Here is a 56778-nt window from a genome sequence, read left to right as displayed (position 1 = left end):
GAGCTCGCGTGAACACGCCGTCCAGTGCATAGCGGCGGAAGCGGGTGTAGACGGTCTGCCAGGGGCCGTAGCGTTCCGGCAGGTCACGCCAGGAGATCCCGGTCCGGATCTTGTAAACCATCCCGTTGATGACCTGCCGATCCGACACCCGCGGCCGGCCCGTCGCAGCCCGCGGTATCAGCGGAGCGAGTAACTCCCACTCCTGATCAGTGAGCTCATGACGACGTATCACCCCACCATGATCCACAACCCGGTGATCTTCGAAGACGGACCCTAGCCCGAGGCGCGGCGGTCGTTGATGACAGCGCGTACGGCCCGGTCGCCGCGAGGGTCGGCCATCAGGCGGGCGATGTCCCACCACCGCAGCAGCAGCGCCGGATAGTGCGGCGGGATCGCGTCCATGAACTCCCGGTCGAACCGTGCACGGACGCTCTCGTGGCGTAGGGCGGCGCGGATGTCGTCCATGGACGGCGGGAGGTGGCGGATGGCGCGCGGCAGCGTGGCTTCGTACTCCGGCGCCAGCTTGCGGCCGGGCCGGACCATGATGTTCCCGCCCAGCGCGGCGGCAACGTCGTCCTCCAGTTCCTCCTGAGCCTGCACGGCACGCTCCCACCAGTAGTCCCGGAAGGCGGCGACGGCCTCGGGGTCGGTCAGGTCGAGGGCGTCGCGCTGCTCGTCGAACCCCGCACCCTCGTCGCCGGGCAGAGCTTCCCGGATCGCGCCGAGAGTCTTCGCGGGATGGCGCGGCGGCGCCTGGCCAAGGTGGCGCACCCACTGGTCCCTGTGCTCCCCGTCAGAAGGGGGTCCCCACACCAGGGCGCCGCCCATCATGCCGGGCTTCTGCGGCCCGTCCGCCGCCAAGGGGGCTTCCAGGCTGACCGCCATGAGTTCCAGGTAGGCGGGCAGCGACTCGTACTCCCGCTCGCGGTCCCCGAACCTGGTCCACTTGCATACTTCCCCGGTCTCGCCGTTCAGGTAGAGGCCGTAGACGGTGTCGTCGGGGTTGAAGGAGCAGAACGGTATCCAAGATGGCTTCCACAGCACCAGGGCATCCTCATCCTCGCCGTTCTCCTCCTGAAACCGCATCTGCATCTGGTAGAGCTCGATCACGGCGTCGAGCGGCATCAGGGCCCAGTTGCCCAGCATGAGCCCCGAACCGGCCACGCCGTCCTCACCGGCGGACAGCCGCCACAGCGCCTTCAACTCCTCCGGAACGCTCACGCCGAGGGCATCTTCGAGAGCCACGATCTCGTCGTCGGAGGCGCCGGGCTTGAGGGCCGCGTACGACGGCGGGGCGTACTCGGCAAGCCATTCCACGATCCGGCTCCATGCCCGGGTGACTCGCACATCTGCTGGTGTGTCAGTGGTCATAGTCACCACGCTCGCATTGCGCCCCGACCCATCACACAGCGGGGCCCGAGCGCCATACAGGGACCGTCAGATATGGCGGTGGTGAGCAGTGAGCGGCCACGTCCGCCCCCGCCGTAGGCGCCCGCTGGTCCATCCGGACACTGTCGCCACAGCACTCCGTTGGGCTGCCTCCCGCGGCGCCAACAGCCCGGCCAGATGCTCCCGAAATCCGCGCTGCTAGGCCCCTCATCATGGATGGGTGACCTCATGGATGCGCTGCTACTGGGACGAGGAAGACGTCTGGTTCTACTTCGAGTCGCGGGTTCGCGACCAAGGGCGAGCTGGCCCGCGCGATGATCCTGCGAGCCCTGGCCTCACCCCTGCCGATCGCCTGGGCCCGGCGATCGGTGTCCTCGACGGCGACAGGCCCACCCACGAGCAGTGGGTACTGGGTCGCCGCAGCCTGGGCCGCCCGGACGAGATCGCCTACTACCTCGCTTACGCCCCGAACGGCACCCGCATTGCTGACCTGGTCCGGATCGCCGGCTCGCGCTGGGCGATCGAGGAAGCCTTCCAGGCCGCCAAGAACGAATGCGGCCTCGACCAGTACGAGGTCCGCCGCTATCCGGGTTGGTATCGCCACATCACCCTGGCCATGCTTGCCCGCGTTTCTGCCCGGCGTCGCGGCCCAGACCACCGAAAGGGTGGCGCAGAAACGACCCCACCGGCACCATCCGATTCACGGTGGCAGGGATCCGCAGACTCCTGGACCTCTCTGCACTTCACTCGAAAGGGTGGGGAGGGGTATCAGGCTCAGGGCAGTGCTCCTTTGTTGAGGGGGCAGTTCGTCGGTTGCTGATACTTGGAGGCGACGGACGAGCCGGGAGGCCGTGGCGGAGAATGTTGGCTGTCTCGGCTTCTTGGGGAGCCGTTGACGGCAACTTCGGGAGCCGCGTTGGGACGCCTGGCATGATCGACAGCGGTCAGCATGATGTCAGGCAGGAGCCACCGATGGATGAGACCGAGCCACTACCCGCCGCACGTGTATCCACCTATGCGGCCGTAGGAGCACAGCTCTCGTTGCTCAGCGACCGAAGACTCGGCGATGTGGTGGCTGCCGCGCCGGCACTGGGCTCGGGCATCGGTGGCAGACGGGGCGAGATGGAGGTCGCGGGGATACCTGTGTTCGTCAAGCGGATCCCGCTGACGGACACCGAGTTGCGGCCGGAGCATGTGCGCTCGACCGCCAACCTGTTCGAGCTTCCTCTCTACTACCAGTACGGGGTGGGGTCGGCAGGATTCGGGGCTTGGCGCGAACTAGCCGCGCATGTCATGACCACCGCTTGGGTTCTGAGGGACGAGTTTGCCGGTTTCCCGCTCATGTATCACTGGCGGGTTCTGCCGGACCGGCCTCCTGCCGACTTCGCCGATGAGTTCGGAGGCGTCGAGGGAGCCGTCGCGCATTGGGAGGGATCGCCTGCCGTACGTCATCGGCTGGAAGCCATCGGAAGATCCTCCCTCAGCCTGGTGCTCTTCCTGGAGCACGTGCCTCAGACACTCGCGGCCTGGCTCAGCGCCACCCGTGACACGGCGGGCACGGAGCCAGGAGGCGACTCCTCCTATCTGTGGGTGGAAGACGCGCTGGTGCAGGGGACCGAGTTCATGAGTTCACGCGGGCTGGTGCACTTTGACGCGCACTTCGCCAACCTGCTGACCGACGGTCAACAGGTGTACTTCGCGGACTTCGGGCTTGCTCTCAGTCGCCACTTCGAGCTCTCGGCTCAGGAAGCCGCCTTCCTCTCCGACCACCTGGTGTATGACCGCTGCTACGCACCGTGGCATCTGCTGCGCCACCACCTTCCCGAGTCCGTGCGCGGTGACACGGAACTCGGGATTTTCCTGCGCGAATGGATCGCAGGCCGCCGCCCCGACGGCATTCCTCCCGGGATCATGGCGATTATTGATCGCCATGCCCCGCACGCCGTCGTCATGGATGACTTCGCCCATCGCCTTGTTACGGAGACTAAGCGCACTCCATTCCCCGCAGCTGAGGTGCGGCAGGCCCTGGCGGGACTGTAAATCGTTCGGTATAACTCCCGATCATGGAAGATGCATCGATGACCAGTGAGAACGTCGGCCGAGCAGGAGGCTGTCGAGTCGGCAGGGGCTGTATCGGCGAAGGCGGTGGACGACCAGCTGATCGATGAGCTGGTGAGCCGGGCCCAGGCCGAAGGCCTGCAGCTGACCGGCGAGGGCGGGCTACTCCAGCAGCTGACCAAGCGGCTGTTGGATCCGCTCTGGAGGGCGAGATCACCGACCACCTCGGCTATGACAAGCACGACCCAGCGGGCAAGGACGGCGGCAACTCCCGCAACGGCACACGCTCCAAGACCGTCCTGACCGACGTGGGACCGGTGGAGATGGCCGTGCCCCGCGACCGTGACGGCTCCTTCGAGCCGAGGATCGTCAAGCAGCCCGGTCGTAGGCTTTGTTCGCATGTAGAGGCTGTTCCCCAAACGCAGGCTGGAGCCCGCGCCGGGTGCTGAGCGGGATACTCGCGAGACTCCGACGCGGGGCTGTGACAGCCTGCGGACATGCCAGAGCTGCGGGTTCATGCAGGCCGTCACTATGCCGTCCAGTTCCACTACGCTTTGCCGGACGACGCATGGTGTGTGGAGCTGAGCGAGGCCGTCTCGGCGCCGGCCACGTGGGCTGAGATCCCCAACGCGGAAGCACATGTGCCTGGAGTGGCCTTCCTGGTGGCGGTGATACCTGACGAGGATCCGGACCTGGAGCCGACCGTCCACATCCACAGCCACGACGAGCACGTCATCCCCTACGAGATCATGCGCTGGTTCATGGAGCACGTGGCCGAACAGGTGGAACGCTGCCGCATCGCGTTCGAGCAGGGAGGACCTGAAGCAGTGGAATGATCAAGCGGTGACTGGTGTGATCACGGCGTGGGAGCCCTCCTGGACAGCCCCGTTCAGGGGGCTGAGCCCGCGTCAGTTCGGCGAGCTGATCACCGCACTCCGGCGCGAGGACGCAGATCCGGCGCGCAAGGGCCGGCCGTGGAGTCTTCCGCTGGAGGACCGCGTGCTGCTGGTCGCCGCCTACTGGCGGACGAACCTCACTCTGCGCCAGCTGGCACCCCTCTTCGGGCCGTCCAAGTCCGCGGCAGACCGCATCATCGACCAGCTCGGACCCGCGCTCGCTCTCCAGCCACGCAAGCGGTTCCGCAAGGACACGGCGGGATGCGGGACTCGTGGCCGAGCTGCATGACCGCCTGCACGGTGCCGTCCGTGATGCCGAAGGCCATGACCGGGAGCCGAGTGCGGCGGTCATCGACCCGCAGTCGGTGAAGGCGGACCCCACCGTCGCCCTCACCTCGCGGGGCTTCGACGCCGGCAAGAGGGTCGACGGACGCAAGCGACACCTGCTCACCGACACCCTCGGTCTACTGCTGGCCGTGCTGGTCACGCCCGCGTCGACCACCGACCGGGACGCCGCCCGCACTCTGCTGTCGGCGGCCAACGGCCGCTTCGGGCGACTGGCACGGGTCTGGGCCGACGGCGGATACACCGGTTACCTCGTCGACTTGAGCGCAGCTCGGACTCGTCCTCGACATCGTCCGCCGCAGCGACGCCACCCGCGGCTTTGAGGTCCTGCCCCGCCGCTGGGTCGTGGAGAGAACGTTCGCCTGGTGCCTGCGCATCCGGCGCCTGGTCCGTGACCACGAGCGGCGCACCGACACCAGCCAAGCCGTCATTCTGTGGTCGATGACCATGCTCATGAGCCGCCGCCTGGCCGCCCGGCATCAGGATCCTGCGCCGACACGGGCAGCGCGAACCTGCCCGGCTTCCGCTCTACCAGCCAGCCCCGCTCCACCAGCCGCTTCAGCCGTGCTCTGGCTCCTTCGACGCGCGGACGCCCTGTCCCAGCCCAGCACCACCGCTGCCCGGCGGGCGCCGAGCCCGTCGCCCGCCTCGAGCGCAGCAGCCATCAACGCCTCATAGCCCGGCGACACCTCCTCCACCTCGGTCGCCTGTCGCCGGTGAGGCACCGCCCGACGCCGTCCGACCGGCTTCCTCCTCGACACCCCACTGGTCACGTCGAGGGAAGCCTCCCCTCGGCCGGCGCCTCCAGATACTGCTCAAGGCCGATCACCCGGCGCCGGTGGACCTCTTGCGTGTCCGCCAGAGCCGCCCGCACCCGTTCCGACTCGGCTTCGAGGTCCTTCACCTGTGCGGCTGCAGCTTTCTGCCGCGTCTCCAGAACCGCCCGCATCGACGGCACCCGCCACCTCCACGACATCTCGTCCTGCAACGAGCCCAGGCTCCCGCGGCAGTAGCTCCTTCATGCCTGATCAGCGAAGACGTCACACGAGGTGCGGAAAGAGAAGGCCTCTCAGGAAGCGACAGTATGCGTTGCTCATGTGAGGCCTTTGGGGTGGGTGGATCGGCAGCAGACGGAGGGCCAAGCCGAGCAGATCGTGGCTGAAGGAGCCGGGCTTCCCGGCCCGGCTCCTTCAGCGCAGCCGGGGGTCCATCTCCAGTAGTTGTTGGTCGGTGCGGTAGATGCCGCCGGCGAAGTGTTCGGTTGCCGAGCGCAGGCGCACGGGGTCGACTCCGTAGGTGCCGAGTGTTCCCAGGATGACATAACGCTGGTCCGGAACGTGGTTGTTGGCCCCTTTCCCGAATCCCGGGGGGCGGGGTGTGCCGGGACGCAACCGCACGACGAGCACGTTGGAGTGGTTGGCGATTGTGCGCAGTACGCCGACGCACTCGATATCGGCCCAGGCCACGCAGGCCGAACGCTTTCCGTGGGCGATTCTCAGCCCCTCCCCGTCGATGATCAATTCGTGGCGGACTCTCGCCGCAACGACGGCCAGCACGGTGATGAGACCGACAAACCCCAGCACGGCTGCGGTCATGCTCAGCAGGACCCGCCAGCCGCCGAAAACCAGTGTCAGTGTCACCGTGCCGGCGAGGAAAACGACGGCTGCAATGGTGTCGCGGTGGCCGTCCGCAGGCAGGGCGGTCGGCGGCGTCCGGCGAAAACGAACTTCGTATGCGCCGTCGGCTGCCGCCTTTGCGCTCGTTCCGGATGGCTGGACGGGGCCGCGGACCAGGGCGATGTCCCCGGCAGTGTTGACGGAGCGCCTTTGCGGCCGCGGCAGCCCTGCCCCCTGCAGCAAAGTGTCGATGTGCTGGTGGATACCGTCCAAAGTCAGCGGCTCCGGCTCGCTGAGAGCGTCCAGCAGTGCGGCGGTGAAGGCGGTGTGGCGCTGCCCGGGCGGTGCATGGGAGGGTGCGGTGGCCGTGGTGGAGGTGAGGGTATAGGTGCCGCTCACGTCGAGTTGGGCTGACAGAAGGCTGCCGGATTCGGTCATGGCGGCCACGGCTCGGCCGGAGAAGCAGCAGTCCAGCACCAGGACCCGCAGGCGTGCCCGGGCCCGGCCGAGGTAGCGCTTGACCAGGTCGGCTGGGACACCGGTGAAGCCGACGTGACCGGGATCCGTGGAGGACAGAGCGAAGTGGAGGAGCCCGTCCTCGTCCAGCAGACCGTGTCCGGTGTAGTAGACGAGCAGAAGGTCCTCCGCCTCGCGTGCCGCCTGGGCAAGCGCCATGCCGACGCTGCGGTGATCGGCCGGATCGGCCAGCACCCGGCAGTGTTCCGGAGGCAGGGTTCCGTGTGTCTGATCCGTGAGCGCGGAGCGAAGGTCCGCGAGGTTGGACTTAACGGCGGGAATCGCTGGCAGATCGATGTCGTCGAAGTCGCCGCACCCGAGGAGGACCACCCGGGAAGTGGCACCGTCGGGGAAGCGCGGTGCGCTCTTCTTCACTCCTCCCCACCTTCCAGCAGCTGCCCGACCGCACCGATCACCGCCTGCGGATCGCTGGTCCGGCGGACCTCCACGGTGACCTCCTGCCCATCGCCGCGGCTCAGTCGTACGGTGACGTCCGCGCGGCGTTGCACCAGCCAGGTCGACAAGGACCGGGCTAGCACGGCTCCTGCTCCGCCGGAGCCCAGTGCCACCACCAGCACGTCCAGCGCTGCCCCCATCTGCCCCGGCTGCGGCGTGTGGGCCAGTAGCTCCACCCGGCCGCGCAGCGCCTCTTCCGCAGCCAGCCAATCCCGCAGCGACACCAGATGCGCCTCCGCCTCCACACCCGGCTCGGCCGATACGTGCAACCTCAAGGTGCAGCGTGCAGACGGCGTTTCACACTCCCCGTGTTTCTTCATGAGGCCATGGTGCCAACAACAGCAGCCGAACACCCAGAGACCTCACATCCGTTGGCGCCGAGGATGCGGCTTGCCCCACCCATCAGCGTGTCCGACGGCCGGTCGGTGGGCATCCACGGCCGACGGCTGACGCCGAAGCGGAGTCGGGGTCGCGGCGCTGCAACTCATCACGGAGCCGGGCGAGCGCACGGTGCAGAGTGCTCTTGACCGTTCCACGCGCCAAGCCGATGGCGGCGGCCGTCTCCTCTGTGGTCATCTGCTCCCAGTGCCGCAGCATCACGACGCTGCGTTGTCGGAGCGTCAGCACTCATGATGTCCATCACCAGCGCGCGGTCGGCGTGCTGGGCGGCGCAGTCCCCGACGGGTGCGTCCGGAAACTGTTCGATGGGGAGCTCCTGCAGCTTATGGGCCCGCCACCACCCCGTGCGCGTGTTGATCATGACGCGGCGCAGATAGGCGTCCGCGAGCTGCTTGTCCGCTATGCGGTCCCACCGGCGGTACGTGCGTAACAGTGCGGTCTGCAGCAGATCCTGGGCCTCGAGTGGGTCGCCGACCAGGCGTCGGGCGCTGCGCAGTAGAGCGTCCTGGCGCGTACGGACGTACTCCTCGAAGTCGAGTACCTCACCTGGGTTCTTGTGCGTGTTCATCCTGGTTGGCTCCGTCGTGAGTGGAAGGGAGAGCCGGGTCCGGGAAGAGCGCGGCTGTGTCGGCTGCCGACGTGCTGGTGACGACCTGCCGGGCCCGGGTCAGGTACTGGTTGCGGGCGGCCGCGATGGCGCGGAACTGGCGGGCGTGCCGGGCAATGGCTTCGTTCTGCAGCGCGGTCTCGGTCCGCCACCAGGTCCAGACCAGGCCGGTGAGCTGTTTGCACGCGACGTCGGCCTGGGCGGTGGCGATTTCGGCATGGCTCGCAAACCTGGTGTTCCAGCGGGGATCGTCGGCTGCGGTTGCCGGGTCGGCATAGTGGAAACCACGCCGGCGCATGCAGGTGCTCCAGCGACGGCCGGCGGTGGTGACTGCAGGCGACTGGCGTGCGAGGCCGTAGCTGGTGGTGGTGATCTGGTTGAGCAGGTCCCAGGGGACGTCCGGCACCTGTGCCAGCAGACGTGTGTGGGCCTGGGAACGGCAACCAGGCCGGTGCGGGGTGCCGTAAGCGGCGGCTCGTTGGCGGGGGCTGAGTCCGGCGTCGCGTTCGGTGCTCTGCTGCTCGCGCCGGGACAGGTCGGGGTCGGGAAGCTCGTGATACCCGTATCGCGCGGCGACTTGGGGCTCGATGGGGCCGTACCGCAGTCTGTTCGGGGTGAACGGCGAGGGATGGCGTGTCAGTTGGCGCCACTTCAGGTGCAGGCGCGCCATGCATGCGGCGGTGAGCTGGTCCTCCGCGGACAGGATCAATGTCGTCTGCGGTGTGTCGAGGGTGTAGTCGTCGACGGGGAGGAGCAGGGATCTCGCCTCCTGGTCGGCTGCGGGCACGGCCGGGGAAAGCGGGAGGCGGCTGCCGGACGCGGTGGGGAGCTGATGCAAGCAGGCCAGCGCGAGGACGGTGGCAGCAAGTACGGCGGCGAGAGCGGCGATGCGGCGGTGACGCATGGGTGGCCTCCTGGGGCGTCGAAGAGAGCGGTGCCCCGCCGTACGGTGACGGCGGGGCAACCGCGGGTCGCACAGTTGCGGGGGGCTCAGCACTCCTGCCTGAGCGAGCGGGCCGCGTCGTTTCCGACCGCGTCGTTGCTCAGGTTCGAGTCCTTGGTGTGCGGGTAGGAGCGCGTGCTCACGCCGTGGAAGTTCTTCTTGCGGAAGAGGCTCCAGTAACAGCCACCGGTGTTCTTCACCGAGGTGATCTGCTCGTCCACCTTCGACCCGTTGTCGAACTTGTTGTTGGACAGGTCCTTGTCGGAGGAGCAGAACCTCTTCCAGCCTCCCCGGTAGCCGGCGTCGCGGTAGGTGTGCAGCGGCCCGTTGCAGGAGGACGCGGAGAGGCTGCTGACCGGGCCGTGGACGGCGGGCGCGGGAGCCGCGGCGATGATGCCCCAACTGAGCGTGACTGTGGTGACGGCGATGGCGACGTGCCTGGCGAGGCGCATGTGATCTCCCTGGGTTGCTGGAGGTGGTGCGGTCTGGGCTCGGTCAGAAGGTGTTGGCGTTGAGGGCCTTCTGGAGCTGGGTGGTGGTGCTGGTGTCCCAGGTGTCCTGGGGCGTGAGGCCGAGGTGCTTGTTGAGGGCGGTGACGGTCTGCGGTCCGGTGACGCCGTCGGCGGTGACCTGCAGGTAGGTCTGCAGGGCCTTGACGGTCAGCGGACCGAAGGCGCCGTCGACGTCCAGCCCGGCCTCCGTCCTGCTGTTGAGGGCGCGCTGCAGGGCGGCGCAGGTGGCGGGCCCGAACTGGCCGTCCACGGCGAGCGGTGCGGGGGCGGCGACGAGAGCCTTGGGCTTGATGACACCGCTGCGGCCGGCGAGGGCGGCCTTCATCACGGCGGCGGTGTGCGGGCCGTACTCGCCGTCCACGGTCAGCTTGTACTTCGACTGGAAGGTGCGCAGCGCGTGGTCGGTGGCGGGGCCGAACTGGCCGTCGACGGTGAGGCCGGCCTTCTGCACGGCGTTCAGGTTCTCCTGCAGGGTCTTGACGGCCTTGCCGGTGGAGCCTGTGCGCAGGATGCCGTCGTGGCTCGGCATAGGGGCCGCACCGTCGTAGGCGGGGCGGCCGTAGCCGACCACGCAGGCGCGGCCGCGGACCCGGCGGCGGAAGGCGTCGGAGGTGTTGCCCTCCAGGGTGGTGATGGTGCCGTTGGAGTGGACGGCCTCGACCAGGCCGACGTGGTCGATGCCGCTGATGGACCGGCCGCCGGAGAAGTCGAAGAAGACGACGTCGCCGGGGCGGATGCCGCCCAGACCGTAGTGCCAGCGGCCGTGGCTCTGGAAGGCGCGGGCGTGGGCGGTGGTGAGGGCGAACTTGCCCATCACGGCCTTGAGGTTGTCGGAGTGGGCGGCCTCGTAGCTGATGGACATGTCGCACCACGGGCCGGAGAAGCCGTACCACGAGGTGATGAGGTTGTGGTTGGAGCCGGGCGGGTGCTCGGTGGTGCCCAGCAGCTTGCGGGCGGCGGCGATCATTCCCTGTGCGGTTCCCATGGCAGGTCTCAGAGCTCCATGTCGTCGGGGAGTGCGTCGAGGTCGGAGGTGACCTCGTGGGCGGGGTCCTGGCTGACGCCGGTCTGATCAGGGTCGATGTCGAAGACCCCCGCGCCGCCCTGCGGGTAAGGCGGCGTCTGCTCGTTCTCGCTCATGACCACTGGCTCCTTCATTGCTTCACTCGGGCGGTTGGCCGCCTGGCCCGCGCTTGTGCCGGAGTTCCGTCGAGCCGTCCGACAACTCACGCTGGGCCTGGGTGACCGCCGTTCACCATCGAGTTCAGCGGGCCGGGAATTGAATGGGCAGCCGGCTCTGCCGCCCTGAACAATGGCCGCGCCGCAGGTCACGGCCATGCGCTGCGGCAGTGGCCAAAGCAGAGGCCCTCGGATTGCACTCCTGCCACGAGGTTGCGTACCTTATCCGGCCTCGCGCCGCGTCCACGGGGGAGCGGGCGGCTAGAGAGGTGAGCTGGCGATGGCGGGACGTCCTGAGAGCCCACTCGATCCCACCACTGGGCCGGTGGCGCGATTCGCGGCCGAGTTACGCAAACTCCGGGCGGACGCCGGGAGCCCGACCTACCGGGTGATGGCGCAGCGCGCGGGCCAAGGGACAAGCACTCTGTCGCAAGCCGCCGGCGGCGAGCGGCTGCCCACCCTGCCCGTCACGCTGGCCTACGTAAAGGCGTGCAGCGGTGATCCGGAGGAGTGGGAGGAGCGTTGGCGGCAGGCGGCCGCTGAAGTAGTGGCGGAACCCCGAACCGAGGATCAGGACGTCGAGCCCCCGTACCGGGGACTGGCCCGCTTCGAACCGGGCGACGCCGATCTGTTCTTCGGCCGCGACGGACTCACCGACCGCCTGGTCGAGCTGACCCGTGTCCGTCGGTTCACCGCCGTGTTCGGCCCCTCGGGCAGCGGCAAGTCCTCTCTACTGCGCGCCGGCCTCATCCCCCGTCTCCGCAACCCGGACCCGGCCGCCCCACAGCCAGCCGCGCTACGCATCCTCACCCCGGGCGAACACCCCCTGCGCACCCACGAACAGCGGCTGACCTCACAGGGCGGCGACGGGGACACGTGGCTGATCGTGGACCAGTTCGAAGAGATCTACACCCTTTGCCACGACCCGGCCGAGCGCGACCAGTTCATCGACCGCCTTCTGACCGCCACCGGTCCCGGGAGCAGAATGCGTGTCGTCATCGCCGTCCGGGCGGACTTCCTCGGCCGCTGCGCCGAACATCCCGCCCTGACCGCCGCGTTACAGGACGCGACTGTGCTGGCCGGCCCCATGAGCAGCGACGAGTTACGCGCGGCCATCACCAGACCCGCCCAGGCCGCGGGGATGATCGTCGAACGCTCTTTGACGGCGCGGCTGATCGAAGAGGTCTCCGGCGAACCCGGTGCGCTGCCCCTGTTGTCCCACGCTCTCCTGGAGACTTGGCACCGCCGCAAGGGCCGTGCCCTCACCGAAGCGGCGTACGAATCGGCCGGCGGCCTTCAGGGCGCCATCGCCCGCACCGCCGAAGACGCTTTCGGCAAGCTCACCCCCGCGCAGGCCGGCCTTACCAAGCACATGCTGCTGCGGCTGATTACTCCTGGAGACGGCACGCCCGACACCCGACGGCCCACCGACCGCGGCGAACTCGTCAGCAGCGCCCCGGACACCGCACGAGCCGATGCCGACGTGGTCCTGGAACGATGGGCGCACGCCCGGCTGATCACCCTGGACGACGACACGGTGGACCTCGCCCACGAGACCCTGATCAGCGCGTGGCCCAGGCTGAGCGGATGGATCGACGCCGAACGCGACCGCATACGAACCCACCGCCAGCTGACCGAGGCCGCACGAGCCTGGCGGGACCTCGACCGTGACCCAGGCGCCCTCTACCGAGGCACTCGGCTGGCCATCGCCCAGGAGGCGTTCGCGGCACCAGAGCGGCATGCTCACCTCACCCCACTGGAACAGTCATTCCTGTCCGCCGGCCTCGCGGCCCGCGACCAGGAGAAGCAGCAGGCAGCGCGTTCCGCCAGGCGGCTGCGTACCTTCGTGGTGGCCCTGACGTGCCTGGTCGTCCTGGCGCTGATGGCCGGCCTGGTCGCCTGGCAGCAGAACCGGGCGGGTCAGCGCCAACGCGTCCAGGACGAAGCCCGCCGGGTCGCAGCCGTCGCGGAAAGCCTGCGTTCGTCCGAGCCTGCCATCGCGATGCGGCTCAGCCTCGCGGCGTGGAGGATCGCCGAACTGCCGGAGACCCGATCGGCACTGATGGGTTCCGTGGCGCAGAAGGAACAGGACGCGTTCCGGATCCCGGACCAGGCGGACGGTACCGAGGTGTACCTCGACCGCGACGGCCGGACTGCGGTCTCCGTCTCCGGAGAGCGGGTCACTCGGTGGGACGTGCGCAGCCATCGGCAACTGTCCTCGTTCAGGATTCCGGGCATAGCCGACGCCTCATGGCCGGACGTCTCCCCGGACGGCCGCATCCTGGCGTTCGCGTCCACCGGATCCGGCATCCAGGTCTGGGACCTGGATGCCGGCAAGAAGACCGGACAACTGCCCGGGCACGACGAGGACACGGTCTGGTTCGGCCCCAGCGGACACACACTGGCGGCCTCCGGTCCTGACGACGGAACAGGATCCGTGGAGCGGCTGTGGGACCTGCGGCACCGGCGCGTGGTGTTCAAGAACAGGCTGGGCTCCAGTGGTGCGGTGAGTGATGTCGCGACAGGCTCGGCCTTCACCGACGTCAAGTTCACCACCATGAGCCTGGCCACCGTCAGCCCTGACGACCGTCTTACCGCGATGTGCCCCGACCATCAGCTCAAGGTGTGGGACGTAACGCGGCGGCGCCGGCTGCCGGGCGCCTGGGAGACGGCGTTCCACAAGGACGAATGCCGCACCGGCACCATCACCTTCACACCCGACAGCCGCAGGGTGGCCGTCGCCTCCGGAAGCGGCCTGCGTACTTGGGACGTGGCGTCGGGGCGTGAACTGCGCCAGATCAAGCACCGCGGCCTGACGCAGGCCGAGTTCAGCCAGGACGGGCGGTTCGTCGCCACGGCGGACGACAACGAGATCCAGCTGTGGCGGACGGACGATCCAGCCACCCCGGTGTTCCGGATCCCATGGGCCGACGGCCAGGACCTCGGAGCCATCCGGATCGATCTCAAGGCGGGAGTGCTCCGCTGTGCGACAGGCAGTTCGAGCACAACTGTCTGGACGGTCTCGCTGGGACACGCTCTTGATCAGGCCTGGCAGCAGGACACCACCGTGAGCGCGGGCTTCAGCCCCGACGGCGGCCTGCTCGCACAGACCCGGCAGGCCGGAGGCAGGCACCGGATGCGGCTGGTGGACGTACCGACCGGCGAGGTGCTGGCCGACCGACTGCCCACTGCGCCCTGCGAACCACAGTGCTCCGACGTCATGACGTTCGCCTCGGACAGCCGGACCTTCGCCTACTCCAGTGAGGACACCGCATCCGACGAACCGCCCTGGGTCAAGGTGCTGGACACCCGCCATCCGAACCGGCCGACCACACTGCGGTTCCCGCCCACAGCAGACGACATCGAGACCATCGACGCGATCGCACTCGCGCCTGGTGGCCGAAGCCTCCTGGTGTCGCTGTCCGAGGAGCGCACCGAGGTGTGGGACGTACGCCGGAGGGCGAGATCCAGCCGGCTGCCCGGCGTCTGGGGAGAAAGCCTGACGGTCGCGGACGACGACCGCCTCCTGGCAACCACCCAGGGCGACTTGGTCGATCTGCCCTCCCGGGCGGTCACCCACCGTGCACTCATGCAGGGAATCCCCGCTCGCTTGGCCTTCAGCCATGACGGCGGCTATCTGGCCGGAGGCGACGAGTCGGGCTGGGTGACTCTCTGGGGCCGCCACGGCCGGCAGTGGCTGGCCGAGTTCCCTCCTGAGTCCGCCGATGCCGCGGCCGACGATGGCAGCTCGTCGATCGGCGTGTCGGCGCTGGCCTTCTCGCACGACGGCGAAACGCTTGCCGTCGGAACGGCGGACGGCTCGGTCCGGCTGTGGGACGTCGCTTCCCGGCGCCCGATCGGATCCGCCTTCTCCGACCCTGGGGGCGGCGTCATGGCGCTGGCCTTCGGCAAGGACGACCGTACCCTGTACGTCTCCGCCCAGCACATGCCGGTGCTGACATACAGCGTCGATGCACGGCGGATGGCCACCGATGTATGTCGACGCGTCGGATCCGGTCTGTCGCGCGCCAACTGGCACAAGTACATCCACGACGTACCGTACGCAACCTCCTGCTGAACCCGGAGGGCCTGTAGGAGTGGAGTGGGCCCGCGAGGATCAGCAGGCCTCGATCGGAGCGTGCCGCGCGGCCTTCTTCACGGCCTGCCCAGCTCATACCGGTCGCTCTCGGTGGCTTCGTCGTGCCCCGTGACAGCGGCCTGCACTCTCTCGGACGCCTTGCGTCGGCGGCGCCAGGGCGTCGTAGTCGTCACCGGTCAGTCCGGCGAGCTTGGCGTGTTCTTCCTCAGCGGATTGCTCCCGCTTGATCAGCTCATCGGGGACCTGGACTCAGCGCGCGGAGCGGGCCGCTGAGGATCCGTGCCGTGTGACGTCGTTCCCGTCGACGGCGGTCTGGGGGTGCGGCTGAGCAGGGCCCGCGCAGCGCTGGACGTCGGCACCGCCGCGGTGACGCTGTCCGCGGCCGGCCGACGGGCCCCACCACGTCCAGCAACCGTGCTCCGGGCCGGTCTCCTGCAGTGTGCTCCAGCAGCTGTTCCGTCGACTCGGCCAGCCAGGCCAGCAGGGCCTCGCGTTCCCGGGGCACTTCGGGAGACGGCTCGACGTCCCGCGCCGCACCGCCGAGTTCCTCGCCCGGTTGCCGGCTGCCCACCAGCGGCGGTTGCGCACCCCATGGCCTCTGACCCCCGGCGGCCAACGGCCGGCCGGTCTCTGACCCCCACCGATGCCTTCGAGGCATGCCGTCGAACTCCGATTGGTCTTCGACGGCAGCACCGCGCGTCCCCAGAATGCGGGCACCACCCCTTCGCGTTCCCGAGGAGTTCACCGTGTCCCTCTTGTATGCCCGGCGCCGCTGGGCCGTGTTGACCGTCCTCGTACTGGCCCTGGCCCTCGTGCCGTTCTCACCGCTGGCGGCGAGACCCGCGTACGCCGCGACCGCCGTACCCGGTGATCCGCTCACCGGCAGCGGCGCCGTGACCAGGTCGGTGCTGACCGCCGCCGACCTGACCAGCGGCGCGGCCACCGGCACCGTCACCAACGACGCCTTCGCATTGCCCGCGGCGGCCGCCGCCCCGACGCACACCTTCGAGGGCACCCTGACGCTCAACGGCGTGGCCACCGCACGCGGCTTCCGCACCATCAAGGACACCTACCACTACGCGGCCACCGCCGCGCTCAAGCACCTGCCGCCGGTGAGCATCGACCTCGTGCAGAACGGCAGCCACGTCATCCCTGCCGCCCGCGGCCTGCAGATCACCCAGAGTGCGTACTGGAACCTGATCGTCGAGGGCGGCCGCGCCTGGAACGAGAACGGCGACGGGGGCCGCACCCGCGTCTCACTGCCCTTGGCGCTGGTCGAGCGCAACGCCAACTGCGTGCACAACGGCCTGCTGACCTTCCTCTTCGACGACAGCACGATCTCCCAGGTCCGCTACCAGATCACGCACGAGACGTGCGAGTACTTCCAGTTCGACATGTGGGGCCAGGTCGGCGCGGCCTACTCCCGGCACACCGTGACCGGTGACACCGACCTGGAGAACGCGTACGCCGCCGAGGTCGCCCACCGCATCCCGACCAAGCCGATCAGCGCGCTGAGCACCGACTACCCGAACGCCGGCATCGACACCAGCGCGTTCGGCAGCGGCATCACCGCCTCGGCGCTGAGTACGTGATCGCCCCGGGCAGCATGACCGCGAGGGCGCATCGCACCAGTGGGGAGAAGACCCGCCGCCTGGCCCAACCTTCCGCGCACCAAGAGGACCTGCGCACCGTCGCCTACCAGTTGATGGACGCCGTCGGCCTGCAACGCGCCCTGCTGACCGGGATCGTGCTGAACGGCGAGGACTTGATCGACGCCGGCCAGGTCATCCGACAATCAGCCTGGACGGCGCCCGGGAGTCGCCTGGTGGCCGTCGGCGACAGCCCCGGCCCTGGGGCTTCCCCTGAGCGATCATGACGGGGCAGAACCGCCATCAGCTGGCGTGCGCTGACGCCTGTAGTGACGAGCTGCTCGGGCGCGGTTTCCGCATGACGGCTTGCACCACTCCTGCCGCCCGTGGCTCTTGACGAAGTAGCGCACGCAGCGGGGCGCGGTGCAGGATCGCAACTGCGTGCACTGCGGGCCGCTGAGAAAGTCGATGGCGGCTCGGGCCAGGGCCGCGACAAGCCGAACGTACGGATCGCTTTCCGCCGACAGCAGTCGGATGGTAGGGACTCCTTCGGCGGGCCAGTCGATCTGCGGGGCGACGAGTTCCCGCGCGGCAGCCGTGTTGAGGTGGGCCATTGCCTGGTCAGCAGTCATCAGGCGATGGGCGTCCGCCGGGCTGGGGGGAGCGGGACTGACCACTCGGGCGAACAAGGCCCGGACTGCCTGCCGAAGCTCGATGATCCCGAGCCTGAGATTTTCATCCGCCGCGAGTTCTCCAGCCGGAACGTGGCCGGCCAGCAGATCCCCCTGCTCTTGGATCCAGTGCGTCGTCCCCTGGACCGTGGCGAGGTCATCGGCGACGCCGCCATCTCCGTCGTGGCGAATCGTGCTCGCCAGTTCCAATGCCAGCCAGCGCTCCACAAGGCATCCCCTTCCATCTCGGTGCCCGGTCGTCAGCCACTTGATCACATCCCTGCGCACACCCTAAGGTCTCTAACGGAAAATGAAGAACTTCCGTTAGAGACGGGAGTGGGTGGAGACACCTGCCCTGGCACAGGTCGGCGGCTGAGCCCGCCATGGGAGGCGACTGCGGAATGACGCTGCTTGCACAAATCAGCGACCTGCACCTGGACGGCAGCGAGAGGGCAACCCGACGCGCCACCCGCGTCATGGACTACTTGCGAGCCCTGCCCCACCCGGTTGACGCACTCCTGGTCACCGGGGACATCGCCGATCACGGCGAGGAGGCCGAGTACGAGGAAGCAGCTCAGATCCTGACCGCCCCCTTCCCCGTGCTCACCTGCCCCGGAAATCACGACGCGCGACCGGCCTACCGCAAGGCCCTGCTCGGAGAGGCACCCGACCACGGCCCCATCAATCAGGCCCACCACATCGCCGGCACCACCATCCTGATGTGCGACTCCACCATCCCGGGCCGCGACGAGGGACGCCTCGACGCCCAAACACTCGCCTGGATCGACACCACCCTCACCGCGCTGCCGCAGGACACCGCGGCACTGATCGCCTTCCACCAGCCGCCGGTCGAACTCCATCACCCCCTGCCCGACTCCGGCATGCTCGAAGAGCCTGGACAACTGGCCGACTTGCTCGACGCGCACCCGCAGGTCGCCGCCGTCCTCACGGGCCACGCCCACACCGCGGCCGCCTCGACCTTCGCCGCGCGTCCGCTGATCGTCGGACCGGCCATCACTTGGACCCTGCGCATGCCCTGGGAGGGCGCCAAGGCCGCAGACCGCGACCAGCCGCCCGGCCTTGCGTTCCACATCCTGTCCGACGACCGGCGCCTGACCACCCACTACCGCGTCGTGCTCTGATCCCCCGCTCGCACGATCCGGAGGCATTGTGGTCCATCCCTACGCCGTCGCGGGGTTCCTGGTGGCGGTCCTTCCCCTGATCGCCACCCCCGGAGCCAGCCTGGCCCTGCTGATCCAACGCGTCACCGACAGCGGCCGTCGTCAGGCTCTTCCTGTCATCCTCGGCACAGTCACCGGCCTGTACATCCACGCCATTCTCGCCATAGCCGGCCTGTCAGCCCTGGTCATGCACTCCAGCCTGGCCTTCACCGCCGTCAAGCTCATCGGTGCCGTCTACCTCATCGGCCTGGGCATATGGACATGGCGTTCCGCCGCACCGAACGCGGCACCCGTCCCCTACCGCCAACGCCGGCCGAAGGGGGCGGACTCTGTCTACGCCCAAGCGTTGCTCGCCAACGTCCTCAACCCGAAGGCGGCAGCTATCTACTTGACCCTGGTCCCCCAGTTCATCGCACCCCGCCAGCCCTTCGGCGGCCAGATCCTCACATTGGCCACCGCCCACGCGCTGCTGATCGCACTCTGGCTCGCCGTGTGGACCTTCCTCGTCCTGCGTGCCTCACACGCCCTGCACACCTCCCGCTTCAAGCAAACTGCCGCCAAGGTTACGTCAGCGGTCCTCATCGCCCTCGGCATTCGGAGCGCCCTGACGTAGGCCGAGAGCCACCTCCTGACTGTCGGCAAACGACCGTACCGGGCCGGCCTCGCGACTCGCGGAACGGACCGGACCTCGCCCACGCGCTGCCGGGCGATCAGCCACTCCTGCCAGTCCGTTTCCGCCTCCGCAAGCTCGGACAGCACCCGGTCCGCCTCCTCCCGCAGCCCCTCCACGCGCTCCCGCGCGGCCGGCTCCCGTTCCTCCAGCAGACCCACGACCGAAGCCATTCCGGCACCTCCACCAACGAGACAACCCGACGGCCCGAGCATGTTTCGCCGACCCCGACATCAAGCATGACCTGCGGAAACCGCCCCGGTGTGTCAACTTAACGGCTGATCTTGGGTTGTTGAGGTGTCAGTTGCTCGGTGTCAGGCGGCCCTCGAAGGCGATCTGGAACGCGTTCAGGGGTGCCTTCCAGCGCATGGTCCACCGCTTGCGGCCCTTCCCGGTCGGGTCCAGGCCCATCAGCGCCATGTAGACGCATTTCAAAGCGGCGGCCTCGTTGGGGAAGTGTCCGCGAGCGCGGACGGCCTTGCGGATGCGGGCGTTGACGCTCTCGATCGCGTTCGTGCTGCAGATGACCTTGCGTATCTCGACGTCGAAGGAGAGGAAGGGCACAAACTCGGCCCAGGCGTCCGACCACAGCTTCACGATCGCCGGATACTTGGCGCCACAGGACTCCTGGAACTCCAGGAACCGCTCCGTGGCCGCATCCTCGCTGGGCGCGGTGTAGACGGGCTTGAGGGCCTTGGCGACCTTGTCCCAGTCCTGACGGGCGGCGTAACGGAACGAGTTCCGCAGCAGGTGAACCACGCACGTCTGGACAATCGTGCGAGGCCAGACGGTCTCCACGGCCTCAGGAAGACCCTTGAGCCCGTCGCAGACCAGCATCAGCACGTCGTCCAGGCCGCGGTTCTTCAGCTCGGTGAACACGTGCAGCCAGTACTTCGCGCCTTCGCCCCCGTCGCCGGCCCAGATGCCGAGGATGTCGCGAGTGCCGTCCACGGTCACGGCCATCACCACGTAGATCGGACGGTTCGCGACCTGTCCGCCTCTGATCTTGACGTTGATGGCGTCCACGAACAGGACCGGGTAGACGCGGTCGAGGGGACGGTTCTGCCATTCGGCCATGCCGTCCATCACATTGTCAGTGATGGTGGAGATGGTCTGCTTGGACACCTCCGCCCCGTAGACCTCGGCGAGATGAGCGGAGATCTCCCCGCGGGTGAGACCCTTCGCCGAGAGCGACAGCACCATCTCGTCGACGCCGGTCAGGCGGCGCTGCCGCTTCTTGACGATCTGCGGCTCGAAGGTGCCGGCGGTGTCGCGGGGCACCCTCACCTCCACCGGGCCGACGTCGGTGAGCACGGTCTTCGCCCGGGTGCCGTTGCGGCTGTTGCCGTTGTTCTTCCCGGCCGGGTCGTGCTTCTCGTAGCCGACGTGGTCGGTGATCTCGCCCTCCAGGGCGGACTCCAGCACCCGCTTGGTCAGCTGCTGCAACAACCCGCCCTCGCCGGTCAGCTGCAGTCCCTCTTTCCGGGCCCGGTCAACCAGCATCGCAACGAGCTGCTCGTCCGACACCGCACTCGACGGTGCCTGAACCACCTGCTCAGCCTGCTCGTTCCCCACGGCGGTCTCCGTCATCAGACGCGTCTCCTTGATCATCAGATCCGCCGTTGATTAGACACTCCCCTTTCATGAGGGAAGGTACTGATGAGCAATCAGGGTACGAGCGACCATCGCTGACCTGTTGTTTTGCCTCCTGGGCGACCTCTGCCGAGCATCCGCTGCATTTCACCTTCGAGATGAAGTCCTCGACGTGCCAGTTCCTCTTTGACCGTAGGGTGAGGTCGCTGCGCTTGACTCCACATACGTCCAACTGGGGAGGATCTCGTTGGTCTCGAAGGACACGGGCTTGTCCTGGCCGGCGAGCACAACGGTTCGTCCGCTGAGGCTGGCCTCAGGTGTGCGCCAGCCAGACCAAGTGCCCACCTCGAAGTTCTTGAGCCGACGCAGACCAGGACGAAATCGGCCGCGCTGACATGGCTGGTTCGCGGTCGGCACCCGACGAGCCAGACTTGTAGAGTGGGGTGAAGGTTCTTCTGCGTAGCGGCGAGGGCGGACGATGCAGCTGACGTCTGCACAGGTATTCCATCACCGATGGTGCGCGGCGCTGGCCGCCCAGGACACGGCCGCGCTGCGTGAGCTCTACCATGCCGACGCCGTGCAGCTGTCGGTGGGCACCGGCCGCACGCTGCTCGGTGCGGAAGCGATCGCGGCTGGTTTCGCGGAGTTCTTCGGTATCGCCGGCGCTGTCAACACGACGGGAGTCGAGAACTTCATAGACCTCGGCACCTCGTTCGTCGCGGAGTCCACGCAGTCGACCGGCTTCGCGCAGGCCACGTCCTACGACGTCTTCGCCCTTGACGGCGGCCGCGCCCGCTTCCACGCCGGTGGCTCGATCTTCCCACGCTCGCCCGCCGCGTTACCAGCCCAGGATCCCGCCGCCCCGGGCCAGGCGTTTTTCCGGCGCCTCTGGGACGCCATCAGCATGCAGGACGCCGCGACGCTCACGAGTCTCTACGCCCCCGACGCCGTGCACGCCTCCGTGGCCGGCACCGTGCGCGGCGGCCAGGTGATAACGGACAGCCTCCGGCAGCGCTGGCGGCAGGTCGGCCCTCCGCAGCTCAGGAGCTTGTCATGCTTCGTCGAGGGCCCGGACGCGCTCGCGGTCGAAGGCACCGCGAACCTCGGCTTCGGCCCAGATGTGCGGCTCGACGTGGAATTTTACGAAGTCTGGCTGCTGCACCAGGGCCGGGCGGTGTTCGTCACCAACGGCCTGATCAGCCCCCGTCCGGCCGAGCTGCGCCAAGGTCTTCAGCATTACGCCGACAACCAGATCCGCAACATTCAGACCGTCGCCCAGGGCCTGGCCAATCTCCACGCTCCCCGGTATTGGTACTAGCTAGTGATGCCGATCTTGCGGTCAGTACAGCGACGCTTGGCCGGAACCGCCCCCGGGCGCGGAGGAAGATGTTTCAGCGGCACACTGTGACGGGCAGTAGCGTCACGCTGTTGGCCCCCCGGCCACAGCAGCCAACTGGCGTTTCTTGGAGGGGACATGGCCACCGGCACGGTGAAGTGGTTCAACGACGCGAAGGGCTTCGGTCTCATCATCCCGGATGAGGCCGGCGAGGAACTCCCCGTTCATTACAGTGAGATCCGAGTGGACGACGGCTTCAAGTCACTTGCGGAGAACCAGAAAGTCCAGTTCGAGATCAAGACCGGCCCCAAGGGCGCACAGGCTGTCAACGTCGTGCCGCTGTAGCCCCCGGCACTACGACCCAGATAGCGCCCGGTGCGTTTGCGTACAGCGGTTGTGTCACCTCGCGCTTTCGCGAGGTGAGCTGTCCAGGAGTTGATCAGAAACACGGAAAGGGGCCTTGACCTGCAACGATACGACTTTCTGAGGGTCCTGTTGGCTGCAAGGAAAAGAGCGCTTTCCAGGTGAAAGAGCCTATTTCGCCGTACCCCCGTGTCTGTGTCCAGGGAGACGGTCGGCAGGTGGTCTCACAGGCCGGTGCGGTCCTGCTGCTGGAGACGGTCCGTAAGATCGGCCTGACCAGGCGATACCCGCGCAACTGGCGTCCTGGCGCAAGCCCCGGACCGTCCACGACCCGGGCAAGGTCCTTCTGGACCTTGCTCTGGCGGTCGTGCTGGGCGGGGACTGCCTCGCGGACGTTGCGGTGCTGCGGTGTGAGCCGGCTGTTTTCGGCCCGGTCGCTTCCGACCCGACGGTCTCCCGCCTGATCAACGCCCTCGCCGCCTCGGGCGAGAAGGCCCTGCAGGCCATCCGGTCCGCACGGGCCGAAGTCCGCACCCGGGTCTGGTCGTTGGCGGGCAAGAACGCCCCGGACGCCGACGGACAGGTCACGGTCGATCTCGACAGCGTCCTCGTGATCGCGCACTCCGACAAGGAGGACGCGGCTGCGACCTGGAAGAAGACCTACGGCCATCACCCCCTGACAGCCTTCGTCGACCACGGCCCGGGCGGAACCGGAGAGCCGGTCGCCGCTCTCCTCAGACCGGGGAACGCGGGCTCTAACAGGGCCGCCGATCCCACAGTATGAGTTCTTCGGGGCGGGAGCGCAGGCGCTCGTCGGACTCACGCAGTGCTTCGACCACCTTGCGCACGGACTCCTCGTCCGGGCAGTAGTACCGGCAGTCGGAGAAAGCGATGGGCTTCTCGTCCTCGCCGCGCTCGGCATCGATCCTGCTGAGGACGCGATGACGGCATCTCTTACGCGGGCGCCACCCTGCAGGAATGCGTCATCTACTAGCCCGGCGACGGTCGGGGTGCGGATGCTGGTCCGCCCCGGTCTGCGGTGCCTGGCCCGGTCCGGCGCCCTGTCGTCTCGTACGCCGTGAGTCCTGCCGGACGCTGGGGCGGCTGCCGCTGCCTCGTACCGCCGGGCTGCAGGCCACGGCGCCCGGCGGGTCGATCTACGGGGTCAGTGCGGAAGGAAGACTTCGGTGCCGGGGCCAAGCGGCCGACCTGCGGACCAGGCGGTTGAACCGGCTCAGGCCGGGCGTCGAGTCCGAGGGCTTTCCGGCGGGCGGCCGGGAGGCGGGATGGGTCCGCTCGGGGCGGTTACGAGGCGCTGCAGGGGGTGTCGTTGTTGCGCAGGCTGTGGGTGGTGTCTTGAGCTGCTAGGAACGAAGTATCGGCGTCCGCGCACCGCCGTGCGAGTCATCTCAGGGGGCTGAACGGGTCTTCGACGAGAATGCTGTGCGTCCCGGGCACCTGTGTTGCCAGCCCTGGGGGAATGATCTGGACGACGTTGCCTTGGCACCCCGGGACGTTGTGGACGCGGACGGGCACGTCCGTGAAGTTGAGTACGGTGGACAGCTGGGCCACCTCGTAGCAGCCGAGCGGGTGGTTGTGGACGACTCCGTCGATGCGGAGGAATCCGTTCGTGGCGAACGCCGATCCGGGAACGGTGAGTGCAAGCATGCCGGCGGCCGCGAATATGGTGAGTGTCGAGCTGATGCGACGCATGGCGCGCCTCCTCATGGGCAGGTCGGAGGGTGTTCCAGCCCTGCAAACGACCGTACGGAAGTGTGCGGGTACTGCATCCCGGTGTCGTCCGGACGGGCGACACCGGCCCGTGAACCACCGGGGCGGGGCATGCGGCAGCGTCCGGGTCCGCTCGCCGGGGACGATGGGTGCACCGCCCGACCGCCGTCCACCGCCGGTGCGGAAGTGTCGGACCGCGTTTGAGATCTGGTATGGAACGATCCCTCGGTGACTCGCCCCCGAACCGTGACCGCTCCCTCGAGGAGCTGGAGGACGATCGTTGGCCGGCCCCGTCAGCCGACGCGACTCGCCTTGTGGCGACCGCGCACGCGCTTCGGCGTAAGCCGATCGGCGCGCTGACAGTTGCGGACATGAGGCTGCTGACCAGGCAGAACGAGGGCCTGCCCTACCTCCTGCCGCTGGCGTTGGAGGTCCTGCGGCTGGATCCGATGGCGGAGGGTCATATGTACGAGGGTGATCTGCTTGCGGCGGTGCTGACCAGGAGTCCAGAGATCTGGAGTACGTCACCCGAGCTCGGGCGTGAGCTTCGCCTGATCGTCTCGGATCTGAGCGATCTGACGCCGGGCCTCAAGCACGAGGTGGAGCGGTTCCTGGCTCTGTGACACGCCAGCGGCACCGCCCTGCAGGTGCCCAGGTGGGGGCACCGTTTACCAGGGCTGTCGTACGAGCGGGCGCGGGCCCAGCCGCCTCGCGGGACAGCCGCGGGTAAGACGACGAACCATGACTCCGATCATCGCTCAGCGGATCATGGACTCCGCGTGGCCGGACTGGTCTCGTAGTCTCTGGCGAGGCGCCGATGGGTGGTGATCCACGACAACGTGCGCTCGATCGCCCACCCCTTGGGCTGGACTTGGAAGCCTCGCTGACCAGGGTCTTTGCGAACGACCTCCAGTTCTCGGCCGAGGATTTCAGCGGTCCAGTCAACCAGGCGGCCGGCGAAGCCTTGGTCGGCTGAGATCTTGTGAAGGCCCGGGTGGTCGAGGCGGGTCCACAACAGCGGGCGCTTCGCACCGTCGCAGTCCTGCACATTCGCAGCGACAACATGGACGGCCAGGAGCAAGCCGAGCGTGTCGGTTACGAGGAACCGCTTACGGCCCTTGACGTTCTTCCCGCATCGAAGCCCCTGGTGGGGACGGGGACGTCTCGCTCGGTATCTCGGCCGCCAACCTGGATGACAGTCAAGCTCTGGTTCCGCTGATGCGTGGCATCCCACCGATCCGCTCCCGCTACGGCCCCAGGCGGCGCCGTCCGGCCAAACTCCACGCGGACAAGGGATACGACTTCGATCACCTGCGCAGTTGGCTACGCCGCCGACAGATCGTGCCCCGGATCGCTCGACGCGGTGTGGAGAACTCCAGCCGCTTGGGCCGGCACCGCTGGGTCGTGGAGCGAACCATGTCCTGGCTGAACGGGCGCCGACGATTGCACCGCCGCTACGAGCGCAAGTCTGAGCACTTCCTCGCCTTCGTCGGCATCGCCGCAGCCCTCATCTGCTACCGCCGGAGTGACAGAGCTGGCCAGAAAGCGAGATCACCGCCACCCCCATCCACGGCGATCCGGCGCGCGTACGGTGAGGTGACGACCCGCCGGGAGGACCAGATGAGCGCGCAGCCCGACCACGCACCCGTCCCGCCGTACGCCCCCGCGCCGGGGGCGCCGGCCGAACTCCTCGCCCAGCTGCGCGCCGACCGGCGCGCCGACACCTGGGTAAAGGCATTCGAGCGGGAATGGGCGGCCGCGCTCGAGGACTCGCGCCGCACGTTCTCCCTCGGCAGGCTGTACGCGGTCGTCCAGGACTGGCAGGGCCGCCTCGCCTCGCCCCGGCCGTGGACGCGTTTGTCGCCTCCGGCTACGACGACAGCGAGTTCATCGACATGGCGGAGCTCCGCGGGCGGCGCCGGTGACCGCACAGCAGCCGTACGCGGTCCGTTTCTCCACCCCGGCCGCGAAGGGAGGGGACTGTCAGTGCCCGGCGCCGGCCCGCTTACCTGGGGCATGCCCCAGATCCTCCGTCACGGGCAGGCATTCGGCGAGCAGGTCGACGACGTCGCGCCAGGCTCGCTGGGCGTGCCGTGGGTGGTAGCCGACGCCGGGGACCACAGGGTGGCCGACGGGCGGGTGGTGGAAGGCGTGCAAGGCGCCGCCGTAGACCGCGAGACGCCAGTCGACGCCCGCGGCCTGCATCTCAGCGGTGAACGCGTCCCGTTGCGCGGGCGGCATGATCGGGTCTTCCGACCCGACCCCGGCCCACACCGGGCAGCGAATGCGCGCCGCCTCGCCCGGTCGGCCCGTGGTAGTTGCGTTGACTGTCCCGATCGCGCGCAGGTTGACGCCGCCGCGCCCGAGTTCCAGCGCGATGGCGCCCCCGGTGCCGTAGCCGACGGCGGCGATCCGGTCGGGGTCTGTCCGCGGTTCGGTGCGCAGCACGTCGAGCGCCGCATGGCCGATGTCCCGCATCCGGTCGGGATCAGCGAGCAGCGGCAGGCAACGGGCCAGCATCTCCTCGGGGTCGCCCAAATAGCGCCCGCCGTGAAGGTCGAAGGCCAGTGCTATATATCCTAGTTCGGCGAGAGCGTCGGCCCGGCAGCGCTCGACGTCGCTGAGCCCCATGCCCTCTGGTCCGAGCAGCACCGCGGGCCGGCGGTCGACACCGGCCGGGAGCGCGAGGTGCCCGATCATCGTCAAACCGTCGGCCGGATACTCGACAGTACGCGTCGTAATCGTCGTCATGAACTCGACCGTAGTGATCGTCGAGCCCGGTCCGGTTGGTGTTCTGCCGCTGGCAGATCAGGCAGTGTCCCTCTGAAATACGGCGAGGGCTCACGAGAACCGTCACGGACCTCCCCGTCCCCACGGCAGCGCCATCGGATCACCTGCCCAGGCCACGGTGTTGGAGGCTGACCCTCGCGGCAGGATTCTGGGCTAAACCGACGCGCTCCCGTGAAGGGCGTCACCAGCTGGTTCACCTCACGGTTCGGGCGGCCTGGCCGAGGCCGGCGGGGGTCAGGTCCTGCTCGCGCAGCGGGGTGAAGTCGACGTCGAGTTTCGGGTCGTACGCCTCGCTGCTCGATGGGGTCGTCTCTCCGGTCAGCTGGCGACCTTGTGCAGGTCGTGGATGGTGGCGCCGAGGGTGCCTTCCTGCTGCTCGTAGTGGGAGAGGGCGAGGCCGAGGCCGAAGAAGGTGGGGGCCCATTCGCCGATGAAGATGCCCCACCTGTCGGCGCGGGCGAGGCCGGTGCCCGCCTCCATCTTGAGGGAGCTGGCCCAGGCGGCGACGCTAAGACCTATGGAGGCCAGGCCGGCGATGTAAGCGTGCTCGCTCCGGACGCCCATTTCATGCATCTTCTTGATGATCATTGCTGGGTCTCCGTTCTGTGGGGGGATTGGTTGGCGAGTCCCCACGAACATCTGACCCCATACATCCCATTTGCCCCATTTCTGTATGGCCTGGCATAGAGGCCGGTAGGCAGGGCGGGCAGGCGGGCACACCTTTGGTGAGCGCCTGGAGTGGGGCTCATAACCCAGAGGTCGCAGGTTCAAATCCTGTTCCCGCTACGAGGCCCGGCATCAGCCGGGCTCCTCTCATGTTGCTCCGCCTGCCACCCCAGTGGGCGGGATGGGCAGTGCGGCCGTGGCCGGGGACCGGGACGCCGCTCAGCTGGTTGCCCGTCGGCCGGGGCCTTGGCGCTGTGCCGCCGTCAGGCGGGGGAGAGGTCGGGCCGCGGGCGGTGCCATCGTGCGGCATGCCGACGGGCACAGCGCCCACGGCGCCGTCAGCCCATGCCCATGGAACAGCTCCTCCAGGGCGGCGCACCGCCGCCGGTATGACCACCGGGTGGTGTCCGTGCCTTCACAGCGCAGCAGGTCGAAGGCGACGAAATGAGCCGGCCACTTGGTGGCGAGCCGGGCCGCGCCGGCACCGCGCGCCCGCAGGCGGCCCTGGAGCCGCTCGAACGCCAACCGACCGGACTCCCGCCCGACCAGCTCGCCGTCCAGCGCGGTCGCGTCCGGCAGCTGCGCGGCCCCCGCCACGATCTCCGGGAACGCCGGGGTCATCTCGGTGCCGCTCCTCGACCGCAGCACCACCCGGGCGGCGTCGACGCAGGCCAGCGCCCGAAACCCGTCCCACTTCACTTCTCCCGCCCACCCCGCCGGAAGAGAAGGGTCGGTCACGGGGCGGCGATCATCGGTTCCGGCAGCGTCCACGTCATGGCGCCATGCCTTCCACTCGGGCAGGTCGCCACCCGAGTGACCAGCAGGGGCCAAGACGACCACGCCCTCCGCCACCCCGACCACGGACCCGGCCGTGCCTGCGGGAGCCCCGACCGTGGCAGGTCAACGCGGTCTCACGGCATCGCGGCTCTGTGGCCCGCATCGGTGTCGAGTGGCTGACGAAGGTCCAGACAGCAGCGCAGCCGCACTCCTGGCTGACCAGGCTCCCGCGTGGTGTCCTTGGCCGTCGCGGTCGCCCACCGGGCGGCGATCGCGTCCTGGAACGCCAGGGCGGTCTCATCGTCGGCGGCTGCGACGTCCACGACGATCAGACCCGGCCGTGCTGTCGGCGTACACCTGAACGTCCCCACCCGCGTACGGGTGAACGGGGCCAGTTTCTGATGCGCTGAGGAGTGTCGGTCGGCAGCTGCTGGTTGGTCGGTGTGGGCGGCGAAGGGCGGGTGGCGGTGGTCTTGGATCCGCATCGCTGGGTGGAACTGCGGCGTTTCGTCTACTTCACCAGCCTCGACGACATGGTCCGCAACCTCAAAGCAGCCGAAGCCGCCGGACGGCTCCTCAACAAACTCGGCACCTACCTGCGGCCCAGTGTCCTCGTCGTCGACGAGGTCGGATACCAGCCCCTCGAACGCGCCGAAGCGAACCTGGTCTTCCAGGTGATCTCGAAGCACTACGAGAAGGGCTCGATCATCCTGACCTTGAACAAGACCTTCAGCGAATGGGGACAGGTGATCGGCGACGAGGTCCTCGCCACCGCCTCCTCCACCACTGCGAAGTCATCTCCATCATCTCCATCAACGGTCCCAGCTACCGGCTCAAGAACCGCCTCAAGGCCATCGAGCGAGAGAACGACGTGGCTCAAGCAGCAGAATCGCCCAGCCGGGAACGCAGTCCGCATCGCCTCAGACGGGCCGCATCACCTGGGCCAGGCCCTCCGGAGTGTCCTTCACTTCCGGCGGCGGGCCAGGGTCGCTCTCGTAGAGGGTGCGCTGCGGTGCCGCGCCGCTGATGCGTTGCGACTGAGCGGTCGAGTTGGCCACTGAGCGCTTTCACAGTGGCCACCGGCCGGGTGACGGGGTGAGTCCAAGCGCGATAGTTGTCACCTTCGAGGCAAGGGCCGCATTCAGTCCACTTCAGCCGCACTGATCCACCGTGATGCACGCAGCTTCGAAGCTCCACCGTCATCAGATCCCGGCATGCCCCATCCTCGTCTCGGCTTCGTCGCGTCCCAGCGCATCGAAGTTGTCGAGATGGAACTTCTTGGCGTTGAAGGCACGTACCCACAGGCCCGCCGCCCAGCACAACTGCAGTTCGTTGTTGCTCAGCACTCGTCTGCGCGCGGTTTGGTACTCCTCCAGGAAGGCCAGTGTCCGTTCGACCGAGGCTCCTGCACCAGTGGAGCCGCCCTCGAACATGGCGGCGGCCTGGCCGATGATCACCACCTCGGGCTCGTAGACCACGCTGTCCCAGTCATGGACCACGAGCGGCCGGCCGTCGCGAAACTTCACATTGCGGCCGTCCCAGTCCCCGTGTCCGAGCACGCAGGCAGTGTCGCGGACCTCTTCCAGCCGCTCGCGTACGGCCGCGCCGAGCTCGTCGAGCCACGCCGTGGCAGAGCACCGTTCAGCATTGAGGTCGACATTGCGGTCGTCCGGGACCGGCCAGACGCCGTCCTCCTTGTGGTACCAGTGGACCCAGGCGGGAGCTGGTCGTAGCAGCGGCTGCGGATCCAGATCCTCTGCGCGGGTCACGAAGTCAGCCAGAAGGCCGGCGAACTGTCGGGGAGCATCGGCTGGCGCTGGCTCTTCACCCCCTGGCACGGGAGTCTCGGCGCTGGCGACCTTCGTGCCCAGCGGCAACGGACCGGTCAATGGCTCCGGGCATGGGTAGCCCGCTTGCCACATTCGGCGTTGCACCCAGGTACAGGCTCCCAGCCGTGCGTCGTCGTCGCGGATCTTCAGCACCACCTCGCAACCGTTCGTCAGCCGGAGGCCGTGGACCACGGACAGGTTCCCCGCCGTGAACGTGCGCTCGGCAACCGGGTAACCCAGGTGTTCGATGCACCAGTCATTCACTGCTCGATCGTCGAAGTGTTCCATCACGGCTTTCCTTTCCATGGGTGGTTTGGCCATCCCGGTCAGGGCCAGGATGGTGGCCTGAGCCGTGGGAACCGGATCGGCGCGCTCTCGCGCCGCATTGCCCTGACCAACTCGGTGAGCTGCTGCGGGCTCGGCCCGGCGAACGGAGCCCTCCAGGGCGGCTCCGATGCCGTGAGACCAGGGCAGAGCTCAGGCAGTGTTGCCGTCTGCCTCTTGAGGTCGCATGAAGTCAAGGTCGTCGCCCCATGCGTCCAGCACCTCGCCGTGTCCGGCCTCTCGGGCCGCATTCTCGACAAGGGTGAACAGCTGCCGCTGCAGCGATACGTCGCCTGCTGCTGAGATTCGGTCCACAGCACGCAGCAGCACGTCAGTGTCCCAGCCTGGCAGCGGGTACCGGGCGAGCTCCCACTCCAGGTACTTGTTGTAAGGGCGGGGGCGACGGTGGAGAGCGAAGAGCAACTCGAGCAGGAACCGCATGCTGTCGGCCGCGTCGAGGCGGGCGGCCAGAGCCAGGCCGTCCCGGTGGTTCTTGACCGAGCGGTAGAGGGAGTTGGCGTAAGCGTCGAGCCATCCGCCGGCGTCCCGGAAAGCTTCATCGGCATCCATCCGGGCCCAGTCGGCAAGGATGCGGGCGACGCCTCCGTCGAGCCGGTCGAGAACGACTCGAGCACGGGCGAGGGCATAGCGTTCCCAACCGGGCATCCCGGCTCCGCAGAACTGGGTGAGAGTGACGACAACGAGGTCGAGCTCGGCGCTGCGGTGACCCGCGAACCGGGTCAGGTCAGTCGTGGCGTCATCGGCAACGATCACGTACAGGTCGTGGTCGGAGTGCGGGGTGATCATGCCGTCGTGGGCCTGGGAACCTTTGAGGACGAGACCGAGGACGGCTGAGTCGGCTACGGCGAGTTCGACGAACGCGTCGTAGGTGAGCGGCTGCTGAGCAGTCATGGTGTGGATCTCCGGTGTGGTGATGACGGGTATGCCTGCTGGGGCGACCCCGTTACGAGGCGCCCTGCACCGTCCGCGGCTGCACGTGGCTGCCGCCCGGAAGATCAACGCACATCTGGACCCTATCGTCCGGCCGGGCCAAGGGGTAGGGCGAGAGGAGCTGGCGCCTCCCCATCTTCGTTTCTGGTAACAGAAAGAGTGCTGAAGTGAGCTCTGCCACTGATCGAGTGATCATGCTCATTGTCACCCGTGAGGGTGACCGCCGCTGCAAGCTCCTGCCGCACCAGGGTGCTCTCGTCGGCTTGGTCTACCTTCGTCGGCACGACACGCTCGCGCAGATCGCTGCCGGCTTCGGCATATCCCTGGGCACCGCCCATGCCTACGTCACCGCCGTCGTCGGCCACCTCGCCCGGCGGGCACCCGGCCTCCTCCGGGTTCTGAAGGAGACCGATCCGGAGCACGTCCTGCTCGACGGAACGCTCGCCGAATGTGACCGGGTCGGCGACAGCCGGGCCGACTTCTCGCAGAAGCGCCGCCGCCACGGCGTGAACGTGCAGGTCGTGGCTGATCCCACCGGCAAGCTGCTGTGGCTCTCGCCCGCTCTGCCCGGCCGCACCCACGACCTGACCGCGGCCCGCACCCACCGCATCATCCGGATCTGCGAACGCCAAGGCGTTCCCGTCCTCGCCGACCGCGCCTCCAACGGACCTGGCTCCTGGGTGACCACGCCGATCAGACGACTCCCGTACCAGGACCTCAACCCGACCCAGCGGATGATCAACCGGGCCCTGTCAGCGGCACGAGCACCGGTCGAACGAAGCGTCGCAAGACTGAAGTCCTGGCGCATCTTCCGCCGGGCTCGCTGCAGCCCCAACCGCATGTCCGTCATCGCCGCCGCCGTCCTCACTCTGGAGAGGCAACGCTGAAAAGGCTCACTGATGCCGAACTGCCTTCATTCGTACTTACTGATCATTTCAGAATGAGTTTGGTTCAGAGGCTTGGCAGTTGGGCTGGTGGGCGGCAGAGTTCTGCGGGTGTCGGATGATCTTGTGCCTGAGCGGCCGCCTCCTGACGCCCGCGCGTGGCGGGCCGCTACCGGCCGGTGAACGCGTTCACCCCTGTCAGGCCCGCCGACAGCTCCCACAGGCGCGCCGCCTGCTCCGGGTCGGTGGCCCAGGACTTGACCCCGGCGCGCCCGTGGTCGTCCTCCCCGGCGGGCTCGGCGATATCGCAGTCCTCCAGGTAGACGCCGCCCAGTCCGTCCAGCCGCGGGGATGTGGCGGCCCAGACCTGGGTGGCGGCGCCCTGCTGGGGCGTCTTGAAACCCTCCGGGTTCAGCGGCTCGCCGTTCTCGTCGATCCAGCCGCGTTCGACCATCTCCTTCTTCGGCAGGTGCCGCTGGAGCGGCGTGAGAATGCCGCCCGGGTGGAGGGCGAACGCCCGCACCCCGGCGTCCCGGGCCAGCCGGTCGAGGTGCACTGCGAACAGCACGTTCGCGGTCTTGGCCTGTCCGTAGGCGGCCCACTTGTCGTAGCTGCGCCGCCAGTGGACGTCGTCCCAGCGGATGCCCGAGATGTGGTGGCCGCGGGAGGAGACCGAGACCACCCGGGCGCCGCCCGGCTCGATCGCCGGCCACAGACGGTTGACCAGCGCGAAGTGACCGAGGTGGTTGGTGGCGAACTGGGCCTCCCAGCCGGGGCCGACCCGGGTCTCGGGGCAGGCCATGATCCCGGCGTTGGTGATGAGGAAGTCGACGGTGCGGCCGGAGGCCAGGAACCGTTCGGCGAAGCCGCGGACGCTGTCCAGGTCGCCGAGGTCGAGTTCGTCCACCTCGGCGCCCTCGATCCCGGCCAGCGCCTCCCGGGCGGTGCCGGGCCGACGGGCGGGGACGACGACACGGGCGCCCGCCTTCGTCAGCGCGCGGGTGGTCTCCAGGCCCAGCCCCGAGTAGCCGCCCGTGACGATCGCGAGCCTGTCGGTGAGGTCGATGTCCCGGAGTACGTCGTCGGCGGTGCTGGTGGCGCCGAAACCGGAACCGATCTTGTGCTGTGGTGTAGTGCTCATGTCCGGAACGCTATGGATTGGAGTGCTCTCGAAGTCAAGCGCCGGCACGCCGGGGCCGACTGGTGTGGATCTGTACGGTCCTTGTTCCGTCCAAAGGCGATGGCCGCCCACATCTCGCGGTGTCACCCCGAGCGCGATGCCGCGGCAGCAGGACGGGACCCGCGATCTGCTGCGGCCCCGGTACGGTGAGTTGACACACCCTGACGAGGAGGCCACTTCGGCGATCCGGCCGGTCGGCGGTCGGCCTACCGCACACAGCGGAGAACCGTCGGTCTCTATGAGCAGGCCGCGGATGCGGTTGGAGGTGCGGTTGGCCTCGCCGGCCAGGTCCTGGTCGAAGCCGACCAGCATGGTCAGCTCGGCGGTGATCTCGTCGGCGAGCTCGAGGGAGCGCAGGGTGTGGGGCATGGTGCGGGCGGCGTCCGCGATGACGGCCGCGTCGCGGGCGTCGGTCTTGGCCTCGCCGGGGTAGAGGTCGGCGATCCTTCGCATGGCGAGTCCGGGCAGGTAGGCGACCTTGCACCCGGCGTCGCGGGCGACGGTCAGCGGAAGGGCGCCGATGGAGGCGGGCTGGTCCACGACCACCAGGACGGTGCCGAACTTGGCCTTGAGCTTGTCGAAGACGGCCCGCAGCTAGGGTTCTGCGTTCGGCAGGGACTTGTCGAAGACCTTCTTCCCGGCCGGGGTGAGTCCCCGGCCGTGATGGTTGCTCTTGCCGACGTCCAGGCCGAGGAAGACGCCCACCCCATCGATGTCGATCACCGTGCCCCCACATGCGTCGATGTCGTGCCGGCCTCGGCGGCGGGGCCGTTCGCGCGCATCCGCGTTATGCAGACCTGCCGCCCGCGAGTGGCCCGGCATTGCGCCGGGCTGGGCGGTGGCCAGACCTCTGATCAGCGTCTGTGACGGCACCCCTCGGACCCGGTGACACCACCCCCCCAGGTCATCCCAGCGACAGGGGGCAACAGTCATGCCGGACCCGGAGGCCAGCGGCCCTCTTGCAGGACCACGAAGAAGATAACGGGGGCGGGCAGCCTCCGGAGCGCGGGAACCTGGTGGTCACCCGAATCACCGGACCGGGCAGGAATTGTTCCCGCCTGGTCCGGTGCTCGTGCGAGCCCTGTGTCAGCTGGGCAGTTTCCAGAGCTGGTTGGCGCTGGCTGTGCAGGTCCAGATCTGGAGCTTGGTGCCGTTGGCCGAGCTCGGGCCGGTGGCGTCGAGGCACTTGCCGGACTGCGTCCCGACGAGCTGGCCCTTGGTGTCGGGGGTCCACCTCTGCGAGGTGGCGCCGGTGCAGGTGGACAGCTGTACCTGGGTTCCGTCCGCCGTGGCGCCACCGGCGACTGTCATGCACTTGCCCAGTGCACGCAGCGTGCTGTCCGCCGCGACCGTCCAGGACTGGCCGCTGCCGGTCCCGCAGGTGTTGAGCTGGATGGCCGTACCGTTCGCCGACAACGACCCCGCGACTTCGGCACACTTGCCGCCGTAACCGCTGATCACACCCGTCGGACGCGACGTCGGCACACTCCACAGCTGGTTGTCGGAGGCTGCGCAGGTCCAGATCTGGAGCTTGGTGCCGTTGGCCGAGCTTGGGCCGGTGGCGTCGAGGCACTTGCCGGACTGCGTCCCGACGAGCTGGCCCTTGGCGTCCGACGTCCACTTCTGCGAGGTGGCGCCGGTGCAGGTGGACAGCTGTACCTGGGTTCCGTCCGCCGTGGCGCCACCGGCGACCGTCAGGCACTTGCCCAGCGCACGCAGCGTGCCGTCCGACGCCGCCGTCCACACCTGCTGCGTACCCGAACCACAGGTGTTCAGCTGGATCGCCGTTCCGTCCGCGGTCGCGCCGCCGGTCACCTCGGCGCACTTGCCGTTGTAACCCGCGATACGGCCCGACGGGCCGGCCACGTCCGCCGGGACCTTCCACTTCTGGCCGACGTCACCGTTGTTGCACGTCCAGATGATCAGCGGGTTGCCGTCCGCGGTGCTGCCGTTGGAGTTCTCCAGACACAGACCCGACTGCGCGTTCACCAGGTAACCGTTCGTGGAATCCACCGTCCACTGCTGGTTCTCGGAACCGTCGCACGCGCCGATCTGGACCTTGGTGCCGTTGCTGGTGCCCTTGTCCTGCGTGGTCAGGCACTTGCCGAGGACCCGGAGCGACTTGTCGGGGGCGACCGTCCACTGCTGGGTGGTCGAGGTGCCGCAGGTGTTGAGCACGACCTGGGTTCCGTTCGCCATGCTGCCGCCGGCCAGGTCGACGCACTTGCCGCCCTGGCCGGTGATCTGGCCGGTGGGCCCGACCGGGACGGGAGTGGCGGGCGGGCTGAGGGTCGTCGCCGTCCAGTAGTTGGCGTTCAGCGAGCCGTTCGGGAACTCCAGGCGCACGGTGTGGTGGGTGCCCGCCGGGAACTGGAAGGTGCCGGCGTCGACAGTGGCGTACGTCTGCCAGTCCCCGGTGTTCGGCGCGGTGACGGTCGGGCCGGGCACACCGTCCACGACGAAGCGGAGCTGAGCACCGTCGTTGGGGGTGGCGACCCTGGCGGAGAGCTTAACCGTGCCCTGCAAGGGCTCGCTGTTCCAGGTCAGCGTCTCGCCGGCGGTGATGTCGCCGACGTTCCAGCCGCCGCCGGTGTCACTGGTGGGCTGGACATCGATGTCGCCGCCACGGTAGACGCCCCAGTCGTTGCCGGGGGTGGCTCCGCTGTACGCGTCCGCCGTCTCCGCCTCGATCTTGAGGGAGGTGGGGAACGGGTCGTTGGAGTACTGCCGGACGATGTCGATCATCTGGTTGGGGTAGTCCGTCAGCCGCTCCGCGTACGTGCCGTCGGCCGTACGCGCGACCATCGCGTTCTCCTCCCAGTCCGTGAAACCCTCGACCAGGGTGATGTCCGCGCCGCCATTGACCGTGGCGTCCAGCGTCCGGTTCAGGTGATTGCCGTGGTCGGCGTCCATCACCATGTTCACGTCGTCGTTGACGACCCGGAAACCGGGTGTCGCGACGCCGTAGGTGCGCCCGTTGACGGAGGTCGGACGGCTCGAGAGGACCTTGAAGCCGTCGACGGTGACCGGCGTGGCCGTCTTGCTCGTCACCTTGATGGTGTGGGTGCCCTCGGTCAGGCCCTGCTTCTCGAAGACGGTCTGCTGGGTCTTCAGGGTGCTGCCGGACAGCGACACCGTGACGGGCGTGCCCCCGTCGATCGACACGTCGACGCTGCCCTGGCCGCTCGCGGTACGGGCCAGGTACTGGATGCCGGTGCCGATGAACGAGTAGGTGACCGAGGCGCCCGCAGTGGACGTGCTCTGGTAGGTGTTCTTGTAGTCGCCGGCACCGTCCGAGGTCAGATAGTCCCAGGCGCCGTCGAACTTCAACTGCCCGTTGTCGATGATGGGTTGGTACGTCATGTTGGTCCAGCCCGTCGGCAGCTGGAACCAGTTGTTGATGCCGTCGATCTGCGAGATCACGCTCGGGTCCCGGTCCGGCCAGCTGCTGTCGACGACGTAGTACGGGTCCAGGCCGAACTCGGACTTGGCGTGGCTGCGGGCGTACTGGAGCAGCTTGGAGAGGTTGCCGTTGCCCTGGTTGGTGAAGGCGAAGTCGTTCACCGACCACTCGTAGATGAGCGGACGGCCGTCCACCTTGTAGAGCATGTCGGACGGGACTCGGGAGAAGAACTCGCGCTGGTTGTAGTCCCAGAAGTACTTGTAGCCGCCCTCGCCGGTGCCGTCGGCGTCGCCGACGTCGAAGGGAGGCTCGTAGCCACCGGTGTGGTGGACGGCCCGGTTCTTCTTGTCGGTGAGGGAGGCGGGGGTGTCGTCCAGCGCCGCGATCTTGAGCTTGTCGGCGACGCCGCGCCGCTTGATCGCGTCGATGAGCGGCGTCAGGGCGCGGGGGTCGCCGGCGCCGTCCGGGACGGCGTTGTCCGGACCGAAGCCGCGCAGGTCCACGGCGACGAAGTCGACGCCGGCGGTGACCAGTTCCTCGACGTAGTTGTCCCAGAAGGAGGCCGGGTCGTCGGCCTTCGGCTGGTACATCGGCTGGTTGTAGTTCTTGTTGACCGGCTGGTCATAGGGGCCGCCCGCCATGGTGATGTCGGAGAAGCCGAAGGTGACGCCGAGCGCGCCCGTCTTGCCGGCGACCCGGCCGGGCAGGACGGTGCCGCCGTGCACCACGACGGGGGTGTCGGCGGTGGTGGCCGCCGTGGCCGTGGGACTCACGGTCAGCGCCGCCAGCGTGGTGAGGGCCGCCAGGCCCAGCGCGGAGCTGCTGTGTCTTCGCAACACGATGTTCCTAGGTGGGAAGGGGTGACTGGTCAGGAGGGGAGTTTCCAGAGCTGGTTGGCGCTGGCAGCGCAGGTCCAGATCTGGAGCTTGGTGCCGTTGGCGGAACTGGGGCCGGTGGCGTCCAGGCACTTGCCCGACTGGGTGCCGACCAACTGGCCCTTGGCGTCCGGCGTCCACTTCTGCGAGGACGCGCCGGTGCAGGTGGAGAGCTGAACGGCCGTGGCGCCACCGGCGACCGTCATGCACTTGCCCAACGTGCGCAGCGTGCTGTCCGCCGCGACCGTCCAGGACTGGCCGCTGCCCGTCCCGCAGGTGTTGAGCTGGATCGCCGTACCGTTCGCCGACAACGACCCCGCGACCTCGGCACACTTGCTGCCGTAACCACTGATCACACCCGTCGGACGCGACGACGGCACACTCCACAACTGATTGTCCGAAGCCGCACACGCCCAGATCTGGAGCTTGGTGCCGTTGGCGGAACTGGGGCCGGTGGCGTCCAGGCACTTGCCGGACTGCGTGCCCACCAGCTGGCCCTTGGCGTCCGACGTCCACTTCTGCGAGGACGCACCCGTGCAAGTCGACAACTGGACCTGCGTACCGTCCGCCGTCGCACCGCCCGCCGCCGTCATGCACTTGCCCAGCGCCCGCAGCGTGCCGTCCGAGGCCGCCGTCCAGGACTGGGCGCTGCCCGTCCCGCAGGTGTTGAGCTGGATCGCCGTACCGTCCGCGGTCGCGCCGCCGGTCACCTCGGCGCACTTGCCGTTGTAGCCCGCGATACGGCCCGACGGGCCGGCCACGTCCGCCGGGACCTTCCACTTCTGGCCGACGTCACCGTTGTTGCACGTCCAGATGATCAGCGGGTTGCCGTCCGCGGTGCTGCCGTTGGAGTTCTCCAGACACAGACCCGACTGCGCGTTCACCAGGTAACCGTTCGTGGGATCCACCGTCCACTGCTGGTCCCTGGAACCGTCGCAGTAGTCGAGGACGACGTCCGTGCCGTTGGTGGTGCCGCCTTCGGCGGTGGCCAGGCACTTGCCCTGGTTCCACACCGTCTTGTCGGCGGCCATGGTCCACTGCTGGGAGGCGTCGTCGTCGCAGGTGGCGAGGACCGCCTGGACGCCCGCGGCGGGACCGGCCGCCAGGTCGACGCACTTGTCGCCCTGCCCGGTGATGTGACCGGTCGGGCCGTCCGGCTGGGGAGCCGGAGTGTGCGAGGTGCCGCCGATGGCCATGGTGAAGATGTGGCCCTGCGGTGTGCCGGCCTCGCCCGGCTTGGGCAGGATGACGGCCTGGACCGTCTTGCCCGCGGCGAGCGGCACCGTGGTGGTGAAGAGGCTGACCTTCTGGTCCACCTTGCCGTCGTGGGAGTTGATGTAGGCGTAGGTGCCGAGGCGGTCGCCGCCCTGGGCGACGCTCTGGTTGTCCCACCAGTCGGAGAAGCTCAGGCCGTACTGCTGGGTGCTGCCGTCGGTGTAGACGATGGTGCCGATGCCCTGGGCGGGGCCGCTGGTGCCGCTTCCGACGAAGCCCAGCTCACCGCCGGTCCCGGAGATCAGGACCGCCTGGCCCTTGGTGTCGATGGCGTTCGGGGCGCCCGCGGCGACGTCCGGCCAGGTGTAGGTCAGTCCGTCGTGCGTGAACGTCTTGCCAGGGGCGAGGCCCTCGGCCGCCAGGGCCTGCGCGGAGAAGCTGAACCCGCCGCCGTCGTACTTGCCGGGGGTGGGGTCGGAGTCGTCCGTGACACCGACGTTGGTGTAGGCCGCCTTCTGCGAGGCGAACGGCACCAGCAGAGTCGCGTCGGCGGTGTAGGAGCCGCCGCTGTAGGTGGCGGTGGCGGTCAGCGGGTAGGTGCCGGAGGCCACACCTGAGGGCGGGGTGACCAGCCAGGTGGTGGTGGCCGAGGTGCCGGCCGCGACGGTCGTGAACGAGGTCGCGGTGGTGGCCTTGACGGTCCAGCCGGACGGGGCGGGCAGGGAGACGCTCACGCCGCTGAGCGCGGAGCCGGTGCCGTTGGTGAGGGTGGTGCTGACCGTGGCCGGCTGGCCCGCCGTCACGAACTGCGGGGCGTGCACGGCCAGGGAGTCCTGGACCACCATCACCATGGAGCCGGTCACACCGCCGACGGTCACCTTGATCGTGGCGACGCCGTCCGCGCCCGCGGTGACCACACCGGAGGAGCTGACGGTGGCCACGGCCGGGTTGCTGCTGCTGTACGTCACCGACGCGCTCGACAGGTCCACCATCGACTGGTCGTTGTTGACCGCCTCGACGATGTCGTCGGCAGTGATCGAGGTGTCCCGCTGCTCCTTGGCCGGGTCGGTGTCGTCCTTGATCCAGGGGTTCTTCTTCGTCAGATCGAGCGTCTCACCCGCGTGGAAGACCAACCGGCCGGGCTGCACCGTGACGGTGGAGACCTTCGGGGTGAGGGTGCCGGAGACGGTCACGGTCGCGGTGCTCCGCACGGTGGCGGAGTCGGAGGCCACCTTCAGCGCCCAGGCGCCCGGGAAGACCGTCTGCTTGGACGTCGAGGGGTTCCACACGCTCAGGTCGGACGCCTTGACCGGCAGCGTGATGTGCAGCTTCTCGCCGGGCGCGAGGACGCCGGTGTTCTTGAAGCCGACCAGGCGCTGCTTGGGCATGGTGACGCCGGAGACGGTGAAGGTGTTCGCGGCGTAGAGCTGTGCGACGGTGGCTCCGGCCACGGCACCGGTGTTGGTGACATCGAAGGAGACGTTCACGGTGCCGTCGGCGGTGATGCTGCTCTTGTCGATCGTGGCGGCCGAGTAGGAGAACGTCGTGTAGCTCAGGCCGTAGCCGAACGGATAGGACGGCGTACCGGTGTAGTACTGGTAGGTCTGGCCCTTGCCGTCCGTCTCGGCGGGGGTCAGCCCGTAGGTGTTCTTGCCCGCGAGCTGGGAGTCGTCCTTGTACCAGGTGAAGGTCAGGTGTCCCTGCGGGTTCTGCTTGCCGAACAGGACGTCGGCGAGGGCGGTGCCCTGGCTCTGGCCGTTGTAGGCGCTGTAGACGATCGAGGCGGCCTTGGACTGGCGGGCCGAGATGTCGACCGCGCCGACCGCCTGGACGTCCAGCACCACGTTCGGGTTACCGAGGGCGACGACCTGGTCGATCAGCGAGTTGTAGTTGCCGGGCATGGCCAGGCTGCCGCGGTCCTTGCCCTCGCTCGCGGTGTTCTGGTCGGTACCGGCGACCACGACCACCACGTCGGCGGCCTTGACGGCGGCCTGGGTGGCGGAGCTGAGCGTGACGGCGGTGGTGTCGGTGGTGCTGGTGCCGGCCGCGTCGAAGGTGACGGTGGCCGCGGGGTTGGCGGCCTTGAGGGCGTCGGTGATCCCCTTGCGCATCGAGATCTGCTGGTCGGGGGCGTTGCCGTAGCTGCCGAGGCTGACGGTGTCGGCGAGGTTGCCGAGAACGACGACCTTGTTCACCGCGGACGCCTTCAGCGGCAGCAGCGGCTTGCCGGTCGCGGCGAGGTCGCTGTTCTTCAGCAGCACCATGGACGCGTCGGCGGCCTTGGTCGCGAGGTCCACATGGGCGGCGCTCTGGATGACCGACTTGTCGATGGACGTGTACGGGACGCTGCCCGCCGGGTCGAACTCGCCGGTCCTCATCCGTACGGTGAACACCCGCACCAGCGCGGTGTCGAGGACGCCCTCGCTGAGCAGACCCGCGCGCACCGCCTCCATCACGTTGGCGGTGGTCATCTCGTCGCCGCTGCAGTTGAGGTCGTTGCCGGAGCGCAGCGCGAAGGCCTGGCCGGCGGCGCGGGCGTCGACGGTGTCGCCTGTCTCGTCGTCGATCCACTGCGGGTCGGTCTTGGACCCGTTGGCGGACCAGGGCGCGGGCGCCCAGTTGTGGCCGTCGGCGGGCAGCTTGTAGGTGGTGCCGACGCCGCCGCAGTCCGAGGTGGTGAGGCCGTTGAAGCCGTAGGTGCGCTTGGCGAGCGTGTTGTTGGTGTACGTGTCGGCGACCGCCGGCGTGCCGTTGATCGCGTTGTACGACGTCATCAGGCCGGCGACGTGGGCCTGGCCGATCAGGGTGGCGAACTGCTTGGTGTAGTAGTCGCGCAGCTGGGAGTCGTTGACGTCGGAGCTGATGGCGGTACGGGCGTCCTCGACGTTGTTGAGGGCGTAGTGCTTCGCCGTGGCGGCGGCCTTGAGATAGCCGTTGATCGAGGTGCCGTCGGGGTTCTGCCCCTGGAAGCCGTCCACGAACTGGCTGCCCAACTGGCCCTGCAGATAGGGATCCTCGCCGTACGACTCGTCGTGGCGGCCCCACAGGGGATCGCGGTCGTTGTTGACGGTCGGGGCGAAGTAGGTCAGCGCGCCGTAGTTGTCGGCGGAGCTGCCGAGGTTGTTGCGGCCGACCCCGAACAGCGACTTGTCGAGGAAGCCGCGGGCCTCGTCCGAGATCGCCGAGCCCTGCTGGTACTCGAGGGCGGGGTCCCAGGCCATCGAGGTGGCCAGGGAGGTCGGAAAACCGGTGGCCTTGACGGGCCAGGAGGTGTCGTCCCCGGCGTTCTTGGAGTTGCCCAGCGACTGGATGCCGTGCAGGGCCTCGCTCCAGTAGGTGTAGCCCTGTACGCCGAGGCTGGGGATGGCCGGGGCGTCGTTGGTGATGAGCTGGCGGACCTTCTGCTCCAGCGTCATCCGGGAGACGAGGTCGGCCGCCCGCTCCTCGAACGAGTAACTGGTGTCCTTGTAGATGGGCGTGGACACCGAGGCCGCGGCCGCCGGTGCCGCTGCGGCGGTGTACGGGGACGCCAGGGTGAGGCCGGCGGTGACGGCGAGGGCGAGCGTCATCGCTCTCCTGCCGCCACGTCGGCGTCTCGGACCTTGCATGCTCTCTCCAGAGTGAGACAGGTGAGATACCGGCCCCGGTCGTCTCGACACTTGGCGGGCCGGTCGGCGAGAACACCTGCCGTGACACCTATCGGGAACGGCCGGCTCGCCAACGTGCACCCTGTCACACATGATCCACTGGACGTGCACGTTTCGGCTTCACACGTGTCCACACGTTCATTCGCCGGGCAGCCGAAGGTCCGTTGTCGCCTCCGATGTCGGCATTGTCCTCGTCCCGACCAGCGGACAGACAGGCCGCGACCGACGAGACAGCGCGCACGGATCGGCCCACGTACCGCTTCGCATGGTCGACCAGGCTGCCCACCTCACCGACGCCCGCGGCCCGTAGCCCCTTCCGGCGAGGAACGGGACCTGATACTTGATCGGCAGGGCGACTGGCACCAGTCATCCGTCAGGTCCCTGATCGGCTCGGATCGCCGCCCCGCCCAGAATGGTTTCCACCGCGAGTACCGGGTCGAGAGGCTCCACGAGTTCCTTGGTGGCGACGGCCCACGAGGCGCGCGGGTGCCTCACCGTTCAGCAGTGCGCTCACGTATTCGATGGCCTCCGCAGGCGAGCCCCCGCCCCGCCGACGGTTCGCGAGACCCGCGCCGGGGCGCGGTTCCGCACACCCCGAAGCCCCCGGTACGGACGGCACGCCTTGCCCTCCGCGAGGGTCATCACGGCCCCTTCACTGACCCCCGGCTACGACAGCCTCGACGCACGCGACACCGACCGGGACGGCCGCGGGAAGCCGTGGCACGTCGCCGCGACCGTCTCCCTCCTGCGCGAAGGCGACACGATCGTCGTCGACCCCGGCTTGGTCGAGGACCGCAAGCTCGTCCTCGCCCCGCTCGCCGACGCCGGAATCAGCCCCGAGCAGGTGACCGACGTGGTCTTCAGCCACCACCACCCCGACCACACCGTCACCGCAGCCCTCTTCCCCAACACGCGCCCACGACGTCTGGGCCAACCCGCGACCGCCCCCGGGCCGGTGCCGGTCACGCTGTCACCCGATCAGCGGCCACGCTGAGAAGACCCGGTTCTTCACGACCGCCCCGTCCTCGTCGGCCGCCAGTCGACCGATTCCCTTCGGTGCAGCCGGCGCCGCATGTCCTCCGTGAGAAGCCCCGCGCAGCACGCGGACGACGCAACGCAGCCGAGCGCCACTGCGGCGGCCGACAGCTTCAACGCGCCATGGTCCGGTGCCCCCGGCGGCGGCCCCAGCCGGTTGTCGACGTGGCCACGCGGGTCGACCGTCATGACGACCCGCGTTCCTACCGGCGACTGCTCACCCTGGAGCTTGTGCGTGGTCCCGTCCGGCAGCCGTACGACGACCCCCGAAGCGGTGCCGTCCGGGGTCGACGACTCCCACTGCCTGGTCACGACACCGGTCATCGCGATCCCGCGGTCATGCAGAGCCTGCTGGTCGGAGTCCGGCCACCCGAAATACAACACACCGCCGTACGCAGAGAGAAGCAGTAGACCCACGCCGCCTCCGACGACGTAGGACGCCTTCTGACAGTCACGGGAGTGGAGATACACAGCCGCCGGCACCGGGACGACCAGGCAGACGGTCACCCCGCCGCACGCTGTGAAGAAGACCAGCGGGTTCCGGTGCCCGTGCGCCCACAGCGTCAGCGGCACCCATGCCGTGAACAGGGTGAACCCGGTCGCCACGAATGACCCCACGGCAAACGCTCCCAGCCACCCCGCAGCCCGCCCGGCCGCCCGCGGCACGGCCCGCCCCCACGAACTCACCATGCCGCCAGCGTGACCGCGCCTCCGGCCACGGGCAAGGTCCCGTGCCGCCCGTGCTGCTGGGCCCGCGCGACGACTGGTTCACCGCCGCCGCGGTACGCACCCTGGCGAGCCGGCTGGCAGACCGACGAGCAGCTGATCGCCGACCTCACCAGGCTCGCCCACGACACCGACGACTCCGACTCGGTCCACCGGTCCCTCGCCGGAGTCCACCTTGAACGAGACCACCACACATCCGGGCTCGCTCTGCTGGAGGAGGTTCTCCCTGACTCGGCCGACCACGTGCACGGGCACCGGGCCCAGAGCAGCCCTGGCCAAGCACCGGCCGCGTCGGGCCGTGGGCGCTCCGAACGCGGTGACCGGGAAGCCGACGGGCGAGCCTGGCTAACCGTCGCGCTCCAGGCCGCCGGACGCCGGCCACTCGCTCGCCGCCCGGACCGCCCCAACACCGCGTCGGGGCGCCGGTTCTGCAACTGCTCGAAGGCCAACCGACCCGCGACGTCCCAGACGACCAGCTCGCCGTCCCACGCGGTCTCATCCGGCAGTTGTACGGCCCCGGCGACGTCTCCGGAGCGCGCAGCCGCCACGGGCGACACGCGGTCACGTGCCTGTGACATGAACTCGACGTATCCGGCACGAATGATCTTTAGGTTTGTTCTCGCTGGTCAGAGTAGCCAGCACGTCAGAAGCCAAAGTCGCCAGGAGCAGCCATGCGTACTGCACTCCGTACCGCCCTCGTCACCGTCGCCCTCGTCGGTACCGCCACTGCTTCTGTCGTCTCGGCCCATGCCGCCGCTCCGTCCGCGCCGGCCGGGAGCAGTGCCTGTGTCGCCGCCACGACCATCCCCTCCGTCTTCGGCGGCATGAAGGTTCGGCTGGTCAGCAGCGCTGACAACGGCGCGTCCGCCACGCTCCTGGATGCCAAGGGCCACGCCGTCGCGACCGTGAACCAGAGCAAGCCCACCGACCTGGCCGACGGCCTGAAGATCACCGGAGTGCTCGCCGCCAAGCCCGTCTTCGGCCAGCGCAGCCAGGGCGGGACCACCCCTTGGCAGTCCACGCCCTTCCCGGCTCTGTCCGCCGACTGCACCCTGCACGGCACGCTCTCCCGCACCCTGCGCCTCGACGCACGTACGACCGTGCAGATCTTCAAGGTCTCCGCCGACCACCACCAGGCCCGTGTCTTCCGGGACGGCAAGCTGGTGCGCTTCCTCGACGCGCACTCCCGCGCCGGCGCCGCTTTGTTCGGCAACCGCACGCTGGTGCTTGACCCGGTCGGCGGGACCGTCAGCTGGACCGGCGCCGAGACCGCCGTCAGCCCCCGGCTGGGCCGCTACAAGCTGGCCAACGGCGCGATCGTCAAGCTCGTCAAGCACAACGGTGTCTACGGGGCGCAGCTGACCACCAGCCACGGCACGTTCTCCGTCGCGTACGCCAAGGGTCGCCCGGTCGTCCTCCAGGACAACGTCACCCTGGTCGTCTTGGCCGCCGACGGCACCGTCAGCAACCACATCTACGGCAAGTCCGTCCAGAAGGCACCGGTTTACCTGGGTGTCTGAGTCATCAGCGAAAGAAAGGGGGGTGCCGTCGATCAGCGCGGCGCCCCTTTCTCGCGAGAGCACAACGTCTGACGAGTTCGTGCACAGTAGGCAGGGAGACGCCGAGGATGGCGGCGGGGCTCGGTGTTCACACCCACCGCGCCGACGTCAATAGGAGCCACACGGGTTCCTCGCCGGTCGACTGGGGGCCGGACCGGCTCGAGACACCACCTGGTTGCTGACGGGCACGGCACCCCGCTTGCGATCAGCCTGACCGGCGGAAACCGCAACGACGTCACCCAACTGCTGCCGCTGCTCGACGCGGACCCACCAATCGCGGCCGGGTAGGCCGTCCCCGGCGCAAGCCCGACTCGCTATTCGCCGAGCGTGGCTACGTCACGACGCATACCCGACCAAGTCCGGGCCTGTGGCATCGTGCCAGCCGTCGCCCGCCGCGGTACCCGACGCGGCACGGGGCTCGGCACCTGTCGCTGGGTGATCGAGCGGAGCTTCGCCTGGCTCCACGGCTTGGGGCACCCCGCGTCCGTTGGGAACGCCGACACACCGGCAGCTCAGCTTGCTGTGTCGGCCGCTGTCAGTCCCATCAGAAGGACCAGAGGGCGGAGTCGACGAGTGAGGCGGCGTAGTCGGGGTACGGGACCGTGCCGTCGTTGATGTTGTCGGCGCCGGTCAGCACGTGTTCGAGAGCGAGGTGGGTGGCATGATCGGCGTCCCGGGACGGGCGGGCGACGGAGACGTGCATCATGGCGCCGTCGAAGGCGACGACCCGCGCACCGAAGCGGTCCTCCCAACTGCGGAGCAGGGCGCACAGCAGGGGCAAGGGAGCTTCCGTCTGCCAGCCCATGACCGCGGGAATGTCGGCGGAGCGGGTGGCCGGAACCAGGGCCAGATGAGGCTTGGGCAGCGGGTAAGGGCCGGCCATGAGCCGGGCGATGGCGGTACGGGCGGCGGCAGCAGGGTCGGCTCCGGCCAGGGAAGAAGGGATGCCGGCCGCCAGGCCGGGCCAGCGGTCGAACGGCGCCCCGGGATCCCTCGTCCCAGGGTTCGACGCCCTCCGGTAGGTCCTCGGTTCTTGCGGCGCCGCAAGCTGCCTCAGCTGGAAGGCTCGATAGGAGTGCCAGTCCCGTTCCAGCACGGCGTGAAGGTCCAGGGTGTCGACGGCCGCGAGGGCGGTGGGCCGGCCAGGTCCGTATGGGGTGGAGACGAGCAGTGGCCACAGTCCGGTTTCCTCCCGTGCACTCTGGCAGTGCGTCCAGGACCCCACGGGATCCAAAACCGGCTCCTCGGACAGCCACATGCGAGGTGGCGAGGCATCGCCTCGGACGACTTCGGGAAAGCAACGGCCTGGCGGAAGCCCATCGGGCAGTGACGATAACATGCGCACGCACGTCAGCCGCGGCCACTGACACCGCGCATCCCAGATCCGGGCGGACGCAGTTTCCGAGGTGCCTTGCGCCGGTCACTCGACGTCGAGTCGCTGAAGAACCTGATGAGTTACCGGCGTCAAGCAGGCCGGCGAGTACCTGCGTCATGTTGTCGATGCCGGGATCTGGAACGGGGACCCATGTCGGCCTGTCTCCGGTCGACCGCGCCCGTCCCGGCTCCAAGCACCATGCGGCGCCGTGCCGTCGTCACCACCGTTTCCTACGCCTTCTACGACCTGCACCGACCGGCCTGCCACGCCTATGCCGCCGCACGCCTCACACGAGAGGAAGCCCAGCTCAGCGTCGACCAACTCTTCGACTTCATCGCCAGCACATGGTCCTGGGTCATGACCAAGCAGTGCCCCTCCGCCTGGGCCTGGGAAAAGCACACCCGTGCCGTCGCCCCTCGCGCCGGCCGCACGCCTACCCCGGCCGAAGACACCGCGCTCCTCCACGACGACCTTCGGCTGAGCATCAACCGCATCGCCACCATCACCGGCACCGACCCCGCACGGGTCACCGCTCTCCTGGCCGCTGCCCGCCACATCCGCCAACCGGCAGGCTCCACATCGCAGCATTCACACAAGGCTGTCGGCCGTCGAAGAGGCTATCCAGTACCTCACACCACTCCTGGAGCCGCGTAGGCCCCCGGGAGAACAGTGGTGCTGAAGGGCGGGCGGAACCGGTGGCACGGCCGCGTGGGGAACACCCGCTATCATCACGGCCACCCTTGAAGACTGCCTCCGGAGGCCCCGTCCGGGTTGTGCCGCGCCAAGGGACACCGGTGCTCACGTCGGGATCGGGCCAAGTCGCCACAAGGCTCGTAGATCTGGAAAGCGGGGACTGGAGACCATCTCCTGGGTCGTCTCACCGTTGAGCCAGCACACTTGCTCGGGGCTTCCGTCGCGGGTGTCGAACAGGCAGCACACTCCGCCGCTGGCGGCGGTGAGGCCGGTGAACACCTCCCTGACGCGGGCCGACCGCGCGAACACACGGCTCATCGCCGACGTCGCTGCCCAGAACTCCGCTGACGCGTAACGAGGGTGCAGCGAAGACTCGAACCGGATCGTCAGGTAGACGTACCCGATCCTGACTCGCCCGTCCTCGTCGATTTCATGGCCGTGTGCCTCTCCGTACTCGCGCACTGCGTCATCGACGCCGAACATGATGGACGTGTCGAGCTCGAGTGTCCTGCTGGTGGAGCAGTCGACCGGCTCGCTCTTGAAGTGGGACGTGAACGGGAGGACGAGCCGGTCACCGCCGGGCAGGGTGAGCTCGAGCGGCGGCACCCCACGGCTCGGTGGTGCCAGCTCGGCCAGATTGGCCAATGCCCTGGCGACGTTTTGGGGCCGCAGGTAGATGTCGTAGCCGTAGGTCAGTCCCAATTTCCCCCTCTGCTGGGCCGAACCGCACCTTCTCATGACCCGCCCCTGGGGAGCCTCCCGATATCGGAGAGACGCGCCGATCCGGCGTCACAGCCGTTTACGGTATGAACTAGGTGACGCCGGCCCGTGAGTCGACGTCAAGGAGGGGGGCCGCCCGCGAGGCAGGCCGCCGCCCCTCTTCCTTCCGGCCTGCCGCACCCGCACGGTCAGTGCCCCCGAGTGAGGGCACTGGCCCCGCCCCAGACAGGAGCGATCCCATGCGTACCGCCACGGAGACGACCTTCACCGCCAATGACGTCACGTACCGGCTGACGGCAGACGCTGTCCGGGCTGCCGCTGCGCGCTTGACTCCCGCCGACTCAGCTGACCCGCACCCCAACCGGAGCTGGTACGCTCTGATCGGTACCCACCTGTATTACGTGGTCGACCTGGTCGAAGAGGCCACCGGCGCCACGCAGGTGAAGGTCAAGGTCGCTCGTCTTCGCCTCGCCGAACTGGGCTTGCCCGTCTTCGCCCTGGCCTGGAACACGCTGCTGACTCAGGGCCACCCAGGTCACACGGGCTGACCTGGGTACCGCGCACCTCACCGACCGCCTGTCTCAGGCACGGGGCTGGAAGCCGCGTCGCTTCAGGCGGCTGGGAAGGCCGACCCGACCAGCCAATGGACCTCAACGGCATCGGCCGAACCGCAACGAACGCCGACGCCGCGCGCTGTCGGTGCGGGACGAGGACATGCGGAGGCCGAGGCTTCGCACATCAGCTGTCACGGGTGTCTCCCGGCGTCATCTAACGTGTCCGATCGACGAGTTGGCTCAGCCGCGGCAGGCGGAGTCGAAGACCGCCGTCACGAGGCGGGCCGAGGAAACGGGCTGCGGGTGCCGGTGACCGGCATCAACTCGTTTTCATCGACCAACTGGTGGCCATCCTCATCCACCTGTGACATGACCTCCCACACTCGGTGCTGGGGTTGTTCGGCGTCGACCGCTCCACCATCACCCGTGAGCTGCCCCCGGTTTGGTGGAGTCCCTGAAGCCAGGCTTATGATCCTGGCCCGAAGGAGAACCACGAGCAGTGCCAGCACCACGTAAGTACCCGGACGAGCTCCGCGAGCGGGCCGTCCGCGAGGTCCGCACCTCCGGCCGCCGTCCGATCGCGCATGTCGCGAAGGACCTGGGCATCCACAAGGAGGCCCTGCGCGGCTGGGTCCGCCAGGCTGAGGCGGACACCGGCGAACGCGACGACCGGCTGACCACCGCCGAGCGGGAAGAGCTGAGGCCACTCCGCAAAGAAGCAGCGGAGTTGAGGCGGGCGAACGAGATTCTGAAGGCCGCGAGCGCGTTTTCGCGGCGAACTCGACCGTCCCCGGACGAGGCCGACCAGGTGATCGAGCACCTCAAGGACAAGGGTCTCGGGGTCGGGTTCGCCTGCCGGGTGCTGGGGCTGTCGGAGTCGGCGTACTACGCGCGCAAGAAGCGGCCGAAGTCGGCCCGCCGACTGCGCGACGAGCAGCTCATGCCACTGATCGAACAGGTCCATGCCGAGTCCGGTGGCACCTATGGTGTCCGCCGGATCACCCGCGCGCTGCGACGCAAGGGCGTCGTCGTGGCCCGCTGCACCGTCGAGCGGCTGATGCGTGAGCTGGGCCTGGAGGGCGTGATCCGCGGACAGCGGCGCCGCACCACGGTGCCGGAGCCGTCGGCACCCAGGCCGCCGGACCTGGTCGACCGCGACTTCACGGCCTCGCGGCCCAATCAGCTGTGGGTGGCGGACATGATGTATGTGCGCGCCTGGTCCGGCTGGGTGTACGTGGCGTTCGTCCTGGACGTGTACTCGCGGATGATTGTCGGCTGGCAGGTCGCGAACCACATGCGGACCGAACTGCCGTTGGACGCACTGGAGATGGCGTTGTGGAGACGCCGGATCAAGAAGGACTCAGGCCTCATTCATCACAGCGACCGCGGTTCGCAATACGTATCAATTCGGTATACCGAGAGGCTGTTCGAGATCGGGGCTTCAGCCTTGGTCGGCTCGGTCGCGGACAGCTACGACAATGCGATGGCCGAGGCGCTGAACGGCACCTTCAAGGCCGAGCTGATCGAGATGCAAGGACCGGCGGGACGTTGACCAGGTCGAGCGGGCGATCTTCCAATGGGTCACCTGGTACAACGAGGAACGGCTCCACTCCGCCCTCGGCTACGTACCGCCCGCCGAGTACGAACGCGAGTGGTGGCGACAACAGGAAGCCACCCCGCAGTCCGCCTGAAACAAGATCACCGGACTCTACGAAAATCGGGGCAGCTCATGCATCCCCGGAATCGGCACGGAGGAAGCGCCCTGGCTGAACTCTGTCGCGGACACCCTCGACGAGGAGATGAAGGGCGCCGCCACGGATGCGGGAACCCAGTCGGGCGCGGACGTGGTCTTCGCCGACCCACGCGGCGAATTCGAGGGCAAGGCCGTGTGCGGTGACTCAGAGGATGTGAACGGCATCGTCAAGACCGGTCTGTCCCAGCAGACAAAACCGGCATACTCGAAGTGGGTATGGCGTCTTTCCACCCGAAGATCGCCGGTGCACGGCTGTATGCGTAGGTGCTGGAGCGCGCCCTCGGTAAGGAACCAATGATCGACGGCGGGGTCTGAGTATGCGTACTCGGGCCCCAGCCTGTTGTGCAGGGAGAAGCTTGGCTCATGAACGACCATTCACCTTCCCGCCGCGGTGCGGGCGAAGACGTGCTCTTCGCCGTCCTGCTGTGGTTACTGGACGCCATCGTCGGAATCGTTGCCCTGCTGACCGGTCTGGCGCGGACCGACTTCAACCCTTTGGAGCCGGACCCCCACGCGTCGCTGACGCCGGTTTTCGCCTACGTGGGAGGATTCGGGGGCCTGGTACTCCTCTCGGCGATCGGCTTGTTCCGACTGGGATACCGGGTGAGTGTGGCGACGCAGACCGTAGCCGCTGTCGCGGCATTGGCCTTCTGTGCCGCAGCAATGAGCGCGCACCTCGCTCTGACTAGTGCTGCATCAGGCAACGTTCGCCCTGTCGACTACCTTACGTAGTCGTTCGTCGGCGGCATGCTTGTTCCGCCAGATGATGTAGCGGCGGATCATGCTGCCCTGCTCCCTGTGACTGGCGTGGTCGGTGCCGTCGAGGGCGAAGTAGCGCAGGGCCGTGAACTGGGCCTCGATGCGGTTCAGCCAAGAGGAGTTGGTCGGGGTGTAGGCGAGCTCGACGTTGTTGGCCGCGGCCCAGTCGCCGACCCGGGTGTCCTTCTTCGTGACCAGGTGCGGGGAGAAGTTGTCCAGCACGATCGCGATCCGTACCCTGGGTGGGTGGAGGCTGCGCAGGTAGCGGCAGAACTCCAGGAACCTCGTGCGGTTCTTCTTTGTCTTGATGTGGCCGTAGAGCTTGTCCTTGCCCAGGTCGTAGGCGGCGAACAGGTGCCTGACCCCGTGCGGTCGGGTGCAGGTCGCTCGCCGTCGCGGCCGTGGTTCCCGTTCGGGATCCTTGTGCCGTCCGCCGCGCTCGGCCCACTGCCGACCGGGGTGAGGCTGGAGGTTAGGCGGCCCGAACTCGTCCAGGCAGATCACGACTTCGGGCTCGCCTTCCTCGGGTATCACCTCGCCGTCGGCGATCGCGTAGAGGTGCTCGACGCGCGCCCTTTTGGCGGCGTAGTCGGGGTCACGGGAGGTCTTCCAGGTCTTCACGCGTTGAAACGAGACGCCATCCTCGCGGAGCAGGACCCGAAAGCCCTCGTGGCTGATGTCGTCGACCACCCCCTCGGCGACCAGGCAGTCGGCCAGCTTGGCCAGGCTCCAGGTCGAGAACAGCAGACAGTGCTCGGCCGGCCTGGACTTGGCGATCTTCTTGATCTCACGACGTTCCGGGAGCGTGAACGTCTTGGGCCGACCTCCCTTGTACTTGGGGTAGAGGGACTCGAAGCCGTCGGCGTTGAAGTCGTGGATCACGTCCCGGACCCGGTCCGCGCTGGTGAACGTCACCTTGGCGATCCTCGCCACGGACATGCCCTGGGCGGACAGCAGGACCATCTGGGCTCGCCGCCAGCTCACCACTGACCCCGTGCCCCGGCGCACGATCTGCAGCAGGCGCTTGCCTTCGTCGTCATCGATCTCGCGGACGCGTACTCGTTCTGCCACCCGCACATGATCGCGCCTGACACACCGTCATGCGGAAATCTCAGATGGTGCGTAGTGATGCAAGTAGTTACGCAGCTGCGGTGCGAGCTGGGACATGTCGCCGCCGTTGACCGCATGCCAAAGACGATTCTCGATCCAGAAGCGATGGGCGAACTCCTCGAACGACGGTGCACACCAGAGGATCGCGGCCCTCTGCTCCTCCGCGTCATCGAGGTCGCTCTCTGTCTCCTCCGCGTCACGCTGAGCCTCGTACTCGTATTCGTAGTCGAGGTGGGAGTGCACCACGAACGTCTCGCCGGAGGAGCGAAGGTAGAGGTACCAGATGACGCAGTCCTGCTGATCCCGCAGGAATCGCACGAGGAAGGAACCAGGCTCGACCGGACTGGGTAGCGGTTGCGAGATGTCGGTCCAGCAGCCAGTCACCGAGACCTCGTCCAGCGAGCCGTACAGATTCGCGCTGGTCTGGAAAGTGACGAAGTCCTGCGGCAGAGACAGGCTCCTGGCCGCCAGATCCCCCGCCAAGTCGTTGAGCTTCGCGACCTGCTCAGGGTCGAGGCCTCGAGTGCCACCGAGCCACTGGAAAGCGCCTGTGAACTGGCTGGAGTCGAGCGGCGGCAGACTCTCGTACGGGTAGCGCTCATAGGTGTAACGGCAGGCACGGTACTCGCCGAGGTCGGTGGCGCACCACGCGGCGTCGAAGCCGACCGAGGACAGCACGGACCCGGATCGTTCATCAGGCATCGGAACCCCAGTTGATCACTGCGAGCGGAGTTATCGGCGCCAGCTTGGCAGCCGCCACCGACAACTCCTACAACGGGTGGGCCAGACCGGTTCCCCAGAGCCGGGTCGGGGCGAACGTTGCCTGATGCAGCACTAGCAAGGGGCTGGCCACAGTTGTGGATCTTGGAGGGTGAGGCGGTGCCGACGGGTGCGGCCACCGGTGATCATCGTGTGTGAAGACAGAAGATCAGACGGTGGCCGCAGGTCACAGCGTAGGCCCTGCCCGTTGGGACGAGGAGTTCGAGGGGCTGATGGAGCGCATAGCCGGGCGGTTCGCCCATTCTGAACCCCGGCGTCAGGTGGGGCAGTTCGTTCGCGGACTGCTGGCCGATCTGCCCCGCAAGAACTGCTGGACGATCGCGGAGTGGGCCGGCGAGGCCACGCCGGATGGCATGCAGCATTTGTTGGAGCGGGCCAAGTGGGACGCGGACGCAGTCCGCGATGATCTGCGCGAGTACGTCGTCGATCACCTGGGCGCCGAGCAGGCCGTCCTCGTCGTCGACGAGACTGGCGGCGTGAAGAGGGGGAACGCGACCGTCGGGGTGCAGCGCCAGTACACCGGCACCGCCGGGCGGACCGAGAACTCCCAGGTCGCGGTCTATCTTGTCCATGCCACGCCGCGCGGGCACGCCGCCGTCGACCGTGAGTTGTACCTGCCCAGGGCATGGACCGACGATCCCGAGCGGTGCCACAGGGCGGGCCTGGACCCCGACGAGGTGCGTTTCGCCACCAAGACGCAGCTCGCCGCCGCGATGCTCGAGAGGTTCTGGGCGGCGGTCACACGGCCGGCTGGGTCACCGGCGACGAGGTCTACGGCGGCAACCCGGCCCTACTGTCGATGGTCGCTACGCACGGAACGGGATACGTCATGGCCGTCTCCTGCCGCACCGAAGTACACACCCCTGCTGGCAAGTTCCGTGTCGACGTGCTGATGCGCAAGGTGCCCCGACGAGGCTGGCGGCAACTGTCCGCAGGCACCGGCGCAAAAGGCCCGCGCCGTTACGACTGGGCCGCCGTCGGCCTGATCCCCACCCACTCGGTGGGCACCTGCCAGCTGCTGATCCGCCGCAACCGCACCACCGGCGAGGTGGCCTACTACCGCTGCTTCAGCCCGCGGCCAGTACCGCTGCCCGCCCTGGTCTGCGTCGCCGGAACCCGCTGGAGGATCGAGGAGACCTTCCAGGCCAGCAAGGGCCTCGCCGGCCTGGACGAGCACCAGGTCCGCCGCCACACCCCCTGGCTGCGCTGGGTGACCCTCGCGATGCTCGCCCGCGCCTTCCTGGCCGTCATCCGCGCCGACGAGCATCGCGAACACCCGGCCCCCAACTCATCGCCCTCACCTGCAACGAAATACAGCGACTATTCGCCCTGCCCGCCGCATCCCCGAACGGCCAACGCGACCATCGCCTGCGCTGGTCCCTATGGCGTCGCCGACACCAGGCACGCTCCCGCAACTGCCACTACCGCCGACGCGAGGCCACAACATGAAGATCCACAACTGCGGAATCAATTGGCCGACCTCAGAAGCAACCGACCGAAGCCGGCGTGGCCCGAGGGCCCCTCAGGTCGCCGTTAGCGCCGCCAGGGCGCGGTCCATCGCGGCGTTGAACTCTTCCGGCGTCAGCGGCAGCCGGGACTTGACGTCCCGACTCCACTGGTCGGCGAGGACCTCGGCGGAGCCCGCCTCGACACCGTCGAGCGCCGCGTCGGCCAGGTCCGACGGAGCGATCTTGTCCACGGGCCAGCCCGCGGACATGTCGGTGTCGGCCAGGCCGAGGTGTACCGCTGTGACGAGCGTGCCCTGCTCGGCGAGCTCCAGGCGGACGCCGTTGGTCATGGCCCAGGCGGCGGCCTTGGTCAGGTGGTAGGCATTGGCGCCCTTAACACCGAACCACGACATGGCGGAGAGAACGTTGACGATCGCGCCCCCGCCGTTCCTGGCGAGCGCCGGCGCGAACTCCCGGATCATTCCCAGGTGGCCGAACATGTTGGTCTCCAGCTCGTGCCGCACCGCGTCCAGCGAACCGGTCACCAGGTCGGTCCCCGTACTGATTCCCGCGTTGTTGATGAGTAGCGAGGCGTCCGGGGCGGCCTCGGCGGCGGCCCTCACGGATGCAGCATCGGCGATGTCGAGGCGCAGCACCTCGACCCCGGGCAGGTCCACGGTCTCCGGTCGGCGGGCCGTCGCGTAGACCTTGCGGGCGCCCCGTTCGAGCAGGCGCTGGGCGAAGGCGCGGCCCAGGCCGCGGTTGGCTCCGGTGACAAGGGCAACTGAGTTGTTGATATCCATGTCAGGTACGCTAAAACCTGACGTTGACGTCAGGGGCAAGTGCTGGTCGTCAGGACCGGGGTGAGAGGAATCACCATGACCGTCACGCAGGCCGCGGCCGAGCGGCTGATCCGCATCGGCGAGGTGGCGCGGGGCGCCGGCGTCTCGGTACGCGCCGTGCGCTACTACGAGCAGCAGGGACTGCTCATCGCGGAGCGCAGCCCATCCGGCCAGCGCCTCTACCGGCAGGACGCCGTCACCCTGGTGCGCTTCTTCCAGCAGATGTTCGCCGCCGGCCTCACCAGCCGAAGGATCACCGAACTCCTTCCGTGCTGGGACTCCGGACACACTGACGCCGAGCAACGAGCCATGCTGCGCGCCGAGCGCGACCGTATCCAGGCCAAGGTTGACGACCTGCAGGCCGCCCTGGACCGCCTCGACGAGGTCATCGCGATCACGGACACGCACCCGTAGGCGCGTCGGTCGGACGGCGCACCAGCGATCTACGGCTGGAGTAACTAGGCGCCGCCCCTTGTCGTCGCGCTTATCGGCCAACTCGGCTATGAAGGCGTTGACTTCAGCCTCCAACGCGGCGGCAAGCATCCGCCGTGCCTCTTCCCGAACGACCTCATCCAGCAGTGAACTGCCGCCTTGCCCGCAGGGGCCCGGTCAGGCTTCGTGGAGCGCGTCGTGGGGGGGGGGGGGGGGGGGGCCGGGGGGGGGGCGGGGGGGGGGGGCGGGGGGGGGGGGGGGGGGGGGGGGGGGGGGGGGGGGGGGGGGGGGGGGGGGGGGGA

48 protein-coding genes and 12 pseudogenes (1 of these 60 only partly in view) are annotated in these 56778 nt (G+C 68.4%); 30 read left to right on the top strand and 30 right to left on the bottom strand.

Translation table 11 applies throughout. The features are described 5' to 3' along the window. Together ACGFRF_RS32645 and ACGFRF_RS32640 are read right to left on the bottom strand one after the other, a co-directional pair. Positions 1-229, bottom strand: a protein-coding gene (locus tag ACGFRF_RS32645; protein WP_393746354.1) for an IS5 family transposase (it extends 631 nt beyond the left edge of the window). Within the gene, positions 1-229 belong to an annotated coding region that runs on past the window's edge; the region does not span the whole gene. 44 nt (positions 230-273) lie between these two features. Then, on the bottom strand, positions 274-1317 hold the full coding sequence (locus ACGFRF_RS32640) for an SMI1/KNR4 family protein (RefSeq protein ID WP_393746164.1): 1044 nt from the start codon (positions 1315-1317) through the stop codon (positions 274-276). A gap of 481 nt (positions 1318-1798) precedes the next feature. Between ACGFRF_RS32640 and ACGFRF_RS32635 the strand changes: the two are divergent. From ACGFRF_RS32635 to ACGFRF_RS32605, 7 genes and pseudogenes are all read left to right on the top strand, one after another. Next, a pseudogene (locus tag ACGFRF_RS32635) lies at positions 1799-2209 on the top strand (hypothetical protein); the annotation flags it as partial. A gap of 152 nt (positions 2210-2361) precedes the next feature. Further along, positions 2362-3429: a protein kinase family protein gene (locus ACGFRF_RS32630; RefSeq protein ID WP_393746162.1), complete on the top strand. Its 1068-nt coding sequence runs from the start codon at positions 2362-2364 to the stop codon at positions 3427-3429. Between the two features lie 45 nt (positions 3430-3474). Next, positions 3475-3860, top strand: a pseudogene (locus tag ACGFRF_RS32625) (transposase); the annotation flags it as partial. 84 nt (positions 3861-3944) lie between these two features. Then, positions 3945-4283 (top strand): hypothetical protein, encoded by a 339-nt coding sequence (locus ACGFRF_RS32620; RefSeq protein ID WP_393746160.1) that lies wholly within the window; start codon positions 3945-3947, stop codon positions 4281-4283. A gap of 7 nt (positions 4284-4290) precedes the next feature. Beyond that, positions 4291-4599, top strand: a pseudogene (locus tag ACGFRF_RS32615) (transposase family protein); the annotation flags it as partial. Between the two features lie 16 nt (positions 4600-4615). Next, a complete protein-coding gene (locus ACGFRF_RS32610) occupies positions 4616-5011 on the top strand; it encodes a transposase (protein WP_393746158.1) in 396 nt (131 codons plus the stop codon). A 22-nt stretch (positions 5012-5033) separates the two neighbouring features. After that, positions 5034-5366 carry a hypothetical protein gene (locus ACGFRF_RS32605; RefSeq protein ID WP_393746156.1) on the top strand — a complete coding sequence of 111 codons (333 nt, stop codon included), beginning with the start codon at positions 5034-5036 and terminating at the stop codon, positions 5364-5366. Positions 5367-5457: 91 nt separating this feature from the next. On the opposite strand, the gene ACGFRF_RS32600 is transcribed toward ACGFRF_RS32605, so the two are convergent. The 8 genes and pseudogenes from ACGFRF_RS32600 to ACGFRF_RS32565 all read right to left on the bottom strand — a co-directional run bounded on the left by ACGFRF_RS32600 (position 5458) and on the right by ACGFRF_RS32565 (position 10877). Continuing rightward, positions 5458-5676 (bottom strand): hypothetical protein, encoded by a 219-nt coding sequence (locus ACGFRF_RS32600; RefSeq protein WP_393746154.1) that lies wholly within the window; start codon positions 5674-5676, stop codon positions 5458-5460. A 202-nt stretch (positions 5677-5878) separates the two neighbouring features. Beyond that, entirely contained in the window at positions 5879-7195 is a 1317-nt protein-coding gene (locus tag ACGFRF_RS32595; protein ID WP_393746152.1) for a caspase domain-containing protein, read from the bottom strand. After that, entirely contained in the window at positions 7192-7596 is a 405-nt protein-coding gene (locus ACGFRF_RS32590; RefSeq protein ID WP_393746150.1) for a hypothetical protein, read from the bottom strand. Before ACGFRF_RS32590 ends, ACGFRF_RS32595 begins: the two co-directional genes overlap by 4 nt. A gap of 82 nt (positions 7597-7678) precedes the next feature. After that, positions 7679-8243 (bottom strand): annotated as a pseudogene (locus ACGFRF_RS32585) (SigE family RNA polymerase sigma factor). Next, a complete protein-coding gene (locus ACGFRF_RS32580) occupies positions 8218-9186 on the bottom strand; it encodes a hypothetical protein (RefSeq protein ID WP_393746148.1) in 969 nt (322 codons plus the stop codon). The pseudogene ACGFRF_RS32585 and the gene ACGFRF_RS32580 overlap by 26 nt, the downstream one beginning before the upstream one ends. An 86-nt stretch (positions 9187-9272) precedes the next feature. After that, positions 9273-9677 (bottom strand): hypothetical protein, encoded by a 405-nt coding sequence (locus ACGFRF_RS32575; protein WP_393746146.1) that lies wholly within the window; start codon positions 9675-9677, stop codon positions 9273-9275. A 43-nt stretch (positions 9678-9720) separates the two neighbouring features. Beyond that, positions 9721-10722, bottom strand: a complete 1002-nt coding sequence (locus tag ACGFRF_RS32570) for a peptidoglycan-binding protein (RefSeq protein WP_393746144.1) — start codon at positions 10720-10722, stop codon at positions 9721-9723. An 8-nt stretch (positions 10723-10730) separates the two neighbouring features. Then, entirely contained in the window at positions 10731-10877 is a 147-nt protein-coding gene (locus ACGFRF_RS32565; RefSeq protein ID WP_393746142.1) for a hypothetical protein, read from the bottom strand. 364 nt (positions 10878-11241) lie between these two features. Between ACGFRF_RS32565 and ACGFRF_RS32560 the strand changes: the two genes are divergently transcribed. The 3 genes from ACGFRF_RS32560 to ACGFRF_RS32550 all read left to right on the top strand — a co-directional run bounded on the left by ACGFRF_RS32560 (position 11242) and on the right by ACGFRF_RS32550 (position 16891). Then, positions 11242-14994 (top strand): DNA-binding protein, encoded by a 3753-nt coding sequence (locus ACGFRF_RS32560; RefSeq protein WP_393746140.1) that lies wholly within the window; start codon positions 11242-11244, stop codon positions 14992-14994. Between the two features lie 767 nt (positions 14995-15761). Continuing rightward, on the top strand, positions 15762-16607 hold the full coding sequence (locus tag ACGFRF_RS32555; RefSeq protein WP_393746138.1) for a hypothetical protein: 846 nt from the start codon (positions 15762-15764) through the stop codon (positions 16605-16607). Positions 16608-16621: 14 nt separating this feature from the next. Further along, complete coding sequence (locus ACGFRF_RS32550; RefSeq protein ID WP_393746136.1) at positions 16622-16891, top strand: hypothetical protein; 270 nt, start codon at positions 16622-16624, stop codon at positions 16889-16891. Here ACGFRF_RS32550 and ACGFRF_RS32545 read toward each other — a convergent pair. Then, entirely contained in the window at positions 16886-17503 is a 618-nt protein-coding gene (locus tag ACGFRF_RS32545; RefSeq protein WP_393746134.1) for a CGNR zinc finger domain-containing protein, read from the bottom strand. The genes ACGFRF_RS32550 and ACGFRF_RS32545 overlap by 6 nt on opposite strands. A 173-nt stretch (positions 17504-17676) precedes the next feature. On the opposite strand from ACGFRF_RS32545, the gene ACGFRF_RS32540 reads away from it, so the two are divergent. Next, a complete protein-coding gene (locus tag ACGFRF_RS32540) occupies positions 17677-18417 on the top strand; it encodes a metallophosphoesterase (RefSeq protein WP_393746132.1) in 741 nt (246 codons plus the stop codon). A gap of 28 nt (positions 18418-18445) precedes the next feature. After that, complete coding sequence (locus ACGFRF_RS32535; protein WP_393746130.1) at positions 18446-19069, top strand: LysE family translocator; 624 nt, start codon at positions 18446-18448, stop codon at positions 19067-19069. Between the two features lie 357 nt (positions 19070-19426). Here the strand turns inward: ACGFRF_RS32535 and ACGFRF_RS32530 are convergent, their stop codons facing one another. Further along, positions 19427-20629, bottom strand: a complete 1203-nt coding sequence (locus tag ACGFRF_RS32530; protein WP_393746352.1) for an IS256 family transposase — start codon at positions 20627-20629, stop codon at positions 19427-19429. Positions 20630-21197: 568 nt separating this feature from the next. On the opposite strand from ACGFRF_RS32530, the gene ACGFRF_RS32525 reads away from it, so the two are divergent. The 3 genes and pseudogenes from ACGFRF_RS32525 to ACGFRF_RS32515 all read left to right on the top strand — a co-directional run. Next, the gene (locus ACGFRF_RS32525) at positions 21198-22037 is read left to right on the top strand and encodes a nuclear transport factor 2 family protein (protein WP_393746128.1); all 840 of its coding nucleotides are present in this window, start codon (positions 21198-21200) and stop codon (positions 22035-22037) included. Between the two features lie 156 nt (positions 22038-22193). After that, positions 22194-22400, top strand: a complete 207-nt coding sequence (locus tag ACGFRF_RS32520) for a cold-shock protein (RefSeq protein WP_393746126.1) — start codon at positions 22194-22196, stop codon at positions 22398-22400. Positions 22401-22579: 179 nt separating this feature from the next. Beyond that, a pseudogene (locus tag ACGFRF_RS32515) lies at positions 22580-23190 on the top strand (transposase); the annotation flags it as partial. A 632-nt stretch (positions 23191-23822) separates the two neighbouring features. Here the strand turns inward: ACGFRF_RS32515 and ACGFRF_RS32510 are convergent. After that, positions 23823-24131: a hypothetical protein gene (locus tag ACGFRF_RS32510; RefSeq protein ID WP_393746124.1), complete on the bottom strand. Its 309-nt coding sequence runs from the start codon at positions 24129-24131 to the stop codon at positions 23823-23825. 230 nt (positions 24132-24361) lie between these two features. Here ACGFRF_RS32510 and ACGFRF_RS32505 point away from each other — a divergent pair, with 230 nt between their 5' ends. After that, a complete protein-coding gene (locus tag ACGFRF_RS32505; protein WP_393746123.1) occupies positions 24362-24772 on the top strand; it encodes a contact-dependent growth inhibition system immunity protein in 411 nt (136 codons plus the stop codon). Positions 24773-24915: 143 nt separating this feature from the next. Here ACGFRF_RS32505 and ACGFRF_RS32500 read toward each other — a convergent pair whose 3' ends face one another. Continuing rightward, positions 24916-25383 carry a transposase gene (locus ACGFRF_RS32500; RefSeq protein WP_393746121.1) on the bottom strand — a complete coding sequence of 156 codons (468 nt, stop codon included), beginning with the start codon at positions 25381-25383 and terminating at the stop codon, positions 24916-24918. On the opposite strand from ACGFRF_RS32500, the pseudogene ACGFRF_RS32495 reads away from it, so the two are divergent. Both ACGFRF_RS32495 and ACGFRF_RS32490 read left to right on the top strand, forming a co-directional pair. Continuing rightward, positions 25311-25670 (top strand): annotated as a pseudogene (locus ACGFRF_RS32495) (transposase); the annotation flags it as partial. The gene ACGFRF_RS32500 and the pseudogene ACGFRF_RS32495 sit on opposite strands and share 73 nt — an antisense overlap. Before the next feature lie 99 nt (positions 25671-25769). Beyond that, positions 25770-26074, top strand: a pseudogene (locus ACGFRF_RS32490) (DUF6247 family protein). A 58-nt stretch (positions 26075-26132) separates the two neighbouring features. On the opposite strand, the gene ACGFRF_RS32485 reads toward ACGFRF_RS32490, so the two are convergent. The 4 genes from ACGFRF_RS32485 to ACGFRF_RS32470 form a co-directional block, all read right to left on the bottom strand. Continuing rightward, complete coding sequence (locus tag ACGFRF_RS32485) at positions 26133-26900, bottom strand: dienelactone hydrolase family protein (RefSeq protein WP_393746119.1); 768 nt, start codon at positions 26898-26900, stop codon at positions 26133-26135. A 357-nt stretch (positions 26901-27257) separates the two neighbouring features. Continuing rightward, the gene (locus ACGFRF_RS32480) at positions 27258-27527 is read right to left on the bottom strand and encodes a hypothetical protein (protein WP_393746117.1); all 270 of its coding nucleotides are present in this window, start codon (positions 27525-27527) and stop codon (positions 27258-27260) included. Between the two features lie 297 nt (positions 27528-27824). After that, positions 27825-28343 carry a hypothetical protein gene (locus ACGFRF_RS32475; protein ID WP_393746115.1) on the bottom strand — a complete coding sequence of 173 codons (519 nt, stop codon included), beginning with the start codon at positions 28341-28343 and terminating at the stop codon, positions 27825-27827. Positions 28344-28516: 173 nt separating this feature from the next. Then, positions 28517-28705 carry a DUF6207 family protein gene (locus ACGFRF_RS32470; RefSeq protein WP_393746113.1) on the bottom strand — a complete coding sequence of 63 codons (189 nt, stop codon included), beginning with the start codon at positions 28703-28705 and terminating at the stop codon, positions 28517-28519. Positions 28706-28891: 186 nt separating this feature from the next. On the opposite strand from ACGFRF_RS32470, the pseudogene ACGFRF_RS32465 reads away from it, so the two are divergent. Next, positions 28892-29259, top strand: a pseudogene (locus ACGFRF_RS32465) (ATP-binding protein); the annotation flags it as partial. Positions 29260-29584: 325 nt separating this feature from the next. Here the strand turns inward: ACGFRF_RS32465 and ACGFRF_RS32460 are convergent. Together ACGFRF_RS32460 and ACGFRF_RS32455 are read right to left on the bottom strand one after the other, a co-directional pair. After that, positions 29585-30499, bottom strand: coding sequence for a hypothetical protein (locus ACGFRF_RS32460; RefSeq protein WP_393746111.1), 915 nt, complete (start codon positions 30497-30499; stop codon positions 29585-29587). Between the two features lie 189 nt (positions 30500-30688). After that, positions 30689-31447, bottom strand: coding sequence for a hypothetical protein (locus ACGFRF_RS32455; protein WP_393746109.1), 759 nt, complete (start codon positions 31445-31447; stop codon positions 30689-30691). Between the two features lie 233 nt (positions 31448-31680). Between ACGFRF_RS32455 and ACGFRF_RS32450 the strand changes: the two genes are divergently transcribed. After that, positions 31681-32373, top strand: a complete 693-nt coding sequence (locus ACGFRF_RS32450) for a transposase family protein (RefSeq protein WP_393746107.1) — start codon at positions 31681-31683, stop codon at positions 32371-32373. A gap of 166 nt (positions 32374-32539) precedes the next feature. Here the strand turns inward: ACGFRF_RS32450 and ACGFRF_RS32445 are convergent, their stop codons facing one another. The 4 genes and pseudogenes from ACGFRF_RS32445 to ACGFRF_RS32430 form a co-directional block, all read right to left on the bottom strand. Then, positions 32540-33511 (bottom strand): SDR family NAD(P)-dependent oxidoreductase, encoded by a 972-nt coding sequence (locus ACGFRF_RS32445; RefSeq protein WP_393746350.1) that lies wholly within the window; start codon positions 33509-33511, stop codon positions 32540-32542. Positions 33512-33784: 273 nt separating this feature from the next. Beyond that, positions 33785-34273: pseudogene (locus tag ACGFRF_RS32440) on the bottom strand (IS110 family transposase); the annotation flags it as partial. 363 nt (positions 34274-34636) lie between these two features. Further along, complete coding sequence (locus tag ACGFRF_RS32435; RefSeq protein ID WP_393746105.1) at positions 34637-37792, bottom strand: DUF5010 domain-containing protein; 3156 nt, start codon at positions 37790-37792, stop codon at positions 34637-34639. Positions 37793-37821: 29 nt separating this feature from the next. Continuing rightward, on the bottom strand, positions 37822-42612 hold the full coding sequence (locus ACGFRF_RS32430; RefSeq protein WP_393746103.1) for a ricin-type beta-trefoil lectin domain protein: 4791 nt from the start codon (positions 42610-42612) through the stop codon (positions 37822-37824). A 700-nt stretch (positions 42613-43312) separates the two neighbouring features. On the opposite strand from ACGFRF_RS32430, the gene ACGFRF_RS32425 reads away from it, so the two are divergent. Next, on the top strand, positions 43313-43684 hold the full coding sequence (locus ACGFRF_RS32425) for an MBL fold metallo-hydrolase (RefSeq protein WP_393746101.1): 372 nt from the start codon (positions 43313-43315) through the stop codon (positions 43682-43684). A gap of 14 nt (positions 43685-43698) precedes the next feature. Here ACGFRF_RS32425 and ACGFRF_RS32420 read toward each other — a convergent pair whose 3' ends face one another. Beyond that, positions 43699-44343, bottom strand: coding sequence for a hypothetical protein (locus tag ACGFRF_RS32420; protein WP_393746099.1), 645 nt, complete (start codon positions 44341-44343; stop codon positions 43699-43701). Positions 44344-45122: 779 nt separating this feature from the next. Between ACGFRF_RS32420 and ACGFRF_RS32415 the strand changes: the two genes are divergently transcribed. Both ACGFRF_RS32415 and ACGFRF_RS32410 read left to right on the top strand, forming a co-directional pair. Next, positions 45123-45971: a hypothetical protein gene (locus ACGFRF_RS32415; protein WP_393746097.1), complete on the top strand. Its 849-nt coding sequence runs from the start codon at positions 45123-45125 to the stop codon at positions 45969-45971. Positions 45972-46108: 137 nt separating this feature from the next. Then, positions 46109-46510, top strand: a pseudogene (locus ACGFRF_RS32410) (transposase); the annotation flags it as partial. 44 nt (positions 46511-46554) lie between these two features. Here the strand turns inward: ACGFRF_RS32410 and ACGFRF_RS32405 are convergent. Next, positions 46555-47235, bottom strand: coding sequence for a DUF4253 domain-containing protein (locus ACGFRF_RS32405; protein ID WP_393746348.1), 681 nt, complete (start codon positions 47233-47235; stop codon positions 46555-46557). Positions 47236-47583: 348 nt separating this feature from the next. On the opposite strand from ACGFRF_RS32405, the gene ACGFRF_RS32400 reads away from it, so the two are divergent. Next, the gene (locus ACGFRF_RS32400; RefSeq protein ID WP_393746095.1) at positions 47584-48039 is read left to right on the top strand and encodes a hypothetical protein; all 456 of its coding nucleotides are present in this window, start codon (positions 47584-47586) and stop codon (positions 48037-48039) included. A 144-nt stretch (positions 48040-48183) separates the two neighbouring features. Here the strand turns inward: ACGFRF_RS32400 and ACGFRF_RS32395 are convergent, their stop codons facing one another. Next, on the bottom strand, positions 48184-48780 hold the full coding sequence (locus tag ACGFRF_RS32395) for a hypothetical protein (RefSeq protein ID WP_393746093.1): 597 nt from the start codon (positions 48778-48780) through the stop codon (positions 48184-48186). 257 nt (positions 48781-49037) lie between these two features. Between ACGFRF_RS32395 and ACGFRF_RS32390 the strand changes: the two genes are divergently transcribed. From ACGFRF_RS32390 to ACGFRF_RS32375, 4 genes and pseudogenes are all read left to right on the top strand, one after another. Beyond that, positions 49038-49346: a hypothetical protein gene (locus ACGFRF_RS32390; protein WP_393746091.1), complete on the top strand. Its 309-nt coding sequence runs from the start codon at positions 49038-49040 to the stop codon at positions 49344-49346. 166 nt (positions 49347-49512) lie between these two features. After that, positions 49513-49795 (top strand): annotated as a pseudogene (locus tag ACGFRF_RS32385) (IS5/IS1182 family transposase); the annotation flags it as partial. Between the two features lie 56 nt (positions 49796-49851). Then, positions 49852-51043, top strand: a protein-coding gene (locus ACGFRF_RS32380) for an IS3 family transposase (RefSeq protein WP_393746089.1) whose coding sequence is annotated in 2 segments (ribosomal slippage) — positions 49852-50901 and positions 50903-51043 — 1191 coding nt in all. Because the reading frame shifts where the segments join, the coding sequence is not laid out codon by codon here. A 425-nt stretch (positions 51044-51468) separates the two neighbouring features. After that, positions 51469-51837 (top strand): DUF6234 family protein, encoded by a 369-nt coding sequence (locus tag ACGFRF_RS32375; protein ID WP_393746087.1) that lies wholly within the window; start codon positions 51469-51471, stop codon positions 51835-51837. Here the strand turns inward: ACGFRF_RS32375 and ACGFRF_RS32370 are convergent. Together ACGFRF_RS32370 and ACGFRF_RS32365 are read right to left on the bottom strand one after the other, a co-directional pair. After that, positions 51802-52935, bottom strand: coding sequence for an IS630 family transposase (locus ACGFRF_RS32370; protein WP_393746085.1), 1134 nt, complete (start codon positions 52933-52935; stop codon positions 51802-51804). The two genes, ACGFRF_RS32375 and ACGFRF_RS32370, sit on opposite strands and share 36 nt — an antisense overlap. 27 nt (positions 52936-52962) lie before the next feature. Further along, the gene (locus ACGFRF_RS32365; RefSeq protein WP_393746083.1) at positions 52963-53652 is read right to left on the bottom strand and encodes a hypothetical protein; all 690 of its coding nucleotides are present in this window, start codon (positions 53650-53652) and stop codon (positions 52963-52965) included. 314 nt (positions 53653-53966) lie between these two features. Between ACGFRF_RS32365 and ACGFRF_RS32360 the strand changes: the two are divergent. Then, positions 53967-55203 (top strand): annotated as a pseudogene (locus ACGFRF_RS32360) (IS701 family transposase). Positions 55204-55276: 73 nt separating this feature from the next. On the opposite strand, the gene ACGFRF_RS32355 reads toward ACGFRF_RS32360, so the two are convergent. After that, positions 55277-56005 carry an SDR family oxidoreductase gene (locus ACGFRF_RS32355; RefSeq protein WP_393746081.1) on the bottom strand — a complete coding sequence of 243 codons (729 nt, stop codon included), beginning with the start codon at positions 56003-56005 and terminating at the stop codon, positions 55277-55279. Between the two features lie 75 nt (positions 56006-56080). Between ACGFRF_RS32355 and ACGFRF_RS32350 the strand changes: the two genes are divergently transcribed. Next, the gene (locus ACGFRF_RS32350; protein ID WP_326623315.1) at positions 56081-56458 is read left to right on the top strand and encodes a MerR family transcriptional regulator; all 378 of its coding nucleotides are present in this window, start codon (positions 56081-56083) and stop codon (positions 56456-56458) included. Positions 56459-56778 lie beyond the last annotated feature (320 nt).

It is taken from the genome of Streptomyces sp. NPDC048521 (assembly GCF_043199855.1).
Taxonomy (GTDB): Bacteria; Actinomycetota; Actinomycetes; order Streptomycetales; family Streptomycetaceae; genus Streptomyces.
This window is presented reverse-complemented; position numbering and strand designations above follow the sequence as displayed.

Excerpts from the sequence above, each read along its gene's own strand:
- ACGFRF_RS32630 (WP_393746162.1), top strand. The coding sequence starts at position 2,362 with ATGGATGAGACCGAGCCACTACCCGCCGCACGTGTATCCACCTATGCG.
- ACGFRF_RS32620 (WP_393746160.1), top strand. The coding sequence starts at position 3,945 with ATGCCAGAGCTGCGGGTTCATGCAGGCCGTCACTATGCCGTCCAGTTC.
- ACGFRF_RS32590 (WP_393746150.1), bottom strand. The coding sequence starts at position 7,596 with ATGAAGAAACACGGGGAGTGTGAAACGCCGTCTGCACGCTGCACCTTG.
- ACGFRF_RS32580 (WP_393746148.1), bottom strand. The coding sequence starts at position 9,186 with ATGCGTCACCGCCGCATCGCCGCTCTCGCCGCCGTACTTGCTGCCACC.
- ACGFRF_RS32575 (WP_393746146.1), bottom strand. The coding sequence starts at position 9,677 with ATGCGCCTCGCCAGGCACGTCGCCATCGCCGTCACCACAGTCACGCTC.
- ACGFRF_RS32570 (WP_393746144.1), bottom strand. The coding sequence starts at position 10,722 with ATGGGAACCGCACAGGGAATGATCGCCGCCGCCCGCAAGCTGCTGGGC.
- ACGFRF_RS32565 (WP_393746142.1), bottom strand. The coding sequence starts at position 10,877 with ATGAGCGAGAACGAGCAGACGCCGCCTTACCCGCAGGGCGGCGCGGGG.
- ACGFRF_RS32550 (WP_393746136.1), top strand. The coding sequence starts at position 16,622 with ATGACCGCGAGGGCGCATCGCACCAGTGGGGAGAAGACCCGCCGCCTG.
- ACGFRF_RS32540 (WP_393746132.1), top strand. The coding sequence starts at position 17,677 with ATGACGCTGCTTGCACAAATCAGCGACCTGCACCTGGACGGCAGCGAG.
- ACGFRF_RS32530 (WP_393746352.1), bottom strand. The coding sequence starts at position 20,629 with ATGCTGGTTGACCGGGCCCGGAAAGAGGGACTGCAGCTGACCGGCGAG.
- ACGFRF_RS32525 (WP_393746128.1), top strand. The coding sequence starts at position 21,198 with ATGCAGCTGACGTCTGCACAGGTATTCCATCACCGATGGTGCGCGGCG.
- ACGFRF_RS32520 (WP_393746126.1), top strand. The coding sequence starts at position 22,194 with ATGGCCACCGGCACGGTGAAGTGGTTCAACGACGCGAAGGGCTTCGGT.
- ACGFRF_RS32510 (WP_393746124.1), bottom strand. The coding sequence starts at position 24,131 with ATGCGTCGCATCAGCTCGACACTCACCATATTCGCGGCCGCCGGCATG.
- ACGFRF_RS32505 (WP_393746123.1), top strand. The coding sequence starts at position 24,362 with ATGGAACGATCCCTCGGTGACTCGCCCCCGAACCGTGACCGCTCCCTC.
- ACGFRF_RS32485 (WP_393746119.1), bottom strand. The coding sequence starts at position 26,900 with ATGACGACGATTACGACGCGTACTGTCGAGTATCCGGCCGACGGTTTG.
- ACGFRF_RS32480 (WP_393746117.1), bottom strand. The coding sequence starts at position 27,527 with ATGATCATCAAGAAGATGCATGAAATGGGCGTCCGGAGCGAGCACGCT.
- ACGFRF_RS32460 (WP_393746111.1), bottom strand. The coding sequence starts at position 30,499 with ATGGAACACTTCGACGATCGAGCAGTGAATGACTGGTGCATCGAACAC.
- ACGFRF_RS32455 (WP_393746109.1), bottom strand. The coding sequence starts at position 31,447 with ATGACTGCTCAGCAGCCGCTCACCTACGACGCGTTCGTCGAACTCGCC.
- ACGFRF_RS32450 (WP_393746107.1), top strand. The coding sequence starts at position 31,681 with ATGCTCATTGTCACCCGTGAGGGTGACCGCCGCTGCAAGCTCCTGCCG.
- ACGFRF_RS32445 (WP_393746350.1), bottom strand. The coding sequence starts at position 33,511 with ATGAGCACTACACCACAGCACAAGATCGGTTCCGGTTTCGGCGCCACC.
- ACGFRF_RS32430 (WP_393746103.1), bottom strand. The coding sequence starts at position 42,612 with ATGACGCTCGCCCTCGCCGTCACCGCCGGCCTCACCCTGGCGTCCCCG.
- ACGFRF_RS32415 (WP_393746097.1), top strand. The coding sequence starts at position 45,123 with ATGCGTACTGCACTCCGTACCGCCCTCGTCACCGTCGCCCTCGTCGGT.
- ACGFRF_RS32400 (WP_393746095.1), top strand. The coding sequence starts at position 47,584 with ATGCGGCGCCGTGCCGTCGTCACCACCGTTTCCTACGCCTTCTACGAC.
- ACGFRF_RS32390 (WP_393746091.1), top strand. The coding sequence starts at position 49,038 with ATGCGTACCGCCACGGAGACGACCTTCACCGCCAATGACGTCACGTAC.
- ACGFRF_RS32375 (WP_393746087.1), top strand. The coding sequence starts at position 51,469 with ATGAACGACCATTCACCTTCCCGCCGCGGTGCGGGCGAAGACGTGCTC.
- ACGFRF_RS32355 (WP_393746081.1), bottom strand. The coding sequence starts at position 56,005 with ATGGATATCAACAACTCAGTTGCCCTTGTCACCGGAGCCAACCGCGGC.
- ACGFRF_RS32350 (WP_326623315.1), top strand. The coding sequence starts at position 56,081 with ATGACCGTCACGCAGGCCGCGGCCGAGCGGCTGATCCGCATCGGCGAG.